The 55,335-nt window shown below is 71.3% G+C and carries 54 protein-coding genes (2 of these 54 running past the window's edge); 25 read left to right on the forward strand and 29 right to left on the reverse strand.

Features of this window, described 5'->3' with window-relative positions; translation table 11 throughout:
- On the reverse strand, window positions 1–2,168 hold the 5' portion of the coding sequence (locus tag ACIPJ2_RS05360) for a phosphoketolase (RefSeq protein WP_402727891.1). Its footprint begins 232 nt before the window's first position; only the first 2,168 of its 2,400 coding nucleotides appear in the window; its start codon is at window positions 2,166–2,168; its stop codon lies off the left edge, out of view.
- 200 nt (window positions 2,169–2,368) lie between these two features.
- Here ACIPJ2_RS05360 and ACIPJ2_RS05365 point away from each other — a divergent pair, with 200 nt between their 5' ends.
- A complete protein-coding gene (locus ACIPJ2_RS05365; RefSeq protein WP_402727892.1) occupies window positions 2,369–3,049 on the forward strand; it encodes a hypothetical protein in 681 nt (226 codons plus the stop codon).
- A 112-nt stretch (window positions 3,050–3,161) separates the two neighbouring features.
- Here the strand turns inward: ACIPJ2_RS05365 and ACIPJ2_RS05370 are convergent, their stop codons facing one another.
- The 5 genes from ACIPJ2_RS05370 to ACIPJ2_RS05390 form a co-directional block, all read right to left on the reverse strand.
- The gene (locus ACIPJ2_RS05370; protein ID WP_402727893.1) at window positions 3,162–3,758 is read right to left on the reverse strand and encodes a DUF1992 domain-containing protein; all 597 of its coding nucleotides are present in this window, start codon (window positions 3,756–3,758) and stop codon (window positions 3,162–3,164) included.
- 10 nt (window positions 3,759–3,768) lie between these two features.
- A complete protein-coding gene (locus ACIPJ2_RS05375) occupies window positions 3,769–5,586 on the reverse strand; it encodes a glycoside hydrolase family 15 protein (RefSeq protein WP_402727894.1) in 1,818 nt (605 codons plus the stop codon).
- 142 nt (window positions 5,587–5,728) lie between these two features.
- Window positions 5,729–6,592 carry a hypothetical protein gene (locus ACIPJ2_RS05380; protein ID WP_402727895.1) on the reverse strand — a complete coding sequence of 288 codons (864 nt, stop codon included), beginning with the start codon at window positions 6,590–6,592 and terminating at the stop codon, window positions 5,729–5,731.
- An 88-nt stretch (window positions 6,593–6,680) separates the two neighbouring features.
- A complete protein-coding gene (locus ACIPJ2_RS05385) occupies window positions 6,681–7,355 on the reverse strand; it encodes a response regulator (protein ID WP_402727896.1) in 675 nt (224 codons plus the stop codon).
- Window positions 7,352–8,743: a sensor histidine kinase gene (locus ACIPJ2_RS05390; RefSeq protein WP_402727897.1), complete on the reverse strand. Its 1,392-nt coding sequence runs from the start codon at window positions 8,741–8,743 to the stop codon at window positions 7,352–7,354. Before ACIPJ2_RS05390 ends, ACIPJ2_RS05385 begins: the two co-directional genes overlap by 4 nt.
- Before the next feature lie 102 nt (window positions 8,744–8,845).
- On the opposite strand from ACIPJ2_RS05390, the gene ACIPJ2_RS05395 reads away from it, so the two are divergent.
- Complete coding sequence (locus tag ACIPJ2_RS05395; protein WP_402727898.1) at window positions 8,846–9,703, forward strand: DUF1206 domain-containing protein; 858 nt, start codon at window positions 8,846–8,848, stop codon at window positions 9,701–9,703.
- A 3-nt stretch (window positions 9,704–9,706) separates the two neighbouring features.
- Here ACIPJ2_RS05395 and ACIPJ2_RS05400 read toward each other — a convergent pair whose 3' ends face one another.
- Complete coding sequence (locus ACIPJ2_RS05400) at window positions 9,707–11,419, reverse strand: alkaline phosphatase family protein (protein WP_402727899.1); 1,713 nt, start codon at window positions 11,417–11,419, stop codon at window positions 9,707–9,709.
- 119 nt (window positions 11,420–11,538) lie between these two features.
- Between ACIPJ2_RS05400 and ACIPJ2_RS05405 the strand changes: the two genes are divergently transcribed.
- Entirely contained in the window at window positions 11,539–12,621 is a 1,083-nt protein-coding gene (locus tag ACIPJ2_RS05405; RefSeq protein WP_402727900.1) for an alpha/beta fold hydrolase, read from the forward strand.
- Window positions 12,622–12,757: 136 nt separating this feature from the next.
- On the opposite strand, the gene ACIPJ2_RS05410 is transcribed toward ACIPJ2_RS05405, so the two are convergent.
- From ACIPJ2_RS05410 to ACIPJ2_RS05430, 5 genes are all read right to left on the reverse strand, one after another.
- Window positions 12,758–13,951, reverse strand: coding sequence for an NAD(P)/FAD-dependent oxidoreductase (locus ACIPJ2_RS05410; protein ID WP_402727901.1), 1,194 nt, complete (start codon window positions 13,949–13,951; stop codon window positions 12,758–12,760).
- A gap of 12 nt (window positions 13,952–13,963) precedes the next feature.
- Window positions 13,964–14,764 carry an SDR family NAD(P)-dependent oxidoreductase gene (locus ACIPJ2_RS05415; RefSeq protein ID WP_402727902.1) on the reverse strand — a complete coding sequence of 267 codons (801 nt, stop codon included), beginning with the start codon at window positions 14,762–14,764 and terminating at the stop codon, window positions 13,964–13,966.
- A gap of 13 nt (window positions 14,765–14,777) precedes the next feature.
- Window positions 14,778–15,284 (reverse strand): Dps family protein, encoded by a 507-nt coding sequence (locus ACIPJ2_RS05420; RefSeq protein ID WP_281266669.1) that lies wholly within the window; start codon window positions 15,282–15,284, stop codon window positions 14,778–14,780.
- A gap of 130 nt (window positions 15,285–15,414) precedes the next feature.
- Complete coding sequence (locus ACIPJ2_RS05425) at window positions 15,415–15,936, reverse strand: MarR family winged helix-turn-helix transcriptional regulator (RefSeq protein WP_281266670.1); 522 nt, start codon at window positions 15,934–15,936, stop codon at window positions 15,415–15,417.
- 119 nt (window positions 15,937–16,055) lie between these two features.
- Complete coding sequence (locus ACIPJ2_RS05430; protein ID WP_402727903.1) at window positions 16,056–16,613, reverse strand: NADPH-dependent FMN reductase; 558 nt, start codon at window positions 16,611–16,613, stop codon at window positions 16,056–16,058.
- Window positions 16,614–16,721: 108 nt separating this feature from the next.
- Between ACIPJ2_RS05430 and ACIPJ2_RS05435 the strand changes: the two genes are divergently transcribed.
- The 5 genes from ACIPJ2_RS05435 to ACIPJ2_RS05455 all read left to right on the forward strand — a co-directional run bounded on the left by ACIPJ2_RS05435 (window position 16,722) and on the right by ACIPJ2_RS05455 (window position 22,820).
- On the forward strand, window positions 16,722–18,359 hold the full coding sequence (locus ACIPJ2_RS05435; protein ID WP_402727904.1) for a glycoside hydrolase family 13 protein: 1,638 nt from the start codon (window positions 16,722–16,724) through the stop codon (window positions 18,357–18,359).
- A 96-nt stretch (window positions 18,360–18,455) separates the two neighbouring features.
- Window positions 18,456–20,342: a hypothetical protein gene (locus ACIPJ2_RS05440; protein WP_402727905.1), complete on the forward strand. Its 1,887-nt coding sequence runs from the start codon at window positions 18,456–18,458 to the stop codon at window positions 20,340–20,342.
- Window positions 20,343–20,456: 114 nt separating this feature from the next.
- Window positions 20,457–21,116 (forward strand): DUF308 domain-containing protein, encoded by a 660-nt coding sequence (locus ACIPJ2_RS05445; RefSeq protein ID WP_402727906.1) that lies wholly within the window; start codon window positions 20,457–20,459, stop codon window positions 21,114–21,116.
- Complete coding sequence (locus tag ACIPJ2_RS05450) at window positions 21,113–21,376, forward strand: hypothetical protein (protein ID WP_281266675.1); 264 nt, start codon at window positions 21,113–21,115, stop codon at window positions 21,374–21,376. The genes ACIPJ2_RS05445 and ACIPJ2_RS05450 overlap by 4 nt, the downstream gene beginning before the upstream one ends.
- 61 nt (window positions 21,377–21,437) lie before the next feature.
- Complete coding sequence (locus tag ACIPJ2_RS05455; RefSeq protein ID WP_402728316.1) at window positions 21,438–22,820, forward strand: MFS transporter; 1,383 nt, start codon at window positions 21,438–21,440, stop codon at window positions 22,818–22,820.
- Between the two features lie 6 nt (window positions 22,821–22,826).
- Here the strand turns inward: ACIPJ2_RS05455 and ACIPJ2_RS05460 are convergent, their stop codons facing one another.
- Window positions 22,827–23,708: a LysR family transcriptional regulator gene (locus tag ACIPJ2_RS05460; protein ID WP_402727907.1), complete on the reverse strand. Its 882-nt coding sequence runs from the start codon at window positions 23,706–23,708 to the stop codon at window positions 22,827–22,829.
- An 82-nt stretch (window positions 23,709–23,790) separates the two neighbouring features.
- On the opposite strand from ACIPJ2_RS05460, the gene ACIPJ2_RS05465 reads away from it, so the two are divergent.
- A complete protein-coding gene (locus tag ACIPJ2_RS05465; protein ID WP_402727908.1) occupies window positions 23,791–25,050 on the forward strand; it encodes an MFS transporter in 1,260 nt (419 codons plus the stop codon).
- A gap of 80 nt (window positions 25,051–25,130) precedes the next feature.
- Window positions 25,131–25,724, forward strand: a complete 594-nt coding sequence (locus ACIPJ2_RS05470) for a hypothetical protein (RefSeq protein WP_402727909.1) — start codon at window positions 25,131–25,133, stop codon at window positions 25,722–25,724.
- A 237-nt stretch (window positions 25,725–25,961) separates the two neighbouring features.
- On the opposite strand, the gene ACIPJ2_RS05475 is transcribed toward ACIPJ2_RS05470, so the two are convergent.
- Window positions 25,962–26,876, reverse strand: coding sequence for a cation diffusion facilitator family transporter (locus ACIPJ2_RS05475; RefSeq protein WP_402727910.1), 915 nt, complete (start codon window positions 26,874–26,876; stop codon window positions 25,962–25,964).
- A 47-nt stretch (window positions 26,877–26,923) separates the two neighbouring features.
- On the opposite strand from ACIPJ2_RS05475, the gene ACIPJ2_RS05480 reads away from it, so the two are divergent.
- Both ACIPJ2_RS05480 and ACIPJ2_RS05485 read left to right on the forward strand, forming a co-directional pair.
- Entirely contained in the window at window positions 26,924–27,592 is a 669-nt protein-coding gene (locus tag ACIPJ2_RS05480; protein WP_402727911.1) for a DUF4166 domain-containing protein, read from the forward strand.
- Window positions 27,589–28,581, forward strand: coding sequence for an epimerase (locus ACIPJ2_RS05485; protein ID WP_402727912.1), 993 nt, complete (start codon window positions 27,589–27,591; stop codon window positions 28,579–28,581). The genes ACIPJ2_RS05480 and ACIPJ2_RS05485 overlap by 4 nt, the downstream gene beginning before the upstream one ends.
- On the opposite strand, the gene ACIPJ2_RS05490 is transcribed toward ACIPJ2_RS05485, so the two are convergent.
- Window positions 28,550–29,473: an EamA family transporter gene (locus tag ACIPJ2_RS05490; RefSeq protein WP_402727913.1), complete on the reverse strand. Its 924-nt coding sequence runs from the start codon at window positions 29,471–29,473 to the stop codon at window positions 28,550–28,552. The two genes, ACIPJ2_RS05485 and ACIPJ2_RS05490, sit on opposite strands and share 32 nt — an antisense overlap.
- Window positions 29,474–29,544: 71 nt before the next feature.
- On the opposite strand from ACIPJ2_RS05490, the gene ACIPJ2_RS05495 reads away from it, so the two are divergent.
- Complete coding sequence (locus ACIPJ2_RS05495) at window positions 29,545–30,453, forward strand: LysR family transcriptional regulator (protein ID WP_402727914.1); 909 nt, start codon at window positions 29,545–29,547, stop codon at window positions 30,451–30,453.
- Window positions 30,454–30,636: 183 nt separating this feature from the next.
- Here ACIPJ2_RS05495 and ACIPJ2_RS05500 read toward each other — a convergent pair whose 3' ends face one another.
- The 5 genes from ACIPJ2_RS05500 to ACIPJ2_RS05520 form a co-directional block, all read right to left on the reverse strand.
- Entirely contained in the window at window positions 30,637–31,461 is an 825-nt protein-coding gene (locus tag ACIPJ2_RS05500; protein ID WP_402727915.1) for a L,D-transpeptidase family protein, read from the reverse strand.
- A gap of 97 nt (window positions 31,462–31,558) precedes the next feature.
- The gene (locus ACIPJ2_RS05505; RefSeq protein WP_402727916.1) at window positions 31,559–32,659 is read right to left on the reverse strand and encodes a hypothetical protein; all 1,101 of its coding nucleotides are present in this window, start codon (window positions 32,657–32,659) and stop codon (window positions 31,559–31,561) included.
- Between the two features lie 182 nt (window positions 32,660–32,841).
- Window positions 32,842–34,227, reverse strand: a complete 1,386-nt coding sequence (purB, locus tag ACIPJ2_RS05510; RefSeq protein WP_402727917.1) for an adenylosuccinate lyase — start codon at window positions 34,225–34,227, stop codon at window positions 32,842–32,844.
- On the reverse strand, window positions 34,224–34,667 hold the full coding sequence (locus ACIPJ2_RS05515; RefSeq protein WP_402728317.1) for a low molecular weight protein-tyrosine-phosphatase: 444 nt from the start codon (window positions 34,665–34,667) through the stop codon (window positions 34,224–34,226). Before ACIPJ2_RS05515 ends, purB begins: the two co-directional genes overlap by 4 nt.
- Before the next feature lie 56 nt (window positions 34,668–34,723).
- Window positions 34,724–35,122, reverse strand: coding sequence for a phage holin family protein (locus tag ACIPJ2_RS05520; RefSeq protein WP_281266689.1), 399 nt, complete (start codon window positions 35,120–35,122; stop codon window positions 34,724–34,726).
- Window positions 35,123–35,168: 46 nt separating this feature from the next.
- Between ACIPJ2_RS05520 and ACIPJ2_RS05525 the strand changes: the two genes are divergently transcribed.
- From ACIPJ2_RS05525 to ACIPJ2_RS05540, 4 genes are all read left to right on the forward strand, one after another.
- Window positions 35,169–36,251, forward strand: a complete 1,083-nt coding sequence (locus tag ACIPJ2_RS05525; RefSeq protein WP_402728318.1) for a histidinol-phosphate transaminase — start codon at window positions 35,169–35,171, stop codon at window positions 36,249–36,251.
- Window positions 36,252–36,256: 5 nt separating this feature from the next.
- Window positions 36,257–37,393 (forward strand): thiamine pyrophosphate-dependent enzyme, encoded by a 1,137-nt coding sequence (locus ACIPJ2_RS05530; protein WP_402727918.1) that lies wholly within the window; start codon window positions 36,257–36,259, stop codon window positions 37,391–37,393.
- Window positions 37,394–37,479: 86 nt separating this feature from the next.
- Complete coding sequence (locus tag ACIPJ2_RS05535) at window positions 37,480–38,439, forward strand: alpha-ketoacid dehydrogenase subunit beta (protein WP_281267659.1); 960 nt, start codon at window positions 37,480–37,482, stop codon at window positions 38,437–38,439.
- A gap of 41 nt (window positions 38,440–38,480) precedes the next feature.
- Window positions 38,481–40,058: a dihydrolipoamide acetyltransferase family protein gene (locus ACIPJ2_RS05540; protein ID WP_402727919.1), complete on the forward strand. Its 1,578-nt coding sequence runs from the start codon at window positions 38,481–38,483 to the stop codon at window positions 40,056–40,058.
- Here ACIPJ2_RS05540 and ACIPJ2_RS05545 read toward each other — a convergent pair.
- Both ACIPJ2_RS05545 and ACIPJ2_RS05550 read right to left on the reverse strand, forming a co-directional pair.
- A complete protein-coding gene (locus ACIPJ2_RS05545; RefSeq protein WP_402727920.1) occupies window positions 40,055–40,834 on the reverse strand; it encodes a hypothetical protein in 780 nt (259 codons plus the stop codon). The two genes, ACIPJ2_RS05540 and ACIPJ2_RS05545, sit on opposite strands and share 4 nt — an antisense overlap.
- A 62-nt stretch (window positions 40,835–40,896) precedes the next feature.
- Window positions 40,897–41,940 carry a hypothetical protein gene (locus ACIPJ2_RS05550; protein ID WP_402727921.1) on the reverse strand — a complete coding sequence of 348 codons (1,044 nt, stop codon included), beginning with the start codon at window positions 41,938–41,940 and terminating at the stop codon, window positions 40,897–40,899.
- 122 nt (window positions 41,941–42,062) lie between these two features.
- Here ACIPJ2_RS05550 and ACIPJ2_RS05555 point away from each other — a divergent pair, with 122 nt between their 5' ends.
- Window positions 42,063–42,632, forward strand: a complete 570-nt coding sequence (locus ACIPJ2_RS05555; protein ID WP_402727922.1) for a GNAT family N-acetyltransferase — start codon at window positions 42,063–42,065, stop codon at window positions 42,630–42,632.
- A 144-nt stretch (window positions 42,633–42,776) separates the two neighbouring features.
- On the opposite strand, the gene ACIPJ2_RS05560 is transcribed toward ACIPJ2_RS05555, so the two are convergent.
- The 5 genes from ACIPJ2_RS05560 to ACIPJ2_RS05580 all read right to left on the reverse strand — a co-directional run bounded on the left by ACIPJ2_RS05560 (window position 42,777) and on the right by ACIPJ2_RS05580 (window position 48,287).
- Window positions 42,777–42,953 (reverse strand): hypothetical protein, encoded by a 177-nt coding sequence (locus ACIPJ2_RS05560; protein ID WP_402727923.1) that lies wholly within the window; start codon window positions 42,951–42,953, stop codon window positions 42,777–42,779.
- On the reverse strand, window positions 42,950–44,389 hold the full coding sequence (locus tag ACIPJ2_RS05565) for an alpha/beta hydrolase (RefSeq protein ID WP_402727924.1): 1,440 nt from the start codon (window positions 44,387–44,389) through the stop codon (window positions 42,950–42,952). The genes ACIPJ2_RS05560 and ACIPJ2_RS05565 overlap by 4 nt, the downstream gene beginning before the upstream one ends.
- Window positions 44,386–46,386, reverse strand: coding sequence for a bifunctional lysylphosphatidylglycerol flippase/synthetase MprF (locus ACIPJ2_RS05570; protein ID WP_402727925.1), 2,001 nt, complete (start codon window positions 46,384–46,386; stop codon window positions 44,386–44,388). Before ACIPJ2_RS05570 ends, ACIPJ2_RS05565 begins: the two co-directional genes overlap by 4 nt.
- Before the next feature lie 90 nt (window positions 46,387–46,476).
- Window positions 46,477–47,667 carry a sensor histidine kinase gene (locus ACIPJ2_RS05575; protein WP_402727926.1) on the reverse strand — a complete coding sequence of 397 codons (1,191 nt, stop codon included), beginning with the start codon at window positions 47,665–47,667 and terminating at the stop codon, window positions 46,477–46,479.
- Window positions 47,664–48,287 (reverse strand): response regulator, encoded by a 624-nt coding sequence (locus ACIPJ2_RS05580; RefSeq protein ID WP_402727927.1) that lies wholly within the window; start codon window positions 48,285–48,287, stop codon window positions 47,664–47,666. The genes ACIPJ2_RS05575 and ACIPJ2_RS05580 overlap by 4 nt, the downstream gene beginning before the upstream one ends.
- A gap of 146 nt (window positions 48,288–48,433) precedes the next feature.
- Between ACIPJ2_RS05580 and ACIPJ2_RS05585 the strand changes: the two genes are divergently transcribed.
- Window positions 48,434–49,210 (forward strand): GntR family transcriptional regulator, encoded by a 777-nt coding sequence (locus tag ACIPJ2_RS05585; protein WP_281266698.1) that lies wholly within the window; start codon window positions 48,434–48,436, stop codon window positions 49,208–49,210.
- 207 nt (window positions 49,211–49,417) lie between these two features.
- Here the strand turns inward: ACIPJ2_RS05585 and ACIPJ2_RS05590 are convergent, their stop codons facing one another.
- Window positions 49,418–49,870 carry a PTS glucose transporter subunit IIA gene (locus tag ACIPJ2_RS05590; protein WP_402727928.1) on the reverse strand — a complete coding sequence of 151 codons (453 nt, stop codon included), beginning with the start codon at window positions 49,868–49,870 and terminating at the stop codon, window positions 49,418–49,420.
- Complete coding sequence (locus ACIPJ2_RS05595) at window positions 49,867–50,103, reverse strand: PTS transporter subunit EIIB (RefSeq protein WP_144761695.1); 237 nt, start codon at window positions 50,101–50,103, stop codon at window positions 49,867–49,869. Before ACIPJ2_RS05595 ends, ACIPJ2_RS05590 begins: the two co-directional genes overlap by 4 nt.
- Before the next feature lie 178 nt (window positions 50,104–50,281).
- Here ACIPJ2_RS05595 and ACIPJ2_RS05600 point away from each other — a divergent pair, with 178 nt between their 5' ends.
- The 6 genes from ACIPJ2_RS05600 to ACIPJ2_RS05625 form a co-directional block, all read left to right on the forward strand.
- Complete coding sequence (locus tag ACIPJ2_RS05600) at window positions 50,282–51,547, forward strand: PTS transporter subunit EIIC (protein ID WP_402727929.1); 1,266 nt, start codon at window positions 50,282–50,284, stop codon at window positions 51,545–51,547.
- A 247-nt stretch (window positions 51,548–51,794) separates the two neighbouring features.
- Window positions 51,795–52,706 (forward strand): metal ABC transporter solute-binding protein, Zn/Mn family, encoded by a 912-nt coding sequence (locus ACIPJ2_RS05605; RefSeq protein ID WP_402727930.1) that lies wholly within the window; start codon window positions 51,795–51,797, stop codon window positions 52,704–52,706.
- Between the two features lie 83 nt (window positions 52,707–52,789).
- The gene (locus tag ACIPJ2_RS05610; protein ID WP_281266703.1) at window positions 52,790–53,605 is read left to right on the forward strand and encodes a metal ABC transporter ATP-binding protein; all 816 of its coding nucleotides are present in this window, start codon (window positions 52,790–52,792) and stop codon (window positions 53,603–53,605) included.
- Window positions 53,605–54,519, forward strand: a complete 915-nt coding sequence (locus ACIPJ2_RS05615; protein WP_402727931.1) for a metal ABC transporter permease — start codon at window positions 53,605–53,607, stop codon at window positions 54,517–54,519. Before ACIPJ2_RS05610 ends, ACIPJ2_RS05615 begins: the two co-directional genes overlap by 1 nt.
- Complete coding sequence (locus ACIPJ2_RS05620; protein ID WP_402727932.1) at window positions 54,516–54,935, forward strand: Fur family transcriptional regulator; 420 nt, start codon at window positions 54,516–54,518, stop codon at window positions 54,933–54,935. Before ACIPJ2_RS05615 ends, ACIPJ2_RS05620 begins: the two co-directional genes overlap by 4 nt.
- Window positions 54,936–54,945: 10 nt before the next feature.
- Window positions 54,946–55,335, forward strand: partial view of an alpha/beta fold hydrolase gene (locus ACIPJ2_RS05625; protein ID WP_402727933.1) — the 5' portion only. It continues 306 nt past the right edge of the window; 390 of the gene's 696 nt are visible here — the first part of the coding sequence; the start codon lies at window positions 54,946–54,948; its stop codon lies off the right edge, out of view.

The following is a 55,335-nucleotide window of genomic DNA, read 5'->3' on the forward strand; positions in this document are numbered from 1 at the left end:
TGCTCCAGGAAGCCGTGCACGTGCAGGTCGTCGTGCCCGTGTCGGCGGTAGGTGAGCTGGTGCACGAGCGCCGGGTACCCGTGGAACGCGAACACCGCCGGTGTGCCGGGCAGGAAGAGCTCGTCGTACCGTTCGTCCGACAGGGCGTGCGTGTGCTTCCGCGGATCGCCGAGCGACAGCAGGTCGACGACGTTCACGACCCGCACCCCGACGTCTGGAGCGTGCTGGCGGATGAGGTCGGCTGCGGCGACGGTCTCCACGGTCGGGACGTCACCGGCCGAGACGAGCACGACGTCCGCGTGCCCGATCGCCTCCTCGGTCCCGGCCCAGTCCCAGACGCCCGACCCGGCGGCGGCGTGCGCGACGGCGTCGTCGATCGCCAGGAACACCGGCTCCTGGTGCTTCCCCGCGACGATGACCTCGATGCGGTCGGTCGTCTCCATCGCGTGCGAGGCGACGGCGAGCAGGGTGTTGGCGTCGGCGGGGAGCTTGATCCGGACCAGGTCCTGCTGCTTCGACGCGACGACGTCGAGGAACCCGGGGTCCTGGTGCGAGAACCCGTTGTGGTCCTGGCGCCAGACGTGCGACGACAGCAGGATCGTGAGGTTCGACACCGGCGCGCGCCAGTCGATCTCCGCAGAGGACTCCAGCCACTTCGTGTACTGCCCGGCCATCGAGTCGATGATGTGCGCGAACGCCTCGTACGTGTTCAGGATGCCGTGCCGCCCGGACAGGACGTAGCCCTCGAGCATCCCCTCGAGCAGGTGCTCGGACAGGATCTCGATCACTCGGCCGGTCGGCGCGAGGTGTTCGTCGTCCGGACCGTTGCCGGCACGCCAGACGCGGTTCGTCACGTCGAAGACCGCGTCGAGCTTGTTCGAGATCGTCTCGTCCGGCCCGAACAGGCGGAACGACGACGGGTTCCGTGCCGTCAGGTCCGCGACCCACGGGCCGAGGGTGCTGGTGGAGGACGCCGGGGACCCGGCCGGCACCCCGAAGTCGGTCACGGACGGCCGGTCGAGTGCGGTCCGGATGCGTCCGCCGTTGGCGTGCGGGGTCGCGCTCATCCGCAGGTCGCCGGACGGACGGATCGCCTCGAGCAGTCCGATGCCCTCCCCGTCCGCGGAGAGCAGCTCGTCGGGACGGTAGGACTCCATCCACTCCTGGAGCTGCGCCCGGTGCCCGTCGTCGGTGCGGACGGCTGACAGCGGGACCTGGTGCGCGCGGAACGTGCCCTCGACCTTCTGTCCGTCGACCTCCTTCGGCCCGGTCCACCCCTTCGGCGTCCGGAGGATGATCATCGGCCAGCGCGGTCGGAGGTCCGCTGCACCGGCCATCTCACCGGCCGCCGCGCGTGCCGCCTGTCCACGCGCAGCGGCCTGGATGTCGTCGATCGTCGCGAGTGCCCGGCGCAGTGCCCCGTCGAACAGGGCGTGCACCGCGAAGGGGTCGTCGTCGACGCGGGCGGAGTCCACGACGATCGGGTCGTACCCGAGCCCGCGGAAGTACGCCGTCAGGTCTTCGCCGGGGATGCGGGCGAGGACCGTCGGGTTCGCGATCTTCCACCCGTTGAGGTTGAGGATCGGCAGCACGGCACCGTCCGCGACCGGGTCGATGAACGTGTGCGCCTGCCAGGACCCGGCGAGCGGACCGGTCTCCGCCTCGCCGTCACCGACCACGCACGTGACGACGAGGTCCGGGTTGTCGAGGGCCGCTCCGTACGCGTGCGCCAGGGAGTAGCCGAGCTCGCCGCCCTCGTTGATCGACCCGGGGGTCTCCGGCGCGGCGTGCGACGGGATGCCGCCGGGGAACGAGAACTGCCGGAAGAACTGCTGCAGCGTCGTGCCCGGGTACAGCTCCTGCCAGGTGCCGTCGAGCCAGGCGTTCGCGTTCATCGCCGGCCCGCCGTGCCCAGGGCCGCACACGTAGAGCATCTGCCGGTCCGACGATGCGATGAGCGCGTTGCAGTGCGCGTAGACGAGGTTGAGCGCCGGCGAGGTTCCCCAGTGCCCGAGCAGGCGTGGCTTGACGTCCTCCGGCTCGATCGGACGGGACAGCAGCGGGTTGTCCATCAGGTAGATCTGCCCGACGGTCAGGTAGTTCGCGGCCCGCCACCACGCGTCGATCGCCCGGATGCGTTCGGTGCTCTGCAGCTGCTCTGTCGCCATTCCTCCACGGTACGGACCGCCCCACCGGAAGGGACCAAGAAACTCGTCCAATCCGATCCCGGAGGGGTGCCGAATCATCTGCACAGGGCAAATGCCCAGGGCGCTCTCCGGTCGAGTTCGGCCGGCGATCTGCAAACACACAGCCGGCGTACGCACAGGAGCGTGCCGGAGGAGCCCACCACAGCAAAGGATCAACCCTCATGCGCAAGTCCCTCAAGACCACCATCACCCTCGCCACCACGGGTGCCCTCGTCCTCGGCGGTGCCGCGTTCGGTGTCTCCGCCGCGAACGCGTCGACCCCCGCGATCCACACCGTCGCATCGTCCTCGTCGAAGATCCCCGCACCGGTCGCGTCGGTTCCCGAGGTCCTCGGTGGCGACACCTCCGTCGCGCTGGACTCCGGCTTCACCGACGCGTTGAGCTCGCTGGGGCTGACCCCGGGTGTGTCCGGCAACGCCAAGCTCGCCGACGGCGCCGTGTCGTTCCCGATCACCTCCGGCTCGGTCACCTACTGGTCCCCGGACGGGAACTACCGTCCGTACGTGCAGGGCCTGCTGAACCACGACGACTCGGGTCTGACCCTGAAGGCCGGCGACACGACGGTGACGCTGGAGAACTTCGTGGTGAACCCGGGCTCGTCCAAGCTCTACGGTGACGTCCTGGTCAACGGGCAGGTCGCCGCAGCGAACGCGTACCTGTTCAGCCTGCACGGTGGGACGCTGAAGCCGCTGCAGCTCGAGGGTGACAACGCGATCCTCACCGGCACCACCGTCCACGTCTCCGCGGACGCCGCGAAGCTGCTCAACAGCACCTTCAAGACCGACGCCGTCAAGAGCGGCCTCCTCGTCGGCACCGCCACGATCACGGCCAAGATCAAGTAAGCACGCCGCCCTACTCGAGACACCGTTCTCGACGCGAAACGCCTCCGGAAACGGAGGCGTTTCGTCGTCGAAGCGGTGTTTCGGCGTTCCGGCGGCGCCGGGCGGCGCCGGGTCAGCCGCGCCGGCGCCACCAGCGCCGTGGCCGGGACTCGAGCCGCAGCTGTTCCGCAGCCTGCGCTGCGGACGCGAGACGGGCCTCCCGTCGCTCCGCCCACCGCTGGATCTCGGCGTCCACGTCCCGGAGCGGCGTCACGACCGGTGGCCCGCCGAGGAGCTGTCGACGGGCCTCCTTCACGCGGGCGTTGAAGTCCACGAGGACATCGCGCACGTCGGACTCCACCGAGAGCGCGTCGAGGGCGTCGTCGAGCTCGGCGTCCTCGGTGCGGAGCGCGAGGGCGGGCGGGGCGATCCCACGGATGTCCTCGCGTTCGATCTTCGACTTGATCCACCAGTCCGGATCGTGCTGCCCGTCGTTCCCCGGCAGGGGCTTGCCGTGGTACGGGTTGCCCTCGAACACCCCGCGGCGTTCGGCCTCCTCGATCTGGGCTCTCGCGTGCGCGGCGACGTCGGCCGCCTTGAGCAGCCGCCGTTCCTCACGCACCTCGTCCGGATCGAGGGAACCCCGCTCGATCTCGCTCTGCACGAGCTGCTGGTACCGGTAGCGAGCGGCCCTCCTGAGCCGGTCCATCCGTGCGTCGACGTCGTTCATCGTCAGACCATCATGCGCCTGACAACTCCTCGATCGTCAAGGCCGCCTGGATGAGCGCGAGGTGGGACAGGCCCTGCGGCAGGTTGCCCATGAAGTCGCCGTCCACCGCGCTGAGCATCTCGCTGAACAGTCCGACGTCGTTCGCCTGGTCGACCATCTCGTCCATGAGCGCGGTCGCGTCGTCGACCCGGCCGGTGCACGCGAGCGCCGCGGCGAGCCAGAACGAGCACGCGACGAACGGGGACTCCTCGTCCTCCAGCCCGGAGTACCGGTACACGAGCGGTCCGTGCTGCAGCTGCGCCTGGATCGCGTCGATCGTCGCGGCCATCCGGGGACCGCGGTCGAACCCCGACATCGCATGGATGAGGATCGAGGCGTCGAGGGCGTCGGTGTCCGGGTGCATCACGTAGTGGCCCAGTTCCTCGTTCCACCCGTGCTCGGCGACCCAGTCCGCGATCAGCGCCCGGTTCTTCTCCCACATGTCGCGAGACCCGTCGATCTGCCCCTTCCCGTGCAGTTCGATGGCCGCATCGAGCGCCTGCCAGCACCCGATCTTGCTCGTCGTGTAGTGCTGGGTGTCCTCGAGCTCCCACATGCCCGCGTCCGGCTTCTCCCACTGCTTGCACGCGTCGTCGGCGAGGCCCTCGAGCACCGCAGCGGTCTTGCGGTCGAGGACGTTGCCCTGCCGGACGTACTGCCGCATGATCTCGAAGACGTCGCCCCAGACGCCGAGCTGCATCTGGCCAGATGCCCGGTTGCCCTCGGTCACCGGTCCGATGCCGTTCCACCCCGGGACGTCGCGCTCTTCGACCTCGTCGCTGACCTCGCCCTCGAGCGTGTAGAAGATCGGCATGCCGTCGTCGTGCTTCGCGATCGTGCGCATCACCCACGACACCGCGGCGTGCGTCTCCTCCCGCAGCCCGAAGCGGTCCAGCGCGTGCACGGTGTACGACAGGTCGCGGACCCAGGCGAACCGGTAGTCCCAGTTCTTCCCGCCGGTCCGGTCCTCGGGGAGGCTCGTCGTCGGCGCAGCGGCGATCGCTCCGGTCGGGGAGAAGATCAGGAGCTTCAACGCCAGGGCGCTCCGCTGCACGGCGTCCGCCCACGGGCCGTCGTAGTTGAACTCCCTCGACCAGGTCGCCCAGTTCTCGATGGTCCGGTCGATGCCCTGCATGGTCAGCTCGGGTTCCGGCAGGAAGATCGGTTCGTCGAGGGTCCCGACGATCGTCAGGATGTGCTTCGAGCCCTCGGCGGTGCTGAACCGACCGGAGAAGCGCGGGCCGTCCTCGTGCACCGGGTCGAACCCCTTCTCGACGATCGCGATCGTCACGCCGTCGACGCCGATCACCGAGCCGTTGACGGTGTCCAGGCGCTTCGGTTCCGCGGTGTTCAGCAGCGTGCCGGGGACCACGGCCCACTCGAGCTCCACCGTCCCCTCGACGCCCTGCACGCAGCGCCCGATCTCGGCCCACGGCAGGCGGCCAGCGACACCGGTGACCATCGCGTCGGTCACGGTGCAGCGACCGGTGTCGGTCGTCCACGTCGTGACCAGCACGTTCGTCCCGGGGATGTACTCGCGGTCGACCCGTGCTTCGTGGTCCACCGGCCGGAGCGCCACGTGGCCGCCGTCCTCGGCGTCGAGGATGCTCGCGAACACGGGCGGCGAGTCCATCGACGGGATCGGCAGCCAGTCGATCCGGCCGTCCCGGGCGATGAGCGCCACGGTGCGGCCGTCCCCGATCGCCGCGTAGGACCGGAGCGGGGCGTACCCGTCGGTCCGCTCCGCGGTCTGGTCGACGTCGGGGGTGTCTCGGGTGCGTTGCGACATGCACCCATGCTGCCCGCGGTGCCTGAGGCGAGCCGCTCCGGCCGTACCCCGGCTGCGCGCAGCGGCCAGGACGACGGGAGGCTCGGTGCCAGCTGGCACCGAGCCTCCCGTCCGTCGCCGGGTCGAGACCGGACGTGTCCGCTCAGCCGAGCGGGGTCGGGTCCACCGGGTCCGGCGGGACCGGCAGCGATCCGCGGATCTGGTTCTGTGCCTGGCACTGGCTGGTGCAGTTCGTCGCACCGGCGCTCAGTTCGACCGCGTCCTCGCCCAGGACGCCACCGAGGCGACCACCGGGCTGGACCGTCCACGTGGTCGTCGTCGCGGTCTGCGAGGTCTTCGTCGCGACCTGCGGCGAGTCCTTGCCCAGGAGCATCTGGTGCGTGCCCGAGCCCGAGGTGACGGCCGGGGTGCCGTCACCGAAGTTGACCTTGCCGGTGTACGGGTTCGTGAAGTAGAACAGGCCGGCGCCGAGCGTGTGCGTGAAGGTGACGGGGCCGGCGAACTCGGTCTCCATCTGGAAGATGCCGCCCTGTGCGCCGTCCTTCGCCTGGATCTTGAACTTCCCGGCACCCGTGGCGAAGATCGCGGTGAGGGTGTCGTCGCGCACCTCGAGCTGGGACAGCTTCGTGCCGGACAGCTGGGCTGCGGTCAGCGAGGGGATCTTCGAGGCGAACACCACGGTCGGCTTCGTCACCATGCGCTGCGTGTCCGGGGCGCCGGTGAGCGTGTAGTCGTACACGCCGAGGTCGGCGACGCGGATGTCGAACCCGTTGTGGATCCCGCGGACCTTGATCGTGCCGGAGACCGCGAGGTCCTTCGCCTTGAAGTCCTTGCCGCTCGCCGGGTTCGTGGTGGTGCCGTTGATCGTGACGGCGTAGTCGCCGCCGGTCGACGTCTTGCCGGACGCGCTGGCGGGCGCGACGCCCACCAGGGCGACGGCCGCGATCGTGACCGCTGCGACGGCGGCGGCGATGCCGGCGACACGACGGGTGGGTGCGGTGGACATGGGGACCTCCAGGGGGCCGTGCGGGCGACCGTCGCCCGCGCTGTCGATCCTCCGGTGCGCCTCTCCGCGGCGCCATCGGACCTTCGGGCTAGTACCCGTGGTCGCGGGCCCAGAGCGCGGCGCTCGTCCGGTCGGTGACGCCGATCCGTCGGAACACGTTGCCGAGGTGGGCCTTGACGGTGCGTTCCGCGATGCCGAGGGCCGTCCCGATCTGCTTGTTCGACATGCCACGGGCGACGAGGACGAGGACGTCGCGTTCCCGTGGCGGGATGTCGGGGCCCGACGCGCTCCTGCGCGGGTCGCTCGTGCTGGTGTTCCCGTCGCTGCGGCCGACGTCGCTCGTGTCGGCGTCGCGCATGCGCGGGAGGAGCGAGCGGGCCACCCGCGGATCGATCGGCACCTCGTCGCGCCCTGCCGCACGGACCGCTCGCACGACGTCGTCGGGGGTCGCGTCCTTCAGCAGGTACCCCGTCGCACCCGCCGACAGCGCAGCGCGGACGCGATCGTCGTCGGCGAAGGTCGTCAGCACGAGCACCCGGAGCCCCGGGAACCGCGCGCGGAGTTCCGCGGTCGCGGCGACCCCGCCGATGCCCGGCATCGACAGGTCCATCACGACGACGTCCGGCGCGACCTCGGCGGCGACGTCGAGCGCCTCCTCGCCCGTTCCGGCCTCGCCGACGACCGTGCAGTCGTCCGTCGTGCCGAGCACTGCGCGGAGACCACTGCGGACGAGCGCGTGGTCGTCGACGACCATGACCCTCATGCGATCGCCTCGGTGTCCGTCGGCACGCGGAGCTCCCATGTCGTGCCCGCACCCGGGGCGGTCCGGAGGGTCAGCGATCCGCCGACGTCGATCGCGTGCTGCCGCAGGATCGTCGTGCCGAGGTGGCCGTCCCGCTGCTGCGCGAGGATGCCGTCCGCCTCGAACCCGACGCCGTCGTCCGAGACCGCGACGACCAACTCGACGGGGGTCGTCGTGATCGTCACCCTGACCGTCGTCGCCCGGGCGTGCACGACCGTGTTCGCGACGGCTTCGCGCACGAACCGCACGACCGTGTGCAGCGCGGCCGGGCTCGCCGTGACCGGGTCCGGAACCCGGAGGACGGTCTCGAGCCCGGCGCTCCTGGCTCGGGCGCAGGCATCGTCGAGCGCCCTGCCGAGGCCGTCCTGCTCCGGCGCTGCCGGTCGGATCGCGGAGAGCGACGAGCGCAGCGAGGAGACGGCCCCTCGCAGGGTGCCGGCGGCCTCGCGGAGAGCTGGGTCCCCGGCCGCTCCGAGGGACATGGCCAGACCGGCGACGTCCTGCACGGCGCCGTCGTGCAGTTCCGCGGCGATCCGCCGGCGTTCCTCGGCCTGGGCGTCGAGGGCACGGACGAGCAACCGCTCCCGTTCGCGCTGGCCGTCCCGGATCCGGACGAGCAGCCAGAGCAGCACCGGCACGAGCAGCACCAGGACGACTCCGACCGTCCCGAACGCCAGCCCCGCGAAGGCGGAGCGCAGACGAGTGGCGCTGGCCAGGACGTCGTCGTAGCGGTAGTAGACCTCGAACAGCAGCGGACGGCCCGACGGGGTGTGCACCGCCTGGTAGGCCTCCAGCAACGGTCCATCGCCGCGTTCGTACCGGTTCTCGGGCTCGTCGAGGTCGGACACCTCGGCGTCCGACTCGTCGGTGAGCAGCGCGTCGAGGTCGTCGCCCGACAGCGTGAAGCGCTCGCCGACCAAGCGCGGCTCGTCCGACCAGAGGATCGTGCCGTCCCGGTCCCAGACCTTCACCCGCACCGCCGTGTCACCGGGGAGCGCGTGGTCCACCGCGTTGGCCATCCGGTCCCGCGCGGCCGTCCGTTCGGCGGCATCCGCCGTCTCGTCGGCGATCGCGTCGTCCAGTGCCGGTTCGATGACCGCGCGAGCGAGCGTCGCGGTGTCCGTGGTCGCGTTCCGCACCGCGAGCCACTCGGCGATCCGCTGCGAGACCAGGGTCCCGGCCGTCGCGACGAGCAGCCCGCCGACCACCGCGGCGACGACGACGCCGGTCAGGACACGTCGCCACGGGACATCAGCGCGACGCGGCCGGCGGCGTGGATCGGCGCGGACGACCACGACCGTGCCGTCGGCGGTCGACGCCGCGTTGCTCGACACCCGTCGTCTCTGCACGCCCGCCACGCTAGTCGTCGCATGTCGTCCGCCGACGACGACGCGGCGACGTGCCCGCTCGTCTGCCGGACACGTCCAGCGCCGACGGGCAGTGTCGTTGGCATGAGCGACACCGCCGAGCACGCTGCCCGTGAGACCGGACGACAGGCGAGACGCGCCGCCGACAGCCGCTGGTTCGAGCTGCTGGCGCGCGGCGGGTTCGTCGGGAGCGGTGTCGTGCACCTGCTCATCGGGTACCTGGCGATCCTGCTCGGGATCGGCGACGCCGCGGCGGGGAGCGGCTCGCAGGGATCGCAGTCCGGCGAGACCGACCAGTCGGGAGCACTGGCGCAGCTCGCCGCGGTCCCCGGGGGCGTCGTGCTGCTCTGGATCGTCGCGGTCGGCACCGCGGCCCTGTGTCTGCGCCTCGTGCTCGAAGCGGTCATCGGCGGCCGCACGGACAGCACCCGGGCCTGGCTGAACCGGGCGAAGAACATCGGCAAGGCCGTCGTCTACGGCGTCATCGGGTACTCGGCCGGGTCGTACGCGCTCGGTGCCGGCAAGAGCTCGTCCGGGTCGACGAAGAGCGCCGCCGCGCAGGCGTTGGCGACACCCGGCGGGGTGTTCCTGCTGCTGCTCGTCGCCGCGATCGCCATCGCGATCGGGATCGGCCTCGTCGTCATCGGCATCCGCCGCTCGTACCGGAAGCAGCTCGTCACCCCGCCGAAGTCCGTCGAGCGGCCACTGACCGTCGTCGCCGTGGTCGGTTACGTCGCGAAGGGCGTCGCGGTCGTCATCGTCGGCGTGCTCGTCGCCGTCGCCGCCTTCCGGAGCGACCCCGACCAGGCAACAGGGCTCGACGGGGCCTTCGACGCCCTGCACCGGATGCCCGGCGGGGTGTTCGTCCTGATCGCGATCGGGATCGGGTTCCTGGCGTTCGGCGTCTACAGCTTCTTCCGCGCGAAGTACGCGAAGCTCTGATCGTCAGTCGCGGTCGCCGAACAAGCCCATGCCGTGCTTCGTCAGCACGTCGTAGGCGTCGCCGAACGTCTGCGGCTCCGGCGCGTCCGGCTCGTACTTCGCCAGCAGCAGCCCGAGCAACCCCTTGCCCGGCGCCGTCAACGGCCGTCGGCGCTCCCGGTCGCCCGGCCCCGTCCGCGAACCCTCCGGGTTCCGCGGGACGTACGGCTTCGCGACGTCCGGCCAGAGCTGCGGCTGCCGGGGGACCTTCCGGTTCAGGACGTTCTGGATGCCGCGGGCACCGGCGTCCCGGTGCGTGACCGGCTCGAGCCCGTGCTGCTGCGTCAGTGTGTGCACGATCGCGGCGTGGTGCATCGGGTCGTTCACGATCGTGCCGGGCTCCGTGTACGCGGACACGACGAACGTCGGCACGCGGCCACCGAGCCGGTCGAAGGTGAACCCCATCTCACCGGGGTCCGGCTTCCCCGACGGCGGGACGGCCCCGGGCGGCGGGACGTGGTCGTAGATGCCGCCGTGCTCGTCGAACGTCACGACGAGTGCGGTGTTGACCGCGTTCGAGCCCCGCGTCGAACGGCCGCCGCGAACCGCACCGTAGACCTCGGCGAGCAGGGCCTCCGCCGCACGGACGTCGGACATCGCGCTGTCGAACGGCTCCTCGCCCGGGACCTCGACGACCTTCGGCCGGTTCTGCGGCGGGTGCATGTCGTTGTGGTCGAACACCATCCGAGGCTCGACGAACGCGTAGTCGGGCAGGTCGCCGTTCGCCGCGTCCGCGTGGAACTGATCCATGCTGCGGAAGTTCGTCTTCCAGTACCGCTCGATCGACGGGGCGTGCAGGAACCCGGTCAGGGAGACGACCTGCTCGGCGTCGAAGTACACGCGCCAGCTCTTGCCCGCGTCCTCGAGCCGGTTGAAGATCGTCGGCACGTCCGGGGCGTCGAGCCACTTCTGCGGGCCGCCGTCCCGGGTGTTCGTGACGAAGCCGTGCGACGTGCTGGCGTGGAAGAACGACCGGTTGCAGAACGTCTGGGAGGGGACTGCGCAGTGCCAGTGGTCGTACACCGCGAACGACTTCGCGAGCGTCGAGAACACCGGCAGCATCTCGGGGGAGAAGCCGCCCATCACGCGCGAGTACTCGGCGACGGTGGGCTCCCGTCCCCGTTCGATGCGGTAGTTGACGACGTAGTCCTGGACGAAGCCCGACATCGGCGGCGCACTCGTGTCCGACGGCGCGTTGTACGGCGCCACGTACCCGTGCTGCTCGGGTCGCTCGTTGGACGCCGGGTCGACCACACCGAACCACTGCGTGTTGACGTGCGGGTAGAACTCGCCGGGGTCGGGGTCCGGCTGCGACATGACGTCGTCGGTCGACCCCTCGTAGACGTGTGCGGGGACGACGGTGCCGTCCGGGGCGGTGTTCGCGTACGTCCCGGACTGCAGCCCCTCGAACGACTGCCCGTCGCCGAGCTCGTCGTCGGTGTACAGCCGGCCGAGCACGTGGTCGAAGCTGCGGTTCTCGAACATCAGGACGACGACGTGGTCGAAGCCGGGTTCACGACGTTCCGGCAGTGGGGTGAACCCGTAGCGTTCGTCCTGGACGTGTCGGTCGTACGCCGCCGCCGCGCCGACCGCGCCCGCGCCGACGGCGGCACCGGCGGCGCCGATCCCGGCGCGGCGGAGGAACGCCCGGCGTGAGTGCTGCTCGTCTGGCGACATGACGGCAGTGTGCCGCACCGCGCCCACGGGAGCAACGAGGATCCTCAGACACCGATGTCCCGCGAACGGGGATCTGCCGGGGTAGCCTGGGCGACTGCCCGACCCACGAGGAGAGACCAGTGAACGACGAGACCCCGCGCCACGCCGACCAGCTGGAGCACGCGGAGAACGCCGACGTCGTGGTCAAGGTCGACCGGATCGAGGTCGACGGCACGAACGTCCGCGTCAGCTCCATCGGCGACACCGGGGTCCGTCCCTTCGTGCTCGTCGCCGGCCTCGGCATCGCGTCGACCTACTACGAACGGCTCGCCCCGAACCTCAACGAGTTCGGACCCGTGCACGCCCTCGACCTGCCCGGGTTCGCCGGCGTCCCGAAGTTCCGCGGCGCGGTGTCGATCGAGCGGTACGCCGACGCCGTCGAGCGCGTCCTCGACGAACTCGGGCTCGAGGACCCGGTCCTCGTCGGCCACTCGATGGGCACGCAGATCGTCACCGAGGTCGCCGCGCGCCGCCCGCAGATCAGCGACCTGGTCCTCATCAGCCCGGTGATGGACTCGAACGCCAGGACCATCAGCGAATCGGCGGTCCGCTTCGTGCGGTCCGCCGTGCACGAGCCGGCGGCGGTCCGCTGGCACGCCGTCACCGCGTACGCGCTCTGCGGCTGGCACTGGTTCCGGAAGGTGCTGCCGAAGATGGTCGCGTTCCGGATCGAGGACCGCGCCCCGCAGGTGCGGGCGCGCACGCTCATCGTCCGCGGCGAGCACGACGCCCTCGTGCCCCGCGACTGGATCCGCCGGCTGGCCAGGGTGTTCCCGTACGCCGTCCTCCGCGAGGTCGTCGACGGCGCGCACTCGGTGATGCACGCGCAGGCCGACGCCGTCGCGGCGCTCGCAGTGGCGCACGTCCGCGGGGACCTGCCCGATCGCGGGGTGTCGTCGTTGCAGCGCGTGCGGGACGACTCGACCGCGTCGGACCTCGCTCGGCTCAGCCCTGGGGACGCCTGGCTCGTCCTGAAGGCGCGGTTCCTGGAGCTGTTCGGGATGGCGAAGGGCGACGACGAGGTCCTCGAGGCCGGCAAGTCGGCCCACGCCGTCGCGATGGCGGACGAGGGAGACGCCCCGGTGGCGCCGGAGGACCGCGCAGCGGTCGTCGACGCGGCTGCCCCGGAGCTGGACGAGCACAGCCACCGCAAGGCCGGCTAGCGACGCGACGCACTGGAGGCCCGGTGCCGGTCCGACGGACCGGCACCGGGCCTCTCCCCGCGAGCTCGGCCGTCACACCGCTCCGCAAGCTCCGCGGTGCGCCGGAACGGGCTCGCGTGGGCCCAACCGGCCGCGATCAGGGCGTGATGCGGCCCGGCAGCATGTCGGGCGTGAGCGCGTGCGCGTCGGCGAGGACCTTCCGGGCCTCGTCGGTCTTGTCCCACACGTTCCAGAGCAGGACGCCGCGGACGAGCTCGTCGTCGTCGAGGTAGTAGACGACGCCGGTGGTGTTCGGTTCCTGCCAGTCCTCGACGGTCCGGAGGGACGTCGTGACCTGACCGACGGCTTCGTACCCGACGTCGAAGACGTCGGAGTAGAACATCGGCGTGTGGTCGTAGGTCTCGTCCGCGTCGGCGAGGTTCCGCCCCGCCTGTCGTCCCTGCTGCTGCGCGTTGTCGACGTGCTCGACGCGGCGGGTGCCGAGGATCCGGTCCGGGTACTCGGCGACGTCACCGGCGGCGAACACCGCCGGGTCGTCCGTGACGAGCGTCGAGGACACCACGATGCCGTCGTTCACGGTGAGACCGGCTGCTGCGGCGAGTTCGGTCGCGGGCTCGATGCCGAGACCGGCGACGACCGCGTCCGCCTCGATGACCGAGCCGTCGTCGAGGGTGAGCGTCACGCCGTCGTCGTGTTCGGCGCCGGATGCGACACGTCGGCCGAGCCGGAGTTCCACGCCGTGGTCCACGAACCGCTGCTGGAACGCGGCGGCGAGCCCGTCGGGGAACATGTTCCCACCGACCACCTCGTCCGGGTCGACGAGCGTGACGCGGGCGCCGTTCTGCACGACGCCCGACGCGATCTCGGTGCCGATGTAGCCGCCGCCGACGACGACCACGTGGGCTCCCGCATCGGCGAACCCGCGGAGCTTCCGGTAGTCGGCGGCACTGCGGTAGTCGAGGACGCGGTCGGACGGCTCGAGTCCGGGGAGCCCGCGGGGGTGTCCACCGGTGGCGATGAGCAGCTGCTCGTAGCCGAACGTGCCGCCGTCGGCGGTCGTCACGGTCTTGCCGTCTCGGTCGATCGACGTCACCACGGTCCCGAGCACGAACTCCGCGCCCGTCTCCTCCGTGTGCAGGTCGACCTTGTCGTCCCAGCTGAAGTCCGGGTCGGTCCAGAGCTTCTTCGACAAGGCAGGCCGGGCGTACGGGCGGTCGACGTCCTCGCTGATGATGCCGATCGAGCCGTCGGCATCGATCTCCCGGATGCCCCGTGCCGCCGAGTCGGCGACCATCCCGCCGCCGACGATGAGGTAGCGGTAGTCGGTCATGTGTGCGTCCTCCTAGATGGTGGCGACCGAGCCGGAGTCGACCCGGTAGTTGGCGCCGTTGACGAAGCTCGCGAGGTCGGAGCACAGGAACGCGATCACGTTGGCGACCTCTTCCGGCTCCCCGCGGCGCTGCAGTTCCATGTACGGACGCTCCTCGTCGAGGAAGCTCGTGATCGCCTCGTCGAAGGTGGTTCCGAGCTGTTCGGCGCGCCGTTTCATCATCGCGTCGGTCATCGGCGTGTGGATGAAGGCCGGGGAGACGGTGTTCACGAGCAGGCCCTCTTTCGCGTAGCTGCGCGAGAGCCCCTTCGCGAACGAGAGCACCCCGGCCTTGGCGGCGCAGTACGGCAGTTCGTCGTCGTACGGCTGCGACGCGTCCTCGGACACGAGGTAGACGATGCGACCCCACCCGCCGTTCCGCAGGTCTCCGATGAACTCGCGGGTGATCCGCACCGGCCCCATCAGGTCGACGTCGAGCGTCGACGTCCAGCCGTCCTCGTCGATCTCGTGGAAGAGCCCCTGGGCGCCGGTGACGCCGGAGGACTGCACGAGGATGTCGATCTCGCCGACGGCCTCGCGGACCCTGGTGTGCAGGTCCGCGAGGCTCGACGCGCTGGTCACGTCGGCGGCGAACGCGTGGAGCTTGCCGTACGGCGCTTCGAGCTGGTCGGCCGAGTTGTCCAGCTGCGACTGGTCGAGGTCGCTGACGACCACCGTCGCACCCTCGGCGAGGAGGATGCGAGCGGTGTTCCAGCCGATGCCGGAGTCCGCGCCGAAGACGAGCGCGGTCTTGCCCTGGATCCCGAGGTCCACGTGGTGGTCCGCGCTACGCGTGGGCCGAGGCGTCGGCGACCGCGGGCGTGGTCGCGCTCGCGAGCGGGGTGCTCGGCGCGCGGTTCTCGGCGCTGACCATCCACGCGAGCTGCTCGAGGCGCTCGATGAAGCCGTGCAGCAGGTCCGCGGTCGTCGGGTCCTCGTCGTCGACCTCGTCGTGCACGTCGCGCATGGTCCCGGTGGCCTGGTAGAGGCGCAGCGTGACCTGGTCGATCGCGTCGTGCGTGGTGATCTCGCCCTCGGGGAACTGGTCGAGGTGGCTCGTCGCCGCGACGGTGCTCGAGCGGCCGTCCGGCACGGCGTAGAGCGCACGCATGCGCTCCGCGGTGTCGTCGGCGAACTCGCGTGCGGCGTCGACGATCTCGTCGAGCTGCAGGTGCAGGTCGCGGAAGTTCGTGCCGAGGATGTTCCAGTGGGCCTGCTTGCCCTGGACGTGCAGGTCGATGAGGTCGACGAGGACGGCCTGCAGGTTGGCGGCCATCTTTTCCGATGCGTGCATGATCGGCTCCTTCAGCAGTGTTCGCGGTTGGTGACCGTTCCGGTCTACGCGGTGCGTCGGAGTCGTTTCACAGTGCACGGGGAGGGTCGTGTCCCCCCGCCGCGCTCAGCGGACAGGCCGGACGCCCCGGTCAGTGTCCAGGAGTCGTCGCAGCGGGGTCGATCTGGTCGACGGCGTCGCGCATCTGCTCGAGGAACACCGCCACGACACGGGCGTCGGCTGGCGGCAGGCCCTCGGCGATGGACATCATCCGACGGTGCATCACGCCGAGCGTCGCGCGGACCTCGTCGTCGGTCTCGGTCGTGGGGGTGATCACGAGCGCGCGTCGATCGGTGGGGTGCGGCTCGCGCCGGACGTGGTTGCTCCGCACCAGGCGGTCGATGAGGATCGTCGTCGACGCCGAGGAGATCTTCAGGTAGGCGGCGAGGTCCTTCGGACTGACCTTGCGGCCGGACCGCTGCGCCTGCAGGAGGTAGCGGACGGCGAGCAGGTCCGTCTCGCCCATGCCCATCGAGTCGCGGGTGCGCCGTCGCATCGCGGTCTCGGCGGCCCGGTAGCGACGCAGGGCGTTGAGGACCGCGACGCCGCGTTGGGTCGCGTCGTCATCCGGGAACCAGTATCCGGATGCTTCCGTGATCTCCTGCGTGGACATGGGGTTCAGGGTAACCCGTCTCGTTGCTAGACGGTCTAGCGGCTTCCGTACCCCGGAACGGACGGGAGGCTCGTGGCGGATCCGCCACGAGCCTCCCGTCCGTCCTGGGGGTGCGGTCCCTACGCGGCGGCGGGCTCCGCGGTCGCCTCGGCGAGCGCGGTCAGCGCACCCTGGACGAGCTGGGTGACCTCGTCGTCCTCGCGCGGGTGGGTCTCCGCGAAGCGGACGACCGACTGCGGGATGGCGACCTTGACGTCCTCGAGGACCTTGGCACCGGCGATGCCGGCGGCCTTGCGGGCGTCGTCGTGCGCCCAGACGCCGCCGTACTGGCCGAAGGCGGAACCGATGACCGCCACGGGCTTGCCGGAGATGGGGGAGGCGCCGAACGGACGCGATGCCCAGTCGATCGCGTTCTTCAGCACCGCGGGCAGCGTGCCGTTGTACTCGGGCGTCACGAGCAGCACGCCGTCGGCGTCGGCGAGGGCCTTGCGGAAGGCGACGGCGGAAGCGGGCGGCGTGTCCCCGTCGATGTCCTCGTTGTAGAACGGCAGGTCGACGATGCCCTCGTAGACGGTGGGGGTGATGCCCTCCGGTGCGTGGTGGATCGCTGCTTCGGCGAGCTTGCGGTTGATGGAGTCGGCGCGGAGGCTGCCGACGAGGACGACGACGTTCGTCATGGTGATCCTTCTGTGCTCGTGGTTCTGGGACGGAAAGGTGTCAGAGACAACCAATACGTTCGCACGCAGCGCTATTCCCGAACTGTGCGTCGTCGGTACGGTGGCGGGGTGACCGACCTCAGGACGCCCGCCAGCACCCCTGCGACCCCCGACGCGGACTGGTGGCGCGACGCCGTCGTCTACCAGGTCTACCCACGGAGCTTCGCCGACTCGGACGCCGACGGCCTCGGGGACGTCGCCGGCATCACGAGCCGGGTGCCGTACCTGGCGGGACTCGGTGTCGACGCGATCTGGCTGTCGCCGTTCTTCCCGTCCCCGCTCGCCGACGGCGGGTACGACGTCGCCGACTACCGCGACGTCGATCCGCGGCTCGGCACGCTCGACGACTTCGACGCCCTGGTCCGTGCGGCACACGCGCACGACATCCGGGTGATCGTGGACGTGGTTCCGAACCACACGTCGTCCGGACACGAGTGGTTCGAGGCCGCGCTCGCCGCCGCACCGGGGTCACCGGAACGGGCGCGGTACGTGTTCCGGGACGGCACCGGTGACGCCGGGGAGCTCCCGCCGAGCGACTGGGTGTCGAACTTCGGCGGCAGTGCATGGACCCGTGTGCCCGACGGCCAGTGGTACCTGCACCTGTTCGCCCCGGAGCAGCCCGACCTCGACTGGTCGAATCCGGAGGTGCGTGCGGACTTCGAGGACACGCTCCGCTTCTGGTCCGACCGCGGGGTCGACGGGTTCCGCGTGGACGTCGCGCACGGGCTCGCGAAGGACCTGTCGACGCCGTACCGCCCCTCGAACGAGCACGACCTGCCGCTCGACGGGTCCGACCCGCTGTACGACCGCGACGAGGTGCACGAGATCTTCACCGCCTGGCGGCACGTCCTCGACGAGTACGACCCACCGCGCGCCGCCGTCGCCGAGGCCTGGGCCCCTGCACCTCGACGGGTCCTGTACGCCCGGCCGACGGAGCTCGGGCAAGCGTTCAACTTCGACCTGCTCGAGTCGCCGTTCGACGCGTCGGCGTTCCGGCAGGTCATCGAGCGGAACCTCGCCATGTCCGAGCAGTCGGGGGCGTCGAGCACGTGGGTGCTGTCGAACCACGACGTGGTGCGGCATGCGACGCGGTACGCACTCCCTGCCGGCACCGACACGGACGCCTGGCTGATGACCGACGGGGTCTCGCCGGCTCCTGACCGTGACCGGGGGCTCCGACGTGCCCGGGCGGCGTCGTTGCTGCAGTTCGCGCTCCCGGGATCGTCGTACGTCTACCAGGGCGAGGAGCTCGGGCTGCACGAGGCCGCGGCGATCCCCCGCGACCTGCTGCAGGACCCGAAGTGGGTCCGGTCTGGGCACACCGTCAAGGGCCGGGACGGCTGCCGCGTGCCGATCCCGTGGACCGAGTCGGGGCCGTCGTTCGGGTTCGGCGACGTGGCACCCTTCCTGCCCCAGCCGGCGGACTTCGGCGCGTGCTCGGTCTCGGCGGAGGACGGCGACCCGACCTCGACGCTGTCGCTCTACCGGGCGGCGCTCGTTGCCCGGCGCCGACTGCAGTCGGGTGAGTCGCTCACGTGGCTGGACGCGCCAGCCGCGGTCGTCGCGTTCGCGCGGCACGACGGGTGGCGCTCGGTGACGAACTTCGGCACCGACCCGGTGCCGCTCCCGGCCGGGCACGTGGAGGTGGCGTCGGGATCGCTGGGTGACGGCGTGCTGCCGGGCGAGACGACGGTCTGGCTCTCGTAGGCAGCGGCTCCTCCACACCCGGGAGGCTCGTGGCTGCGATCCACGGATCGTCGCACCACCGCCGCTCGGTCGCGCCCCGATCGCGACGATCGGGGCATGACAGAACGCATCCACACACCGCCGCGAGCAGCCCGCCGGGTGCTCGCCGTCGCCGTGTCGCTGGCCGCCCTCGCGGTCCTGGCGATCCCCGCGCTGCAGACCCCGTCCGCATCCGCCGATGACCTCTCGTTCCCCTACGACAACGCGTTCGACACCGGCCAGGGCGGTGTCCTGAGCGGCGATGCGCGGATCGTCGACGGGCGACTCCGCCTGACGGACGACTCCCGCGGACAGGCCGGCTCGTGGTCGACCACCGACACGTTCCCCTCGACGCTCGGGCTCGACATCGAGTTCGAGTACGCGATGTACTCGGATGACCCGCGCGCCGGTGCGGACGGCCTGCTCCTGTACCTCGCCGACGGTGCGGCCGAGCCGGGCATCGGCGGGACCGGGGCAGCGCTCGGGTACGCCTGCCGTCCCGAGAGCACGCAGGGCCAGGGGCCGTGCGACACCGCGGGCATCCCGGGTGGGTTCGCGGCGATCGCGCTCGACCGGTACGGCAACTTCTCGCTGCCGATCAACGACAGTGGTCCGGGGGTCACACCGGACGCCGTCGTGGTCCGCGGCTCCGGTGACGGGACGGACGGCTACCGGTTCGTCGCCAACGCCGTCGCGCCCGGCCGGGTCGAGACCGACGGTCCGACGACGCGCACCGTCCGGGTGCTGCTGCTGCCGGGCGACGACGGCGAGCTCGCCGTCAGCGTGCAGCTCGAAGCCGGCGGGGGCATGCGGACGGTCCTCGACGGCGTCCCGCTGCACGGCGCAGGCCAGGCGGCGCTCCCGCCCACGCTGCGGCTGGGCTTCGCGGGGGCGACCGGTGCCCACGTCAACGTGCACGAGATCGACTCGCTCAGCGTCCGGCAGCCGGCGGACCTCCGCGTCGAGCACGACCTCCCGCCCGTGGCCGCCGGGGAACACGTCCGGTACTCGGTCACCGCGTCGAACGTCGGCCGGAACGCATCGGACCCGAGTCCGTTCACGGTGGACGTCCCGGACGCACTGCACGACGTGACGTGGGCGTGTGCGGCCTCGGACGGTGGCGCGTGCTCCGCGGCCGACGGGACCGGCGACGTCGGCGTGGACCTCGCGCTCGACCGCGGAGCATCGGCGACGGTGACAATCGAGGGCGCCCTCGATCCCGGTGCCACGGGTGAGCTGGTGAGCGTCGCGACGATCGCGCCGGCGCCGCACCTGGCGGACGCGGACGAGACCGACAACACCTCGCGAGCGACCGCGGTCGTGACCGCGTCGGCGCAGCTCGAGACGGACAAGTCCGTCGAACCCGCGACCGGGGTCCGTCCTGGTGACCACGTCGAGTACCAGGTCGTCGCACGGAACCGGGGGCCGGCGACCGCCAGGGACGTCTCCGTCATCGACGACCTGCCGGCGGCGCTCGTGTTCGTCGATTCCGGGGACGCCTGCGCCGCGGCCGGGCATCGGGTGACCTGTGGCGACGGGACGGACCTCGCGCCGGGCGAGGAACGGGCCTTCCGGTTCCGGGCGTTGCTCGGCGAGGACTACCGCGGTGACGGCTCGGACGTCGTGAACGTGGCGACCGCCGCCTCGCCGACCGACCCCGACGGCGGAGATCCCTCGCCCGGTGTCGCGATCGAGGTGGTGGATCCCGACGCTCCGGGCGACGCCACGGTGCCGCCGGGGCCGAGCGCTCCCGCCGCGAGCGTGCCGGAGCGCTCGACCGCTCCCGCCGCCGACCGGGGTGGGACCTCGAACCCACGCGGCGGTGCGCTGGCCTACACCGGCACCGACGACCTCGGGATCGTCGCGGCGATCGGGGGCGTGCTGGTGGCGGCAGGAGCGGGCTGCTGGTGGGTGGCACGACGTCGCCTCCGTGCCGACCGCCACGAGGACTTCGCCGGCGACTGATCGAGCAACCGAGGGTGCTCCGACCCGTCGCAGGTCGGAGCATCCTCAGCTCGGGTGCGGCCCACACGGACGGGGCACATCCCGGTCGGCGGTAGGATCGTTCGAACGATCCACATGCCCGAAAGAGGTCTCGTGTCCGACTCCGTCGCCGACGCACACCAGCGCGCGCGGTACTGGCCGATCCCCATCCTCCGGGCCGTCCCCGCTGCGATCGTCGCCATCGTCATCACCTTCTCGTCCAACCACGCGGCCGGGTACGGCCTGCTGCTGTTCGGCGCGTTCGCGGTCGTCGAGGGCGTCGTCCTCGGCGTCGGCAGCCTCACGCGACTCCGCGATGACGACCGGTCGCGGCGCACCGCCGTCGCCCAAGCCGTCGTCACGGTCCTCGCGGGCGTCGCCGGGATCGCGTGCAACGGCCTCGGGCTGCCGGCCTTCATCACGATCGTCGTGGCGTTCGCCGTCCTGACCGGCGCACTCGAGCTCACCCAGGGCATCCGCGCTCGCCGCACCTCGCCGTTCGCCAGGGACTGGATGACGATCGGCGGGCTGACCCTGCTGCTGGCGATCGGATTCCTCGTGACCCCGCCGGACTACTCGCAGCAGCTCGGCGGCATCGAGCAGGTCAGCGGCGTCCTCGACGCGTCGATCGTCCTCGTCGGCCTGCTCGGCGCGTACCTCGCCATCACGGCGGTCTTCCACGTGATCGCCGGCCTCTCGCACAAGTGGGGGACGACTGCACCAGCGGCGTCCCCGAACGGAGCTCCACACGCATGACCACCCCCAGCCGTCGTGACCGCCTGCGCCCGGTCGAGCTCCTCGGGATCTCCGCGATCATCGCGGTGTTCACCGGGCTCGTCGTGCTCATCTCGACGAGGGAGGTCACGCTCGCGCTGATCTTCCTCGGTATCGCGTTCATCGTGGTCGTGGTGGTCCTCGCGATGCTCCAGCTCGCGTCGACGAGCGACCAGGACGACAACGACATGCTCGGCGGGCACAAGACCCCGGGCGAAGGAGACGGCGACGGCTTCCACTGAGGTCCGACGACCCGAGCAGGGTGCTCCTGACCTGCCCGGCCGGTACCGCCACCGGTACCTGATCCTCGCGGTCTGCTGCATGAGCCTGTTCATCGTCTCGATGGACGCCACCGTGGTGAACGTCGCGCTGCCGTCGATCGGCCGCGAGCTCCACAGCACGATCTCCGGACTGCAGTGGACGATCGACGCCTACACACTCGTGCTCGCGAGCCTGCTCATGCTGTCCGGCTCGACCGCCGACCGGATCGGGCGGCGCCGGACCTTCCAGATCGGGCTCGCTCTCTTCAGCGTCGGGTCGCTGCTCTGCTCGCTCGCCCCCACGGTCGGGTGGCTCGTGGTGTTCCGCATGGTCCAGGCGGTCGGCGGATCGATGATGAACCCGGTGGCGATGTCGATCATCACGGCCACGTTCGACGACGCCAAGGAACGTGCGCGGGCGGTCGGTGTGTGGGGCGCCGTCGTCGGGGTCTCGATGGGCGTCGGGCCGCTCGTCGGCGGAGCACTGACGGACACGGTCGGGTGGCGGGCGATCTTCTGGATCAACGTGCCGATCGGCATCGCCGCGATCGTCCTGACGTTCCTGTTCGTCCCGGAGTCCCGCGCCCCGCGTCCGCGTCGACTCGACCCGCTCGGGCAGGGGCTCGTCATCGTGCTCCTGGCGACGCTGGTGGGCGGACTCATCGAGGGCCCGCGGCTGGGGTGGACGTCGCCGGCGACCCTCGGGCTCTTCGTCGTCGCGGCTGCAGCCCTGGTCGCACTCGTCGGGGTCGAACGGCGCACCGCCGAACCCCTCATCGACGTCCGGTTCTTCCGGAGCATCCCGTTCTCGTCCGCGGTGCTGACCGCGATCGCCGCGTTCGGCGCGAACGGCGCGTTCCTCTTCCTGAATGCGCTCTACCTGCAGGAGGTCAGGGGCATGTCCCCGTTCGAGGCCGGACTGTGGACGCTGCCGGCGGCGGTCGCGACGATGCTCGCCTCGCCCCTGTCCGGCCGACTCGTGGGATCGGTGGGCACCCGTGTCCCGCTCGTGCTCGCCGGGATCGGCATCGGTGGCGCCGGTGTGGTGCTCACGACGATCGACGCACACACTCCGATGTGGGTGCTCGTCTCCGCGTTCGTGCTCTTCGGACTCGGGTTCGGCATGGTGAACGCCCCGATCACGAACACCGCGGTCTCGGGCATGCCACGGGCGCAGTCGGGCTCCGCGGCCGCCGTCGCCTCGACGAGCCGCCAGACCGGGGTGTCGCTCGGTGTCGCCCTCGCGGGGACCGTCACCGGCGCGAGTGCGGTCGCCAGCGTCGGTGCAGGGTTCGCGGTCGCCACGCACGCGATGTGGTGGATCGTCGTCGGCATCGGTGCGGGCATCGTCGTCGTCGGGTTCGTGTCGTCATCGGCTGCGGCGCGACGGTCGGTGTCGGGCATCGCCCACCTGCTCGAGGGCTGAACTGCATCACCGCCGCGCGGCGACGATGTCCTGCGCGAGCGCCCGCACCGCTCGGTTCGGTTCTGGTGCCGTCCGCATCGCCAGACCCACCCGGAGCGGCTCGACCGGGTCCTCGAGCTCGAGGACCACGCCGTCGTGCGGGACCCCGGAGTCCGGCACCACGCCGACCCCGAGTCCAGCGGCCGCGAACCGGATCACCGCGGGCATGTCGTTCATCTCCGCGACGATGCGCCGCCGGATGCCGAGTCGCTCGAGCGCCTGGTCGAGGATGATCCGGTTGCCGAACCCGTGCGCCGTGTCGATGAACGACTCGTCGGCGAGTTCCGTCAGTGACACCGAGGTGCGTCCGCTCCGTGCGATCGGGTGGTCCGCGGCGACGAACACCCGGAACCGCATCTCGCGGAGGGGCTCGACGACGATGCCGGCGGGCACGGACGGCAGCCCGCAGTACGCCAGGTCGAGCCGTCCAGCTGCCAGGTCCTGCACGAGTCCGGTGGTCCCGGACGGCGACGTCATGAGCTCCACGGCGACGAACGGGTGGCGCTGCCGGAACGTGCTGAGCACCCCGGTCAGGTCGACGATGTCCATGCTCGTGAAGATCCCGAGCCGCACCCGCCCGCGGAGTTCGGCGTCCGACGCGGTGGCGAGGTCGTGCATCCGGACGAGCGAGTCGAGCACGGCCCTGGCGTGCGGGAGGAGGTCCTCGCCGGCCGTGGTGAGGACGAGCTGCCGGCCGGTGCGCTCGAACAACCGGACACCGAACGAGCGCTCGAGGCTCGCGATCCCCGCCGAGACGGTCGACTGCGCTGCCCACAACCGTTCCGCAGCGCGGGTGACGCTGCCCTCGGCGGCGACGGTGACGAACTGTTCGAGCAGTCGGGTCTCCATGCACCCCATCATCGACCAGATCGATGGAAACCATCAAGATGATCCGTTTGACCCGATGACTCGGTGGCGGGAGCATCAGAGCATGGCAACCGTCCTCGAAGAGCCCTCCACCGGATCCGTCACCGCCCCTCCGGTGCCGCGCGGTCGGCGCGCGCACAGTCGTCGCCGTCACGGTGCGGGGTTCTGGGCCGTGGCGTTCGCGTTCCTCGCGGTCATGGCGTTCGCGACGGTCCCAGCGCCGCTGTACGTGATCTACCAGGCGCGCGACGGCTTCCCCACGTTCACCACGACGATCATCTTCGCCGCGTACGGCCTCGGCGTCGTCGGGTCGCTGTACTTCGCCGGGCACCTGAGCGACGTCCTCGGGCGGAAGCCGCTCATCCTCGTGTCGATCGCCCTCGAGCTCGTCGCGGCGGTGCTGTTCCTCGTCTGGAACGACGTCAGCGGACTGATCGTCGCGCGGCTCGTCACGGGCTTCGGCGTCGGGACGTTGACGGCAACGGCGACGGCGCACCTCGGGGAACTCCGGGTCCGCGCCACCGGCAGCGAGGCGTCCGCGAAGGGTGCCAGCGTCGCGGCCGGCGTCGTGAACCTCGGCGGTCTCTCCCTCGGCGCCCTCGTCGGCGGAGCGCTGGCGGAGTTCGTCGGACAGCCGCTGATGACGCCGTACGTCGTGTTCGTCGTCGCGCTCGTGGTCGCCTTCGTGGCGGTCCTCGCCGCCCCGGAGACCGTCGGCCGTCCCGAGGAGCGTGTGCCCTACCGACCGCAGCGCGTGCAGGCCCCTGCGGGCAAGGGCGGCGCGTTCTGGACCGCGGGCATCGCGGCGTTCGCGGCCTTCGGGGTGCAGGGGCTCTTCACGTCGGTCGCGCCGTCGTTCCTCGGTTCGACGTTCCACGTGACCGACCGTCTGGCCGCAGGAGCCACGACCTTCGGGGTGTTCGCCGCGAGTTCCGTCTCCCAGCTCGTGTTCGCCCGGCTCTCGCAGCGCGCCCAGATCCGGCTCGGTGTCGTCCTGCTCGTCGGCGGGCTCGTCGTGCTCGGTGCCGCGGCGGTCCTGCTGCAGGTCGCCGGGTTCATCGGCGGGGGCGTCGTCGCCGGCGCGGGCGTGGGGCTGCTCTTCCGGGCGGCGATCGCGAGCGCGGGTGCCCTGGTCGGCCCCGAGCAACGCGGCGGGGTGCTCGCGGCGACGTTCCTCGTCGCGTACGCCGGGCTGACGGTGCCCGTCGTGGCGGTCGGCGCGGCGCTCCTCGTGCTCCCGACGCTCCCCGTGCTCCTCGGGTACGTGGTGCTCGTCGCCGCGCTCGCCGCCGTCGCCGGGACGCGACTGGCCGCGCGCGCCTGACGCACCCCGAGCCTCCCGTCCGGAACCCTGGTCGGCTCCACCGGACGGGAGGCTCGCCCCACCTCCGGCATACTGGCCGCATGCCGTCGAGACGCAACCGTTCCGTCGTCACCGGTGTCGCCGCGGTCGTGGCCGCCGGTCTCGTGGCCGGTGGGCTCTTCCTCACCGCGCAGCAGGGCGCGGACGACCCGGTGCTCTCCGGGCCGACGACCGCGCCGACCGCCGTCGCGACGAGTGACGGAACCGTCGTCATCGACCGGACCGGTCCGGACCTGCCGGGTGGCTCCGTGCTCGCGTCCTGCGACCGGGACTCCCGCGCGACCGTCGCTCGCTACGACACGGCCGCGCTCGGCGACGTCGTACTGCAGTGCGGGAACTCGAGTCAGGGGTACGAGCACATCCGCGTGCGGCACACCGCTGACTGGGAGGACGTCCTCGCGGGCCACGGCGACCGGGACTGGGACGACGCGATGCTCACCGCGGTGCAGACGGCGCTCACCAGCCCGCGGGACGAGTTCCCGGTCGACGCCGGCGACGGCAAGGTCTGCTACGCCGCTGCCGTCCGGTTCGACGACGGGACCGCGCCGAGTCCCGACGGTTTCGTGAAGGTCATCGTCTCCGCGACGACCGATCGCGTGATCACCGCGTACCCCACGAACGACGACGACTGCTGACGGGTCGCGCCGCTCGATCCGTGCGCCTTGTTCCCGTGCGCCCGCGCCTGCCTGGTCCCGACTCAGAACGACAGCGTCGTTGTCGTACGACAGCGGCTGTGTCGTCCGTTGCGGGCGCGGGCAATTGCACGCGCGTGGGTGCGACAGCGTCGTTGTCGTACGACAGCGACGTTGTCGTTCCGAGTCGGCAACGGCGTCACGACCCAGCCAGACGACCCAGCCGCGCCCGTGCCCGCCCTACGCGTGCACGTCGTGCTCGTGCCGACGGTGCGACGCGGGCTCGAGCTGGAACGTGGAGTGCTCGACCGGCACGTCGAAGTGCTCCGCCACGCACTGCTGCAACTCGTCGAGGATCGCCGGGGCGTGCGCCGTCGTGAAGCAGTGGTCGTCCACCACCACGTGCGCAGTCAGGTTCGGCACCCCGGTCGCGACGAGTGTCGCGTGCAGGTCGTGCACCGCGATCACGTGGTCGAGCTCCAGGATGTGGCCGCGCACGTCCTCCAGGTCGAGCCCCGGCGGCGTGGCCTCGAGCAGCACGTTCGCGGTCTCCCGCAGCAACCGGATCGCCCGCGGCAGGATCAGCCCACCGATGACGAGCGCAGCGACCGAGTCCGCTCGCTCCCACCCCGTCAGCGCCAACACGACGGCCGCGGCGATGACCGCGACGGAGCCGAGCGTGTCGTTGAGGACCTCGAGCCGCGCAGCCCGCGACGTGAAGTTCTCGCCGGAGGCCCGCAGCAGCACGGCGTAGGCGACCAGGTTCCCGACGAGCCCGATCGCCCCGAACACGAGCAACGGCCCGGAGTGGATCTCGGCGGGGACGAACAGTCGCTGGATCGCCGAGATGATCACGTACACGCCGACCGCGAGCAGGATCGCCGCCTGCGCGGTGGCACCGAGCACCTCGGCCCGCTGGAACCCCCAGGTGCGCTGCGAGGTCGGGGAGCGTCGGGCCAGCCGCGTCGCGACGAGTCCGATCCCGATGCCGCCGGTGTCGACGACCATGTGTCCGGCGTCGACGAGGAGCGCGAGGGACCCGGTCACGACGGCGCCGACGACCTCGGCCAGCAGGATCGTCGCGGAGATGCAGAAGGCCACCCACAGGGCGCGTTCGTTCGCACCCCCGTGCGCGTGTCCGTGGTCGTGTCCCATGCACACGATCGTACGGATCCGCACCGCCGACATGCCAGGATCGAGGCGTGACCCGGTCGCCCTACGAGCTGAGCACCACGCCCGACGTCGTCGAACGGCTGCACCCCCGTCTCCGGACGTACTTCGGGGCGATCCCACCGGGGCACGTCGGCCGCGGCGACGGCGTCTTCGATGTCGTCGGGACACCGCGCCGGTGGCTCTGGCCGGTCCTCGCGCTGTTCGCGCGCGACGCGGTGATGTTCCCGGTCTGGGAACGGCAGGTCCCCTTCACCGTCGAGAACCGCGCGGCGCGCGTCGGTCGGGGCAGCAGCCTGGAGGCTCGTGTCGCGGTTCGCGCGCACCGCACCTTCCACCTCCGCTCCGGAGACCGCACGATGGTGGACGCCATCGCCGCTGAACCGGACGGCCTGGTCGACCACCTCGGTCGCCACGGGCGCGTCAGCGCCCGTCTGCGCGTGGAGGTCGACGCCGACGGGCCGGACGCGGGTGCCCTGCGCCTGGTCTCCACTCGTGTGGCGTTCCGTGCGCTCGGACGCGGGTGGAGCCTCCCGGCCCTGATCGCACCGCGTGTGACGCTCACGGAACGATTCGATGACGAAGCCGACCTGCAGTGCGTGTCCCTGGTGCTGACGGCGCCGATCGTCGGCACGCTGTACCGGTACGAGGGGGCGTTCCGGTACGTGATCGCGCCGGACGAGGAGACGGGGACGAGATGAACGACGACAGCGCCGACGCGCGCAGGGGCCGCGCGGTGATCGCGGGGGCGAGCGGCTTCGTGGGCAGGTACCTGCAGGACGCCTTCCGCGAGGAGGGCTACGACGTCGTCACGATCGGCCGGACGGGCGATGCCGTGTGGGGCAACACCCTTCGCATCCGCGAGCTCGTGGACGGTGCCGCGATCGTCGTGAACATGGCCGGCAAGAGCGTCAACTGCCGCTACGGACGCCGGAACCGCGCCGAGATCATCCGTTCCCGGGTGGACACCACGCTCGAACTCGCCGAGGCGATCCGCACGTCGGAGCACCCGCCGCCGCTGTGGGTGAACGCCTCGACCGCGACGATCTACCGGCACGCCGACGACCGGCCGCAGGACGAGGCGACGGGGGAGCTCGGCGAGGGCTTCTCGGTCGGGGTCGCCCGCGCGTGGGAGGACGCCTTCTTCGGGACGGACCTGCCCGGTACCCGCCGTGTGGCGCTCCGGATGGCGATCGTCCTCGGTGACGGCAGCGCCCTGGTCCCGCTGATCCGGCTCGCGCAGGCCGGGCTCGGCGGCCCGCAGTACGACGGCGCCTGGTTCCCGACGCCGGCGCGCCTGGCCGCGGGCACCTACCACCACGACCGGCACACCCGGGGCCGGCAGCGGTTCAGCTGGGTGCACATCGCGGACGTCCTCGGTTCGATCCGGTTCATCCGCGACCACGACGCGATCGACGGCGTCGTGAACGTCACGAGCCCGAACCCGTCGGACAACCGCACGGTGATGGCGACGATCCGGGACGCCGTCGGGCGACGGTTCGGCCTGCCCACGTCGCGGTGGATGCTCGAGATCGGGTCGTTCGCGATCCGGACCGAGACCGAGCTCGTGCTGAAGAGCCGGTGGGTCGTCCCGACACGTCTGGTCGAGGCGGGCTACGAGTTCCGGTACCCACTGCTGCGCGGCGCCCTCGCGAACATCATCGCCGAGCGTCGACAGCACCGGGGCTGAGCACCGGCAACGCCACCGGAACCGCGGCCCGCGGCGGCCTGGACGCCCACAGCACCCCGCCGACGACGACCGCGCCCGCCAGCACCTCGACCAGGTCGGGCACCTCGCCGAAGGCCGCCCACGATGCGAGCACCCCGACGACGGGGACGAGCATCGAGAACGGTGCGACGGTACTCGACGGGTACGTCGCCAACAGCCGCGACCAGATGCCGTACCCGACAAGCGTCGCCACGAGCACGATGTAGAGCAGTCCGAGGTCTGCGGGCAGTGCTGTCGGCGTGAAGGCCGTGCCGAGCGCGTGACCGATGCGCGCCGGCCCCTCGACCGTCAGCGACAGCACGGCCATCGGGATCGGCGGCACGACCGACCACCAGAGCGTCAGGTGCAGCGGGTTCGCGGCCCCCGCACGACGGGTCGCGACGTTGCCGATCGCCCACCCCATCGCACCGCACAGCGCGAGGACTACGGGCAGCAGCGCCGCCGTCTGCGACCGGTGCACGGCGATGGCGGCGAGCGCGCACACGGCGATCGTCACGCCGGCGACCTGCCGACCGGTGAGTCGCTCGCGGAGGAACACCCCGGCGAGCACGACCGTGAACGGCGCAGAGGCCTGCAGCACGAGCGACGCGAGCCCCGACGGCATGCCCGACGCCATGCTGAGGTACAGGAAGGCGAACTGCAGGACCCCGAGCCCGAACCCGACCAGCAGCAGCCGCCCGAACGGGATCTTCGGGCGCGGGACGAACAGCAGTGTCGGGATCGCGAGCAGCGTGAACCGCAGGGCGGCGAGCAGGAACGGCGGGAAGTGCTCCAGGGCGAGCGCCGTCGCGGGGAAGTTCAGTCCCCAGACGACGGCGACGACGAGGGCGAGGAGACGGTCACGAACGAGCACACCACGATGGTGGCGCGGAGAACGTGGTAGCACCAGCGAACGTTTCTGCACTGACGTTGTAGGGTCACTACATGTTCGACGTCACGCTGTTGCCGGTGCTCCGCGAACTCGGCGAGCGCGGCTCGGTGACGGCGGTCGCCGCGGCCACCCACCGGACGCCGAGCGCGGTCTCGCAGCAGCTCCAGACGCTGCAGCGCCAGGTCGGCGTTCCGCTCGTCGAACGTATCGGCCGCGGCGTCCGGCTCACCGAGCACGGCCGGGTGCTCGCCGGCCTCGCGAACGGCGTCGCCACCGCGATCGCGACCGTCGACGCGGCCTGGCAGGAACACCTCGGCGGCGGATCGGGGACCGTCGACCTGGCGATCTTCCCGTCAGCGGCCGAGCTGTTGCTGCCGGGGCTCCTGACCCGGATGCGCGCCCACCCCGGCATCCGGCTGACCCTGTCGGACGTGGACGTCAGCGAGGGGGAGTTCGCCCCGCTCACCGCCGACCACGACGTCGTCGTCGGGCACCGGCCCGACGGTGCCGCTCCCGCCGGCCGGGCGGCGCTCGAGACCGTGCCGCTGCTCCGGGAACCGCTCGACGTCGCGTTGCCGCCCGGACACCGGCTGGCGGGCCACGATCGCGTACACATCGACGAGGTCGTCGACGAGACCTGGATCGGCGTGCCGGAGGACTACCCGATCGACCGGGTGCTCACCGCGATGGCGGCGGCCACGGACACCCCGCCGGAGGTCGCGTTCCGCACGATCCACCTGCCCGTGATCGAGAACCTGGTGGCAGCGGGACACGGCGTGGCACTCGTCCCGCGCTACACCTCCGGTACGCGAGCGCCGGGGCGCTTCCACCTGGCGGAGCTGGCAGACGTCCGCGCCGGCCGCCGGATCGAGGCGCTGGTCCGGCAGGACCGTGCGGTCCGTCCCGTGGTCCGTACCGTCCTGGAGGCACTGGTCGCCACCGCCCTGGACGTCACCGCCTGAGACGGTGCGGTTCCCACCGGACCCGCCCGAGCCTCCCGTCAGCCAGATCGCACCACGAGGCGGACTCGCGCGTCGGGGGGGGGCGAATCGCCCGTAGGGGGTCGAATCGCGCGTAGGCGGTCGGTTCTTTCGACCACCCACGCGCGATCCGACATCCCATCGCGGCCGTTGTGGGACGGACCGTCAGCGGACCTGGAAGGGCGTGCCGAGCGGCAGGAGCTTCGCCAGCGCGGTGATGTCGGCGTTGTGCATGCGGACGCACCCGTGCGAGGCGCCCGACCCGATGCTCGACGAGTCGTTGGTGCCGTGCAGCCCGATCTGACCGGGGCCGCCACCGAACGAGTTGAGGACGTCCGAGAACGCGGTCGTGCCGTAGGCGTACGGGCCGTAGCCCTCGTTCGTCGGCGCGAGCAGCTCGGTGAGCGCGTACCGGCCGGTCGGGGTCGGGGTGCCTCCCGTCCCCGTCGCCACCGGGTAGCTGTGCAGGACCTTGCCGCCCTGGTACAGGTCGAGCGTGTTGTCGGCCACCGAGACCACGATCGCGTACGGATCCGAGGTGAGCGTCACGGCGCTCGTCGGGACCCAACCCGTGCTGCCGTTCGGCCGCTTGGCGAGCTGCACCCGGACCCACCCGGACTGCTGCTCCACGACCCGGAAGACGAGCGGCGCACCCGATGCCTGCGGGTTCGCGAGCGTCGACGTCACGGCGCCGCCGGCCGTCGCGCTCACGGGGACGTCGGCGCCGGTCGCCGCGGCCACGGTCGTGCTGGCCGGGGCGTCGATCGCGTCGACCGGACCCGTCGGTGTCGGGGTCGGGGTGGGCGTGTCGGTCGCCGTCGGGGTGGGTGTGACGCGCGGGGTGCTCGTCGCGGACCGGGTCGCTTCCGGGACGGTCGCGTGGTCCGTCGTCAGCGAGACGACGACGACCACGAGCGCGACGACGACGGCGACCGCGACGGCGGCGAGGGTGGCTCGCCACTTCGGGTCCTCGGGGATGATCCGCTTCACCAGGGGGTCCGTTCGGTGCTGCACGCCACGGGCCACGGCGGCGACGACCTCGGGTCGTGCCGACGTGGCCCGTCGACGTGCTTCAGATGGGTGGTGCTCAGCCGGTGAAGGTGGCGCGGCCGCTGATCGGGGTGGCGACCGGAGCCGGGTCTGCGGTGATCACGAGCGGCGTGAACAGGCTCTGGCCGGAGGAGTTGCCGACCACGGCGAGCGAGTAGGTGCCCGGTCCGGGGACGAACGACGCCGGGAGGACGATGGTGCCGGAGACGTTGCCGTCGGCGTCCGCGACGAGCGTGAGTCCCTCGAGTTCGCCGCCGTTGCCGTCGAGCGAGAGCCCGAAGCTGATGACCTCGTTCGGGGCGAAGCCGGAACCGGTGACCTGGACACCCGCGGTCGTCGCCTGCGTCACGGTGTAGGACGCCGCGCCCACCGTCGCCGCCGCGGTGGGCTGCGGGGTGAAGTACGTCGTGGTGTCGCCGAACGCGAAGCTCGCGATGCCGGAGTCCGTCGGGGTCACGACTGCCGCGAGGGCCACGGAACCGGTCGAGGTCGCGGCGGACGGGGCGATCTCCGGAGCGACCTCCTGGAGGCGCTGCTGCTGCCGCGCCGCGGCCTGCTGGCCGATGATGGCGGTGTAGCCCACGACGACCTCGTCGTTCGCGGTGAGTTCGGCGGCGAACGCCGCGGTGTCCTCGTCGCCGCTCGCGGAGGCCCAGGTGGTGTCCGCGCCGGCGAAGCCGCTCGTGGAGTAGACCGAGCCGTCGATCGTGTCGGGGCTGTCGGCCTTCGCGGTCAGCACGCCGACGCGCCCGGCACCGCCGATGTTCGCGTCGGCTGCGGCGACCACGGCGGGCAGGTCGGTCGGCGTCACGGCGGTCGGGAGGCCGCGCGCGAGCAGCAGGAGGCTGTCCTGCTTGAGCTCGATGCCGTTCGCACCGAACGTGGCGACGTCGTCGATCGAGGTGCCCTTGACGCCGGAGGTCTCGGAGATCGCGATGTACGACCAGCCGGCCGAGCTCACGGTGTCGGCGTCCTCGGACAGCTGGGTGAAGTCGGCAGCGCTGTCGGCCCACTGCACGACGGGCGTGGCGGTGGCGACGGCGGGGTCTGCGGCGTTCGAGACGGTCGGGACGAGTGCGGCGGTGATGCCGAGCACGGTGGCGCCGACGGCGGCCGCGGCGATGCGGGAACGAAGCACGGAGGCTGGTCCATTCGGGTCGAGAGCGCGGAGGCCCTGCGCCCCCGAGTGCTGAGCGGTACTCAGCGGAACGAACCTAGCAGTTGGCTGAGTCGTTGCACACACATTCTTCCGAAAAGGCAACACACCCGGCAGGTGACCCTGCCGGGTGTGTTGGGACGGGCGTGCGGGTGTGCGGGTGCTCAGACCTCGAGGTGGTCGACGAGCTCGTCCGCGAGACCCGTGTAGGTCGCCGGAGTGAGGTTCGTCAGCCGGGCCTTCGCGCCGTCCGAGATGTCGAGTCCGTTCACGAACGCGATCAGGTCCTGCTGGCCGATGCGCTTGCCGCGGGTCAGCTCCTTGAGCATCGCGTAGGGGTCCTCGATGTCGGACTGCCCGGCGGTGACCTCGGCGCGGATGACCGTCTGGATGGCCTCGCCGAGCACCTCCCAGTTGCCGTCGAGGTCCTCGGCCAGGCGCTGCTCGTTCACGGCGATCTCGCCGAGCCCGCGACGGAGGTTGTCGAGCGCGAGCAGCGAGTGCCCGACCGCGACACCGACGTTGCGCTGCGTGGTGGAGTCCGTCAAGTCGCGCTGCAGGCGGCTCGTGACGAGGGTCTCCGACAGGGTCGAGAAGAGCGCCGACGAGATCTCGAGGTTCGCCTCCGCGTTCTCGAAGCGGATCGGGTTGATCTTGTGCGGCATCGTCGACGAGCCCGTGGCACCGGCGACGGGGATCTGCGTGAAGTACCCCATCGAGATGTAGGTCCACACGTCGGTCGCCAGGTTGTGCAGGATCCGGTTCGCGTGGCGGATCCGGTCGTAGAGCTCCGCCTGCCAGTCGTGCGACTCGATCTGCGTGGTCAGCGGGTTCCACGTCAGGCCGAGGCCCTCGACGAACTCGCGGCTGAGCGCGGGCCAGTCGGCCTCGGGATCCGCGGCGACGTGGGCCGAGAACGTGCCGGTGGCGCCGGAGAACTTGCCGAGGTACTCGCCGCCCTCGATCTGGGCGAGGACACGCTCCAGGCGGTACACGACCACCGCGAGCTCCTTGCCGAGCGTCGTCGGGGTCGCGGGCTGCCCGTGCGTGTGGGACAGCATCGGGACGGCGCGGAGCTCCGTGGCGATCTCGGTCAGTCGGGCGACGACGGCCTTGAACGCGGGCAGCCAGACCTGTTCGACGGCGTCCTTGATCGTCAGCGCGTAGGAGAGGTTGTTGATGTCCTCGCTCGTGCAGGCGAAGTGCGTCAGCTCGGCGATGGCGTCGAGGCCGAGGTCGGAGAGCCGACGGCGCACGAAGTACTCGACCGCCTTGACGTCGTGCCGGGTCGTCGCCTCGATCTCCGCGAGCTCGGCGATCTGCGCCTGGCCGAAGTCGGTGACGACGGCGCGGAGGGCGGCCTTGTCGTCGACGGACAGCGGCGACGTGGTGAACATCGCGTGATCGGTGAGGAACACGAGCCACTCCACCTCGACGGTGATGCGGGCACGGTTCAGGCCGGCCTCGGAGAGGTGCTCGCCCACCGTGTGCACGACCGGGTAGTACCGCCCGTCGAGGGGGCTGATCGGCTGCGGGGGAAGGGGGGTCATGGTGCTCCCTGGCGGACGGCCGGTTCGATCTGGTGGAAGAGTGCTCGGCAGGCCCGTTCGACCGTGCTGAGGACCCGGTCGAACTCGTGCCGGTCCGCGTAGTACGGATCCGGAACGTCGGCCTGCTCGGGCCAGGCGTCGTCGTACCGCAGCAACAGCGTCACCTTCGCGGCGTCGTCCATCGTGGGTGCCCACGAGCGCAGGATGCGTTCGTGGGAGCGGTCGAGTGCGACCACCAGGTCGAGTTCCGGGAACCGGTCCGGGTCGAACTGACGGGCGCGATGCCTGCTGCCATCGTATCCGCGCGCCGCGAGTGCTGCGATCGTGCGCTCGTCGGCGGGTTCACCCACGTGCCAGTCACCCGTGCCGGCCGACTCGACCTGGAACTGCTCGGTCAGACCAGCGTCCTCGACGATCTTCGCGAAGACGATCTCGGCCATCGGCGACCGGCAGATGTTCCCGCTGCAGACGAACGAGACGCGGAACGACGGTCCGGTCACGCGCGCTGACGGTTGAGGACCGGGCGGACGAAGAGCCCGATGAGCCACGCGAAGACGGCGAGCACGAGGGCGCCGACGACACCCCAGCCGAACGAGTCGACCTGCAGGCCGAAGCCGATCGCGGACGAGATCCCGGCGACGATGAGCAGCAGGATGGCGTTCACGACGAGGGAGATGAGACCGAGGGTCAGGATGTAGATCGGGAACGCCACGATCCGGATGAGCGTGCCGATCACCGCGTTGACGAGTCCGAAGACGAACGCGACGAGCAGGTAGGTGAGGACGGTCGCGATCGCGCCGCCGTCCCCGAAGGCGATGACGGAGACACCGCTGACGATGAGCGTGGTGAGCCACAGCGCGACGGCGTTGATGACGAGGCGGACGAGGAATCGCATGCACCCATGATGCCCGGGACCGGCCGGTTACGCTTGCAAGGTGACTGTGCACATCCGCCCCGAGATCGCATCGCTGCCCGCGTACAAGCAGGGCCGACAGGCCGCGGCGGACGCCTTCAAGCTCTCCAGCAACGAGAACCCGTTCCCGCCGCTGCCCGGCGTGATCGAGGCCGTGCAGGCGCAGACGGCGTACAACCGCTACCCGGACGCCTCGGCGCTCGCGCTGCGGGCCGAGCTCGCGAACCGTTTCGGGACCACCGTCGACGAGGTCCACATCGCCCCTGGGAGCGTCGCGATCCTGCACGAGCTCGCCAAGGCCACGTCCGGCCCCGGTGACGAGATCGTCTACGCCTGGCGCTCCTTCGAGGCGTACCCGGGCGTCGTCACGGTCGCCGGTGCCACGAGCGTGCAGGTCCCGAACCGCGCAGACGGCGGGCACGACCTCGACGCCATGGCTGCCGCGGTGACCGATCGCACCCGCATGGTGATCGTCTGCACGCCCAACAACCCGACCGGGCCGATCGTGACCGCGGCCGAGTTCCAGGCGTTCATGGGCGCAGTTCCGGAGTCCGTGCTGGTCGTCCTGGACGAGGCCTACGCGGAGTTCGTCACCGACCCCGACGCCGTGCACGGTGTCCCGCTGCTGGAGCGCCACCCGAACCTCGTCGTGCTCCGCACCTTCTCGAAGGCGTACGGCCTGGCCGGCCTCCGCGTCGGGTACGCGCTCGGACCGGCATACGTCCTCGACGCCGTCCGCGCGTGTGCCATCCCGCTCAGCGTGACGGCGCAGGGCCAGGCGGCCGCGCTCGCCAGCCTGGAGCGCGAGGACGAGCTCCTGGCGCGCGTCGCCGAGCTGGCCGAGCGCCGGGACACCATCGTTACGGAGCTGCGTGCCCAGGGCTGGGACGTCCCGGACGCCCAGGGCAACTTCGTGTGGCTCGCGACGGGGGAGCACACGGGGGTCGCCGCCGAGCGGTTCGAGCAGGCCGGGATCATCGTCCGGGCGTTCGCCGACGAAGGCGTCCGCATCTCGATCGGCGAGCACGAGGCTGTCGGGAAGCTCCTCGAAACGGCCCGTTCGCTTGTCGGGGGACTCACAAGGGTGGCCGAAGCCCGGCCGCTACGCTGACCCGCATGTCCTTCCACGCCGCGGCTCCCGCGACGACCACCATCCGGCTCCTCGACTCAGAGGGCCGGTTCGTGGAGACCGACGAGAACGCCGAGTTCGCCGCCGCCGCGCGGGCGATCCCGGACGAGACCCTGCTGGCGATGCACCGTCGCATGGTCATCACCCGTCGGTTCGACCACGCCGCCCACAACCTCCAGCGCACGGGCCAGCTCGGCCTCTGGGTGCCGAGCCACGGACAGGAAGCGGCGCAGGTCGGCTCGGTGTTCGCGCTCCGCCCGCAGGACCACGTGTTCCCGTCGTACCGCGAGCACGCCGTCACGATGACCCGTGGTGTCGAGCCGATGGAGATCATCAGTCTGTACCGCGGGCTGACCCACGGCGGCTGGGACCCGGACGAGCGCGGCAACACCCACATCTCGACGCTCGTGATCGGCTCGCAGACCCTGCACGCGACCGGCTACGCGATGGGCATGCGGCTCGACGGCGACGTCGGCACGGGCGACCCGGACCGCGACGCCTGCTCGATCGTGTACTTCGGCGACGGCGCCACCAGCCAGGGCGACGTGAACGAGGCGTACGTCTTCGCCGCGTCCTACAAGGCACCGGTCGTCTTCTTCCTGCAGAACAACCACTGGGCGATCTCGGTCCCGGTGTCGGTGCAGTCGCCGACACCGCTGGTCGACCGGCCCCGCGGCTTCGGCATCCCCGCGATCAAGGTCGACGGCAACGACATCCTGGCGTCCTACACGGCGAGCGTCGTCGCGACCGACCACGCCCGCAGCGGACAGGGCCCGGCGTTCGTCGAGGCCGAGACGTACCGCATCGGTGCGCACACCAGCTCCGACGACCCGACGCGCTACCGCGGCGACGACGAGCTCGCGAGCTGGGTCGAGCGGGACCCGATCGCTCGTTCAGAGGGCTACCTCCGCAGCCGTGGCGTCACCGACGCGCAGCTCGCCGAGTTCGACGCAGAGGGCGAAGCCGTCGCGGCCGACATCCGCACGCGCACGCCGCAGCTCGTCGCGCCGCCGATGCAGGTGATGTTCGACCACGTCTACCGCGAGCCCCACCCCAGGATCGACGAGCAGCGCGGGTGGCTCGAAGCGTACGAAGCCGACCAGGACGGAGCATCGCACGCATGAGCACCACCGAGCAGCTCTTCGACTACACGCTGCGCTCGCACCCGGGCGCCGGCGAGGTCCCGACCGACCCGACCCCGACGCTCCCGATGGCCAAGGCGCTCAACGCCGGACTGGCCGCCGCGATGCAGGCGGACGACAAGGTCCTGCTGATGGGCGAGGACATCGGCCGCCTCGGCGGTGTCTTCCGCATCACCGAGGGCCTGCAGGAACGCTTCGGCGACACCCGCGTGATGGACACCCCGCTCGCGGAGTCCGGCATCATCGGCACCGCGATCGGCCTGGCGCTCCGCGGCTACCGACCCGTCATCGAGATCCAGTTCGACGGGTTCGTCTGGCCCGGCTTCGACCAGATCACGTCGCAGCTCGCGAAGATGGCGAACCGTCTCCCCGAGCACATGTCGCTGCCGATCGTCATCCGCATCCCCTACGGCGGGCACATCGGCGCGGTGGAGCACCACCAGGAGTCCCCGGAGACGTACTTCGCGCACACCCCCGGCCTGCGCGTGGTGAGCCCGAGCACCCCGAACGACGCCTACTGGATGATCCAGGAGGCGATCGCGTCGAAGGACCCCGTGATCTTCATGGAGCCCAAGTCGCGGTACTGGCCGAAGGGGCAGGTCGACCTGGTCGACGGGCACGTGCCCATGCACACCACCCGCGTCGCCCGCACCGGCACCGAGGTCACGCTCGTGGGCCACGGCGCAATGGTCGCGACGCTCATGCAGGCCGCGGACATCGCCGAGGGCGAAGGGACGAGCTGCGAGGTCGTCGACCTCCGCTCGATCTCGCCGATCGACTGGGAGCCGCTGCTGGCATCGGTCCGCAAGACGGGCCGGCTCGTCATCGCGCAGGAAGCCTCGGGCTTCGTGAGCGTGGGCAGCGAGATCGCCGCGACGGTCGCCGAGCGGACCTTCTACACCCTGCAGGCCCCGCCGCTCCGGGTGTCCGGGTTCGACATCCCGTTCCCGGTCTCGAAGCTCGAACACCTGCACCTGCCGGACGCCGACCGCGTCCTCGAGGCCGTCGACCGCGCCCTCGCCTACTGACCCGGACCATCCCCGCACGACCGACCGACGAAGGAGCCGACGTGGCCGTCGCCGAATTCCCCCTCCCCGACGTGGGTGAAGGCCTGACCGAGGCCGAGATCGTGCAGTGGCGCGTGGCGATCGGCGACGACATCGCGGTGGACCAGGTCCTCGTCGAGATCGAGACCGCCAAGTCCCTCGTCGAGCTGCCGTCGCCCTTCGCCGGCAAGGTCACCGGGCTGCTGGTCAGCGAGGGCGACACGGTCGAGGTCGGCAAGCCGATCATCCGGGTCGAGTCCGACGCGCACGTCCCGTCGGCGTCCGGCCCGTCGGCACAGCCGGGAGGCTCGGTTCCGGTCGCCGACGCTGCTCCGGTCTCACCCGATGTCACGCCCGCCATCCCGACGCCTCCGGCGCCGCCTGCGGCCTCGACGCCCGCAGCACCGGCTCCGGCACCCGCCGCGCCCGCTCCCGCCCCGGCACCCGCCGCTGCAGCCCCCGCCTCCCCGATCCAGGCCGCCGACGGCGCCTCGGTCATCGGCACCGACGAGTCCTCCGGCGCCGTCCTCGTCGGCTACGGCTCCGCGACCAGCGCACCGTCCCGCCGGAAGCCGGGCGCCCGCCGGGCCGCAGCCGTCGCCGCAGAGGCGAGCCGTGCCTCCAGTCGGGAAGCCGACCTCGACCTGGTCACCGACGACGGCGAGGCGAGCACCGCCGATGCCGTCGCCGAGCAGGGCAAGCGTCCAGCGCGCCCGTCGTCCGTGCCCGCTTCCCACGCGCTGCCGGTCATCGCGAAGCCGCCGATCCGGAAGCTCGCGAAGGACCTCGGGGTCGACCTGACCACGGTCGTCGCGACCGGGCTCGCCGGCGAGGTGACCCGTGACGACGTCATCCGCCACGCGACGCAGGCCACCGTCTTCCGCAACATCGAGACGCCCGAGTGGGGCGACGTCCGCCAGGAGACCATCCCGGTCAAGGGCGTCCGCAAGGCGATCGCGACCGCGATGACCACGTCGGCCTTCACGGCGCCGCACGTCTCCCTGTTCGTCGACGTCGACGCGACCCGCGCCATGGAGTTCGTGAAGCGGCTGAAGTCCTCGCCGACGTTCGCCGGGGTCAAGGTGTCGCCGCTGCTCATCATGGCGAAGGCCGTGATCTGGGCCGTGCGCCGCAACCGCTCGGTCAACTCGTCGTGGACCGACCGCGAGATCATCGTGCACCACTTCGTGAACCTCGGCATCGCGGCGGCGACCCCCCGCGGGCTCATCGTGCCGAACATCAAGGACGCGCAGGACATGTCGCTCCTCGAGCTCGCGAAGGCGCTCGAGCAGATGACGCTCACCGCGCGTGACGGCAAGACCAGCCCTGCCGAGATGGCCGACGGGACGATCACCGTGACGAACATCGGGGTGTTCGGCATGGACACCGGCACGCCGATCCTCAACCCGGGGCAGGTCGCCATCGTCGCGATGGGCACGATCAAGCCGAAGCCGTGGGTCGTCGACGGCGAGGTCCGCTCGCGCATGGTGACCACGATCGGTGCCTCGTTCGACCACCGCGTGGTGGACGGCGACGTCGCGTCGCGGTTCGTGCACGACGTGGCCTCGGTGCTCGAGGAGCCGGCGCTCCTGCTCGACTAGGGCTGCGCGAGCGCGACGTCTCCCGGGGCATGCCCCCGGAGCCCCGCGCGGAAGAGGCGTACCGCGAGGACGGCGTCGAGGGCCAATGAGTTCGCGTCCTGTTCGCTCCCCGCTGCGAGCGCAGTCGACACGAAGACCTCCGTTCCCTCGCTGGTGACCGCTTCGAAGAGCGCGCACACGCCGAGGACGGCACCCCACCGGTCTCGGTCGACGCCCGGGTCGAGGACCGCGGAGACGGCGATCGCGGCGCGGGTCGCATCGGCGCGCGATGCGTTGACGAGCACCCAGGCGAAGTCGTAGAGGTCCTTGTCCGCCCGTCGCCAGTACGCGGCCGCCCCCTTCGCTGCGAGGTATCCGCCGAGATCGGTCATCCGGACCTGCTCGCCGAGGACGCTCGCGACGGAGGCGTCACGGAGTGCCGGGCCGGGACCGCGGAGGTTCTTCACGCTGAGCGTCGCGACCCCCGGCAGTGCGATCTCCTGGTCGAGGTTGTCGGCGACGTCGGTGAGGAACTCGACCACCACCGGGAAACCGTCGACGTCGACCATCCAGCGCCAGCCCACGTTCGGGGAGACCGGCACGAACCCGGCCCGCGCGAGGGCCCGTTCGAGCCACGCGTAGTCGTCGTCTTCGCGGTCGTACTGGAGGCCGATGTCGAGGAGGAGATCGACGTCGTTGGTGCCCTGGTGCGGCTCGTCGGCTTCGACGAGGTACTCGGGGACGAGCCCGCCGATGAGCACGAGCTCGGTCGAGCGGTCTCCGGCTGCGTGGAGCAAGGCTGCGAGCGCGGACTCCGCGAGCCGCCGTGCCCCGCTGTCACGTGCACGCTCCGGGCCGCTCACCCGAACACCGCCAGTTCCGTCGATCGGTACACCTCCGCGGCCTCTCGTTCGCGCTCCGAACCAGCGAGCAGATCAGCGTAGACACGGACCGCCGACGCCGTCCGACGGCCATCGACGAATCGGCTCGTCCGGGCGACCTGGTACGGAGCGGGGCTGAGACGGATCCGGCCACCGTCGGCCGGGAGCATCTGGGCTCCGGCGGCCGCGGCGCCGAGTGTCTCCTGGTCCGTCTCGACGTACGCGGTCACGGGCCTCGCGCCCGTCAGCATCGGACGGACGAGCTCTGAGGCCGTGCTGCCGGTGAGGATCAAGCCGGTGCCGAAGGCCGACGCGAGTCGCTGTTCGATGCGCGACGGGTCACGGTCGAGGGTGTGGAACGACACCCACGTCGCGGCACGTGTGCTCTCCCATCGGCTCCACGAGTCCAGCAGTCCGGCCGCATCGGCGACCGCGCGGCTCCGCGGTTCCGGCCCGGGCTCCGTCCACGCCGACGAGTCGAGCCCGGCGAGGGTCCCCGCCACCGACCCGAGTGATCGGCCCGAGAGGCTCGACAACGTCTCGACGTCGGCGACCCGCGGCCGCCCGTCCTCCCACGCGGCACCGTTCGCGACGATGTCGAGCAGGACCTCCGTGATCTCCGCACGTGCGTTGGACCATCGGAACTCCCGGATGCGTGGCGAGGTATCTGCTCGCGCGCTCCGTTCGACCCAGATCGTGCCGATGTGCATGGAGGCCGCACCGTCGAGCGTGAACCAGGAGACGCCCAGTTCGGCGAGCAGTCGCCGCGAGCCGTCGGACATCGCCTGTGCGCACACGATCAGCACCGTGTCACCGCCCTGGTCAGCTGCAGGGCCCCGACCGAGAGCGGCGGCGACGTCGCGCGGGTACCCGAGCCCTGCCCATCTGAGGTCCAGCCGCACGCGCGAGCCGTCCGGGAGCAGCGCCGACGGCTGCCCGTCCTGCGTTGCGGTGATGTCGAGAGCGCCGGGCGGCAGCGTGCGCCGGAACTCGCGCAGCAGCATCTCTTCAGTGATCGGCACGTTTTCACTGTACAGTGAAAAAGCATCCCCGAATGAAAAACCCCTCGGTCGACTTCGGCCGGTCCGACGGATCGTCGCGTGGTGTTCACGCGGATGTCGGTGGTCGGAGAGATGATCATCACATGGTCCACCAGCTCCTGAGCGCCCCGCAGGAGATCCGAACGGATCGCCTCGTCCTGACCCCCGTGACACCGGCCGACATCGACGCCGTGCACGCGATCTACGCCGATGCCCGGACCTGGACCCACCTGCCCTCCGGTCGACACGTGTCGCGTGAGCAGACGCAGGACCTCGTCCAGCGGAAGATCGGCGGGCGGGTCCGGCACGGGCTCGGGTCGTGGACGATCCGGCACGACGGCGTCGTGATCGGGGTGGGCGGCGTGGACATGACCGCGGGTGGGGTGTGGAACCTCGGGTACCGCCTCGCACCGAGCGCGTGGGGCCACGGCTACGCGACCGAGATCGCTCGGGCGGCCGTCAGTGCTGCGCTCGAGACCGCCCCGGGAACGCCGATCACCGGACGGGTGCTGACGAACAACCCCGCCTCCGCGACGGTGCTCGCCCGCGCCGGGTTGTCCCTCGTGTGGCAGGGCTCCACCGCCGCGCCGACGCCGAGCGGTGTCGAACGGCAGGTCTGGGCCGATCGTGCGCTGACCGACGCCCAGTACGACTGGCTCGTCGCGAACGCCTGACGGCCCGCGTCAGCGTCGCCCGGCGGAATCGTTCGTCGGTCCAGTGATCGAGTGCGCGGAAGTGGGCCGATGCCGGGCGGACTGGACCCGTTGTCTGCGCACTCGATCGTTGCGGCGCCGGCCCCGGCCCCGGCCCCGGCGCCGTCAGTGCCGGCCGGCGCCGAGCGTGACGACGAACGCGCCGGCGACGGTGGCGAGCACGAGCAGCACGCTGCCGAGGGCCCACTCCGCCGAACAGCACGTCAGCACGACGACCGCGACGAACACCGCGATCCCCAACACGGCCACGCGCATCGCCGTGATCGCCGAGCGGTCGTTCATCCGTGCACCACGCCGGGAGCGGTGAGCAGGACGTCCGCCTCGTGCGGGAGCTCGTTCGACACGGACCACTGCACGGTGTTCCAGTCGTGGCCGCTGCCCGGTGCCGATGCCACCGTCGTGCGGATCCCGGCCGCCCGCGCCGCCGACCCGAGGTGCTGGGCGGACCGGACGAACTCGCCGTCCGTGGACCCTGCGGTCAGCCACACCGACGTGTCCCGGTACGGCCGGTTCGCAGCCATCAGCGCACCCGGTGCGGCGGCTCGCCAGCGGCTCAGGGAACCGCCGAACGCCTCGTCCGCGCTGTTCTGCGGTGACCGGTCGATCGGCTGCGGTTCGCTGGAGATCGCGAGCGCCGCGCTGAACCGGTCGGGGTGCCCGGCGAGGAACTGCATGGCACAGGTCGCCCCCTGCGAGAACCCGACGAGCCCCCACCCGCGGCGGTCGGTCGTGACGCGGAGGTGCGACGTGATCCAGTCGGGGACGTCCCGCGTGATGTAGGTCGCGGCGTTCCCGATGGTCGAGTCCACGCACATCGTGTTGTGCCCGGGAACGGCGAGCTGGTCGGCCGACACGACGATCGGCGCGATCCCGTGGTGAGCGGCGGCGTAGGCGTCCAGTGTGGTCGCGAGGCCGCCGACGGTGAACATGTCGCTCGGTGAGCCCGGCTGGCCGGACAGGGACACGATGACGGGCAGTGGCGGCGGGTCGGCCGAGCGGGCCGCCGGCGGCAGGTACACGACTGCGGGGCGGGCGGGGAAGCCGGACTCCCGGCCGGGGATCCGCACGGTACCGACCAGGCCGGTGGCGGGCATCGTCGCGGGCGGAGCCCACGCACCGGTCGCACCGGCCGCGCCGCCGGACCCGGACGTGCCGGAGCCGGCGGCCGCGCCGGACCCGGACGTGCTGGCGCCGGCCGCCGCCCCGACAGCGCCGGTCTCGGCACCCAGGTCGAGCGCCGGGAACGGATCGGTCTGGACGAGCGCGTTCAGCGTCGGGTACGCGGCGTAGTCGACGTTCACGCCGAGCGCGGGCACGAGGAGTGCGAGGGGGACGAGCACCACCGCGAGGACGCGTCGGACCCGTCCGCCCTGCACGAGACCGACGGCGGCCAGCCCGAGCCCGGCGAACGCGAACGCCACCCACATCCGCGTCACGTCGGTCAACAGCACGTCGAAGGCGTTGAGCAGGTCGCCGACCACCCAGCAGGCGAGGAGCCCGACGAGCCCACCGCCGACGGCGCCGAGCGCACGGATCCCGGTCCGGCGCCATGCAGCGCGGTCCGGCCACCGGCTCCGGGAACCTCCGTCGCGTCCGGTCGACCGGAACGCCGGCAGCGTCACGAGCAGGACGAGCACGACGAACACGACGTCGGCCGGCACGAGCTTCGTCGGTACCTGCAGCCGCGTGCCCATCACCCAGTGGAACGGGTCCGTCACGAGCGTGCTCCGGCCGCCGCGCGGTGTGCCCTGCCGAGTTCGAGCAGGTGCCGCGGGCGGAACCCGGGGACGTACGCACTCGCGAGCGCCCGTGCCACCCGCGGGACGTGCAGGGGCGTGGGGACGACCAGCCACAGGGGCTCGTGCGCTGCGCCGAACTTCTCCTTGAAGCGCTGGAGCGAGCGGAACCCGTACACCGGCTCGAGGACCCGCGAGACGAGCAGCGAACCCCGGTCGAGCACCCCGCGCGCCGTCGGGTCGTGCGCGGCGAGCGGCGTACCGGAGAGGCTCAGCATGGTCAGCCCGGCCTCACGGGAGCGCAGGGCGGTCCTGGCGATCAGGAACTCGATCACGCCGGGCATCCCGGACTCCCCGCGACGCATCACGTCGAGCGTGTAGCCGATGAGCGTCCCGTGCGCGTACACCGGCAGCCAGCTCGTCACCGCGACGACCCGCTCCTCGGCGTCGACGGCGAGCGCGAGACGGACGTCCGGGTCGTCGAGCTCCCGGAACCCGCCGAGCGTGAACCCCATCTCCGGCAGACGACGATCGGCAGCCCAACGGGTGCAGATCGCCTCGACCTGTGCGCGCTGCTCGGCGTCGAGCGCCCCGAGGCGCGTCCACTCGTCACGCACACCCTCACGATCGGCGCGGTTCGACGCGGTGCGCAGGTCCTGGCGGCGCTTCCCGCGCAGGTCGAACGTGGTGACGTCGAGCACGGCCTCGACCCCGACGGGCAGCGCGGTCCAACCCTCGGCGGCCAGGACCTCCCGCACCGGTGCGTGCACGCTCGTGAACGCCGGTGTCCAGCCGTTCTGGTCGCAGTGCACGACGAACCCCGAGATCACCGCGGCACGGTCGTCGGCACAGCACACCGGGTCGGAGACGGTGAGGGCGACGTCCCCGCGGACCCGGTAGGCCACGGCGCCGAGCCCCTCGGGGTGCGACCAGACGGCGTTGCCCCGCCAGGTCCCCATGTGCCCGAGGGTCCCGGCGTCGCCGTCGCGGAGCATCGCCACGAGGTCGGTCGTGCTCGTCGCCGCACGGAACCGCCCCCGGACCAGGCGGTCGCGGAGCAGCAGGACGGCGAGGAGCACCCCGGCCGGGACGACCCACGCACCGATGAGGGTGACCTGCCACTCGACCTCGTCGAGCCCGAGGCCCTGCCACTGCAGCGCGTCGGCGGTCATCGGTTCGATGACGAACGCGTCCGCCAGCACCGCGGTGACGATCACGAGCACGGTCACCGCCACGACGACGCCAGCCCGCCGACCGTGCGACACGAGCCAGGCCGCGAGCAGCAGGAGCGCACCGACCAGCACGACGGCCCGGTCGGTCATCGCGTCGGCGAACGGGGAGAGGACGCCATCGGGATCCGGGACGACGAGCGTCACGAGCGATCCGGAGCCGAGGGCCGCGAGCGCGGCCGTGACGACGGTGCGGACCGACAGCGGGTCACGACGGGCCGGACGGGAGGCTCGGCCCAGCACGAGCGCGCCGCTCGCCACCCCGAGCAGCGCGGCCAGGGCACGGGCCACGTCCGACCCGTGACCGGCGAAGAGCAGCAGGGTGACGGTCACCGTCCAGAGGACGGTGCGGACACGCCAGCGGCGCTGCGTGGGCAGCGCAGCGGAGGACGCGGCGAAGAGCGCCACCGCGACGATGCTCGGCGCCATGAGCTGCTGCCCGTGGGCGACCTCGGCGTGGGCTTCACCGAGGGCGGCGCCGACCGTGACCGCGACACGGGTGAGGAGGATCGCGACGGTCGGGACCACAAGTCCCACGACGATCGTCCGGACCGATCCGATCGCGCGCTCGGACACCGCCGTCGCGACGAGCAGGGCGAGCAACGCGACGCACACGACGGGCGGGTGGTGCGGGAAGTCCGGCTCGGACCCGTTCAGCCGTGCGGCGGCGACGAGCGCGACGGTCACGGCCGTGACGACGACGGTCACCGGGTACCGACGGAGCCGAGCGACGAAGGGAGTGATGCGCACCCTTGCATCACAGCGGATCGGCGCGCAGGGGACATCGACCCGCGGGCTGAACCGCGCTGGCCGGTCGGCCATCCCGGGCTGGCCGTCGGATCAGGCGGCTGGGGCGGGGGGCAGGTGCTCGACGGGCAGCCGGAGGTGCAGTGCGAACCCGCCGTCGTCGGTCGGACCGCTCTCGAGCGAGCCCCCGAGCAACGACGCACGCTCGCCGAGCCCGATCAGTCCGAGGCCGGATCCGGGGAGTTCGAGCCGTGCGCCCCGTGCCGGCCCGTTGGACACGCGGACGTCGACGTCACCGTCCTCGACGAGCCCGATGACGTGGACGACGGCGTCGGGGGCGTGCTTCCGGACGTTGGTCAGGGCCTCCTGCACGAAGCGGTACACGGCGCGCTGGACCGGCTGCCCGAGGGTCTCCGGCAGGACGACGTCCGTGCGGGTGTCCAGTCCGGAGTCGTCGATGAGCCGCTGCAGGTCGGCGAGCACCGGCTGCGGAGCGATCTCGCGGTCCGTGCCACCCGATGCGCGCAGGACCTGGACCATCTCGCGCAGCTCCTGCAGGGTCACGACGCACAGCTGCCGGATCGTCCGTGCGAACCCGCGTTCGGCCTCGTCCCTGCCCGCCATCTGCATCCCACCCGCCTGGACCGCGATGAGCGTGACCTGGTGCGAGACGACGTCGTGCATCTCGCGCGCGAGCAGGGCCCGCTCCCGTGAGAGCGCCACGGCTGCCGCCTGTCGGCGTTCGTCCGCCCGGGCGGCGTCGCGTTCCACCAGGCGCTCGGTGAGGCTGGCGCGGGTCTGCACCAGGAGCCCGATCGAGATCGGGCCGAGCGCGAAGATGAGCGCGTAGATGATGGACACGACGATGTCGTCCAGCGTCTGCGGCGGGCCGACGAACCCGCTGAAGCCGACGAACTCGACGACCGCGGCGAGGAGCATCACCCACCGCCGCTGGGTGCGCGCGCCGATCGTGAAGAGCGCCACCGCTGAGGCGACCACCGCCGAGCCGATGAAGAGCCCGGGAAGGGTCAGCGCGAACGCGGTGACGGGGAGCCGGCGCCGGAGGAGCAGCGCGGCCGCGGCCACCAGGGACATCGCGGTCTCGAACTGCGTCGCCCCCGAGATGTCGAGGACGGCGTCCGCGACGGCGGCGGCGACGAAGAACGCGTCGACCAGCCACCACGGTGCCCGGTGCGCGCGCACCCAGCGCAGGCCGGCGTCGACCGCCGTGTCGAGCCTCCCGTCGGTCGCCCTGACGAGCCGCCGGATTCCTCGTGCGCTCACGTGAGCAGGCCAGCGGCTGCGGCGCGGAGCGCGAGCTGGACACGGCTCGTGACGCCGAAGGCGGCGAGGAGGCCGCGGACGTCCTCCTTGACGGTGCCGGTGCTCACGCCCAGGTGGGCGGCGATCTCCGGGTTGCTCGCGCCGTCGGCGAGGAGCCGGAGCACCTCGCGCCCACGATCGGAGAGCGGCGGCGAGGCGACCGGTTCGGACGTCTGCGCGAAGAGCCGGGTTCGGTCGAGCCCCGGGGCGAGCACCACGCCACCGGCGGCGAGCACGCGGACGTACTGCGCGAGGTGCTCGGGGTCGGTGTCCTTGAGCAGGAAGCCCGCTGCGCCGAGCTCCATCGCGCGGCCCAGGTGCTCCGCGGCGTCGAAGGTCGTGAGCATCGCGACCGCAGGGGGGTCCGGCATCGCCGTGATCCCGGCGAGCAGGTCGAGGCCGCTGATCCGGGGCATCCGGACGTCGAGCAGGACGACGTCGGGGTGGTGCTCGGCGACGATCGACAAGGCGTCGGTGTCGTTGCCGCTCGCCACGACCTCGATGTCGTCGGCGGCCCCGAGGATGAGCCCGAAGCCGTAGCGGACGAGCCCCTCGTCGTCGATGATCACCACGGATGTCACGGCGACATCCTGGCAGCTTCCGATGGAGCGTCCCAGAGGGCCCACTCGGGGATCGGTGAGAATCCGTCCACATGTCGCGTTCTGTCATGCACATCGACTGGGCGGTCGCGACTCGCTAGTGTGATGGCAACTGGTCATGTCCGCCCATGACCAGCTGCCGAACCACCGCGATGGAGCACGAGGAGCCGATGACGACCCGCATCACCGAGGGAGCCGAGCCCAAGCACCAGCAGCTCCGGCGTATCCTCCTCGAACTCGCGACGGTGCGACTCGCTCCTGGTGCGGCGATCCCGTCCGAACGCCAGCTCATCGCGGAGTACGGCGTCTCCCGGATCACCGTGCGCGAGGCCCTCGGGCAGCTCGTCAACGAGGGCTACCTGGAACGGGTCCGCGGCAAGGGCACCTTCGTGGCACACCGGCCCGTGCAGTCGACGCTGCACCTGGCGTCGTTCACCGAGGAGATGCGGGCGATGGGGCACGTACCGACGACGGTCGTGCTGGTCCGCGAAGAACGCGTGCCGCCGGCCGACACCGCCGCTGCGCTCCGTCTCGGTGAGACCGACACGGCGTACCACGTGAAGCGCCTGCGCATGGCGGACGGGGCGCCGGTGTCCATCGACGACGCCTGGCTCTCCGCCGGGGCGTTCCCCGGGCTGCTCGAGCACGACCTGTCCGGGTCGGTGTACTCGATCGTCGCGAACGAGTACGGCCTGCCGATCGACCGCGCGCAGCAGACGGTCGCGGCGAAGCCGGCAGCCGACGACGTCGCCACGCTGCTCGGCACGAAGACCGGCGCACCCGTCCTCGAGTTCGACCGGGTGTCGTACTCGCGGGACCGTCCGGTCGAGCACGCGATGAGCTGGTACCGGTCGGACCGCTACCGCGTGCAGATGGAGGTCACCGCGACGCAGTCCGTCGTGTAGCGCGGGGCTGCCCGCTGCCCGCTGCCCGCTGCCCGCTGCCCGCTGCCCGCTGCGCGCGCTCGCTGCCCGCGCTAGCTGCCCGCGTTCGCCCGGACCGCGAAAGCGACAGGCTGCCGCGGAACATCGGCTGCAGACTGTCGCTTTCGCGAAGGGGTCGTGCGGGCTCGGCGGCGAACTGTCGCTTTGGCGAAGGGGTCCCGGCGGGGGTCAGGCCTCGAAGAGGGTGTCGCCCGCGGTGACCGTGGTGCCGACGGCGCCCTGTGCGATCGAGTCCGGCGCGGAGCCGAGCACGACGACGGGGCACACGGGGGAGTAGCCGGCCGCGGTGATCGTCGCCGGAGTGAAGCGGACGACGGGGTCCCCGGCGGCGACGGTGTCACCCTCGGCCGCGAGGAGCTCGAAGCCCTCGCCCGACATCTTCACGGTGTCGATCCCGACGTGCACGAGCACGTCCGTCCCCGCAGTGCCCTGCAGCGCGAAGGCGTGCGGGTGCAGCTTCACGATGGTGCCGTCGACGGGTGCGACCGCGGTGACCGTGCCCTCGACACCGGTCGGGTCCACCGCGACACCGGCACCGACGAGCTGCCCGGCGAACACCGGGTCCGGCACGTCGGCGAGTGCGACGACCGGCCCGGCGAACGGCGTCAGGACTGCGGTCACAGCTCGTCCTGGATGTCCTGCGCGAGGTTGTCGGCGATCGGACCGACGATGACCTGCCATCCGGTGCCACCACCGACGACGGCCTGGGCGCCGGCGGCCTGGAGCGCGCCCTTGTCGACGAGGTCACCGTCCTCGACCTCGACGCGGAGGCGCGTGATGCAGCCCTCGACCTCTTCGATGTTGTCGGCACCGCCGAGCGCGGCGATGATGTCGGCAGCCTTGATGTCGGCCATCTGTTTCCTCCTCGTTAAGGGTGCGCGTCCAGGTTGACATGCCGTGCGCGGTCATCGACACTACGTACTGGTCATGACCGGACAGGACCGGACCTGGCGATACCGCCGAGGTTACCTGCGCCGGCTGCGCGACTCAACTCACCCCGACCAGCTCCACCCAATGACGAGAGGAACTCCGATGAGCACGACTGCTGCCACGGATGTGCCGGAGAAGAAGACGCCGAAGAAGCAGAGCAAGCTCTTCGCCAACGCCCAGCGGCTCGGCCGGAGTCTGCTGCTCCCCATCGCGGTCATGCCCGCGGCGGGCATCCTGCTCCGACTCGGCCAGTCCGACATGCTCGGCGCCATCCCCGGCTTCGAGAAGGGCGCCACGATCATCGCGGCCGCCGGCAACGGCGTGTTCACCTGGCTGCCGCTGCTCTTCGCGGTCGGCATCGCGATCGGCTGGGCGAAGAAGTCCGACGGCACCACGGCGCTCGCCGCGGTCGTCGGCTACATGGTCATGTACCAGGTCTTCGCGGCGATGTCGCCGATCGTGCTCGCCGGGGTGAAGGACGCCAACGGCGCCCAGGCGACGATCAACTTCGGCGTCCTCGGCGGCATCGTGATGGGTCTCGTCTCCGCGTGGCTCTGGCAGAAGTTCCACCGCACGAAGATGCCCGACTTCCTCGGGTTCTTCTCCGGTCGCCGCCTCGTGCCGATCCTGACCGCGGTCGCCGGTCTGATCATCGCCGTGCTCATGTCCTTCGTGTACCGCTACTTCGACATCGCGCTGACCGCAGCCGGCCAGGCCGTCGCGGACAACGCCGTCATCGGTGGTGGCATCTTCGGGTTCGTCAACCGCATGCTCATCCCGATCGGCCTGCACCAGCTGCTCAACTTCTTCCCGTGGTTCCAGCTCGGCAGCTTCACGACCGGTGGCGTGACCTACCACGGTGACATCGCGCGCTTCCTCGCGGGCGACCCGACCGCCGGCATCTTCCAGACCGGCTTCTTCCCGATCATGATGTTCGCGCTGCCGGCCGGTGCGCTCGCGATCTGGCGCAACGCCAAGCCGCAGAACCGCAAGCTCGTCGGCGGCATCATGCTCTCCGCCGCGCTGACCTCGTTCGTGACGGGCATCACCGAGCCGCTCGAGTACTCGTTCATGTTCGTGGCGTTCCCGCTGTACATCATCCACGCGGTGCTCACGGGGACGTCCCTGGCGCTCGTGAACGCGCTGGGCATCCACGACGGCTTCTCGTTCTCGGCTGGGGCGATCGACTTCGTGCTGAACTTCGGCAAGGCGGACGGGGCGATCTGGCTGATCCCGATCGGCCTCGGCTACGCGGTGATCTACTACTTCCTCTTCGGCTGGGTGATCAGGAAGTGGAACCTCCGGACGCCGGGCCGCGAGGACGACACGATCGCCGAGAACACGATCGAGGCGGCCACCAAGGCGTAGGACGCGACCACTGGTCGGACAGGAGGCACGGTGCCAGCTGGCACCGTGCCTCCCGTCCGTCTCAGCGCGCGTTCCTGCCCATCGCGGCCGGAGTAGAAAGCCGAATCGCGCGTAGGTGGCCAGAAATTCGGGCCTCCTACGCGCGAAAGAGCTTCCTACGCGCGAAACGACCTCCTACGCGCGGAACGGCAGCCGCCGCTGATACCGGTTTTGACAATCGTTATCATCAACGGCTAGCGTTGACGACATGCACAACCGCCTCCTCGCCCTGCCGCTCGTCGCCGGCGCCGCCGCGCTCGCCCTGACCGGCTGCGCGACCTCCTCCGCGTCCACGAACGACAGCGGTGACGACACGATCAAGGTCGTCGCCTCCACGAACGTCTACGGCTCCCTCGTCGAGACCATCGGCGGCGACCACGTCGACGTCACGAGCATCCTGAACGACCCCTCGCAGGACCCGCACTCGTTCGAGTCCAGTGCCAAGACGCAGCTCGCGGTGTCGAAGGCCGACCTCCTCATCGAGAACGGCGGCGGGTACGACGACTTCATGACGACGCTGTCGGACTCCTCGAAGACCAAGGCCGACACGATCAACGTCGTGAAGCTCTCCGGCCTCGACAAGGGCGGCGACGCGGAGTTCAACGAGCACGTGTTCTACAGCTACCCGACGATGGTCAAGCTCGTCGCCGACGTGTCGAAGCGGCTCGGCACGCTCGACAGCGCGGACAAGGCGACCTTCGAGAAGAACGCCGAGGCGCTCACCTCGAAGCTCGAGGACCTCGAGTCGCAGACCGCCGACCTCAAGAAGCAGTACGACGGCGAGAAGGTGACGTACACCGAGCCGGTCCCCGGGTACCTGTTCGACGCGATCGGCCTCGACAACGTCACGCCGGACGACTTCTCCGAGGCGATCGAGGAGGGCGACGACGTCCCGCCCGCAGCACTCAACGACACGCTGAAGCTCTACTCGAGCCACACCGCGAAGCTGCTCGCGTACAACGAGCAGACCTCGAGCCCGGAGACCGAACAGGTCAAGAAGGCCGCAGAGGACAACGGTGTGCCCGTGGTCGGTGTCACGGAGACGCTCCCGAAGGGGAAGAATTACGTCTCGTGGCAGCAGGCGAACATCGACGCGGTGCAGGCGGCGCTGGCGAAGTGACAGCAGTCCAGCCCCGACAGGACCGGTCCCAGCCCCGGCAGGACCCGCGAACCGCCACTGCCGAGCGCAGTGGCGGTTCCGCCGTGCTCGCGCTCCGTGACGCCGGCCTGTCCTACGGCACTCGCAAGCTCTGGGACGGCCTCGACCTCGACGTCGCGCCGGGGGAGTTCCTCGCGGTCCTCGGCCCGAACGGTGCCGGCAAGACGAGCCTGCTGAAGACCGTGCTCGGGCAGCAGCGGCTGACCAGTGGCACGATGTCGTTCCTCGGCCAGCCCGTCCGCCGCGGGCACCGGAAGATCGGCTACATCCCGCAGCAGCGGCTGATGGATTCCGGTACACCGCTCCGCGCCCGGGACATGATCGCGCAGGGCGTCACCGGGTCCCGCTGGGGCATCCGGCCGGAGCGGAAGGCCGAGCGGGAACGGATCGACCGCATCATCGACGAGGTCGGCGCCACCGCGTTCGCGGACGCACCCGTCGCCGAACTGTCCGGCGGCGAGCAGCAGCGCACCCGGGTGGGGCAGGCCATCGCCGCCGACCCCGCACTGCTCCTCTGCGACGAACCCCTCATCTCCCTCGACCTGCGCCACCAGCGCGGTGTCACCGAACTCATCGACCGGCAGCGCCGCCAGCGGGGCGCCGCGGTGCTGTTCGTCACGCACGACGTGAACCCGATCCTCGACGTGGTCGACCGGGTGCTCTACATCGCCGGCGGTCGGTTCCGCATCGGATCGCCGGACGAGGTGCTCCGCGCCGACGTGCTGAGCGACCTGTACGGCACCCCCGTCGACGTCGTCCGGACGATGGGGCGCATCGTGATCGTCGGCGCGAACGACGCCCACGACCACCACTGCGACCCGGACCCGCACGCTGCGGCGCCGGACGAAGGGCGGATCTGATGGACGTCTGGTCGACGATCTTCTCGTTCCAGGACTACGGCGAGCTCCTCGCGCTCGTGCAGAACTCGATCATCGCGGGTGCGGTGCTCGGCGTCGTCGGCGGACTCATCGGCCCGTTCGTGGTCGCGCGGAACATGCCGTTCGCGGTGCACGGCATCAGCGAGCTCTCGTTCGCCGGCGCCAGTGCGTCCCTGCTGCTCGGGGTGAACGTCGTGACGGGCTCGCTCGTCGGGTCGGTCATCGCGGCGCTCCTCATCGGGCTGCTCGGCTCCCGGGCGCGCGACCGCAACTCGATCATCGCCGTGCTGATGCCGTTCGGGCTCGGCCTCGGGATCCTCTGCCTGGCGCTCTACAAGGGCCGCGCCGCGAACAAGTTCGGGCTGCTCACCGGGCAGATCGTCTCGGTGGACCAGCCCCAGCTGCAGTCGCTCGTCGTGATCAGCGCGATCGTCGTCATCGCCCTGCTGGTCATCTGGCGCCCGCTGATGTTCTCGTCCGTCGACCCGGACGTCGCAGCGGCCGCCGGTGTGCCCGTCCGCACCCTGGCGCTCGTCTTCATGCTGCTGCTCGGGCTCGCGACCGCGGTCTCCGTGCAGATCGTCGGCGCGTTGCTCGTGCTCTCGTTGCTCGTCACACCGGCTGCCGCGGCACTCCGGCTGACGGTGCACCCCGTCCTGGTCCCCGTGCTGAGCATGGTGTTCGCGGTCGTGTCGGTCGTCGGTGGCATCCTGCTGGCACTCGGCGGCGGTCTGCCGATCAGCCCGTACGTGACGTCGATCTCGTTCGCCATCTGGGTGGTGTGCCGGATCCTCGGTTCCCGGAAGGAACGACGTGGTCGCGACCGGGTCGCGGTCCGCGACGACCACGACACGACCGCGGCGCCGTCGCGTCGCACGGAAGGAGTGAACGCGTGAACGCCGTCCAGAAGCCCAAGCGCAACACCTGGCAGCGCGAAGCCGTCCGCGGCGCGCTCGACTCCACCGAGGGGTTCGTCAGCGCACAGGCGCTGCACGCGCACCTCCGCGAAGGCGGCTCGACGATCGGCCTGGCCACGGTCTACCGGGCCCTCGCGGACCTCGCGACCGAGGGGGACGCCGACTCGCTCCAGCAGGACGGCGAGTCGCTGTACCGGGCGTGCACGACGGACAAGCACCACCACCACCTGATCTGCCGGAACTGCGGTCGGACGGTCGAGATCCAGGCCGACCCGGTCGAGCAGTGGGCGCAGCAGGTCGCCGCTGAGCACGGCTTCACGAACGCCAGTCACGTGGTCGACATCTTCGGCGAATGCGCAGCGTGCACGGCAGCACGCGGCAGCGCGTCCGCGTAGCGTCCACGCCATGCACGTGATCCTGGTGCCGGGCTTCTGGCTCGAAGCGGACGCGTGGGACGAGGTGCTGCCCGTCCTCCGCGAGGCCGGTCACTCCGTCGAGGCCCTCACCCGCGACGGGGACACGCTCGACGAGCAGGTGGCGGCGATCGTCGAGCGGCTCGACGACGTCGCGACCGCGGACGAACCGGTCGCGCTCGCCGGGCACTCCGGCGCCGGGCCGATCGCGTACATGGCCGCAGACCAGCGTCCGTCGCTCGTCGGGCACCTGCTCTACGTCGACACCTTCCCCGGCCCGTCCGGCGGCTGCGTCAACGACGAACTGCCGGTCGTGGACGGCGTCGTGCCGCTGCCACCGTGGGACTTCTGGGAGCCGGCGACCCTGCGGGGGATGACGCCG

It is taken from the genome of Curtobacterium sp. NPDC090217 (assembly GCF_044746705.1).
GTDB lineage: Bacteria > Actinomycetota > Actinomycetes > Actinomycetales > Microbacteriaceae > Curtobacterium.

Coding starts and splice junctions, on each gene's coding strand:
- ACIPJ2_RS05450 (WP_281266675.1), top strand. CDS start 21,113: ATGACCACCCCCAGCCGTCGTGACCGCCTGCGCCCGGTCGAGCTCCTC.
- ACIPJ2_RS05560 (WP_402727923.1), bottom strand. CDS start 42,953: ATGAACGACCGCTCGGCGATCACGGCGATGCGCGTGGCCGTGTTGGGG.
- ACIPJ2_RS05380 (WP_402727895.1), bottom strand. CDS start 6,592: ATGTCCACCGCACCCACCCGTCGTGTCGCCGGCATCGCCGCCGCCGTC.
- ACIPJ2_RS05420 (WP_281266669.1), bottom strand. CDS start 15,284: ATGCACGCATCGGAAAAGATGGCCGCCAACCTGCAGGCCGTCCTCGTC.
- ACIPJ2_RS05440 (WP_402727905.1), top strand. CDS start 18,456: ATGACAGAACGCATCCACACACCGCCGCGAGCAGCCCGCCGGGTGCTC.
- ACIPJ2_RS05470 (WP_402727909.1), top strand. CDS start 25,131: ATGCCGTCGAGACGCAACCGTTCCGTCGTCACCGGTGTCGCCGCGGTC.
- ACIPJ2_RS05460 (WP_402727907.1), bottom strand. CDS start 23,708: ATGGAGACCCGACTGCTCGAACAGTTCGTCACCGTCGCCGCCGAGGGC.
- ACIPJ2_RS05530 (WP_402727918.1), top strand. CDS start 36,257: ATGTCCTTCCACGCCGCGGCTCCCGCGACGACCACCATCCGGCTCCTC.
- ACIPJ2_RS05410 (WP_402727901.1), bottom strand. CDS start 13,951: ATGACCGACTACCGCTACCTCATCGTCGGCGGCGGGATGGTCGCCGAC.
- ACIPJ2_RS05400 (WP_402727899.1), bottom strand. CDS start 11,419: ATGTCGCCAGACGAGCAGCACTCACGCCGGGCGTTCCTCCGCCGCGCC.
- ACIPJ2_RS05425 (WP_281266670.1), bottom strand. CDS start 15,936: ATGTCCACGCAGGAGATCACGGAAGCATCCGGATACTGGTTCCCGGAT.
- ACIPJ2_RS05535 (WP_281267659.1), top strand. CDS start 37,480: ATGGCCAAGGCGCTCAACGCCGGACTGGCCGCCGCGATGCAGGCGGAC.
- ACIPJ2_RS05475 (WP_402727910.1), bottom strand. CDS start 26,876: ATGGGACACGACCACGGACACGCGCACGGGGGTGCGAACGAACGCGCC.
- ACIPJ2_RS05515 (WP_402728317.1), bottom strand. CDS start 34,667: ATGGCCGAGATCGTCTTCGCGAAGATCGTCGAGGACGCTGGTCTGACC.
- ACIPJ2_RS05365 (WP_402727892.1), top strand. CDS start 2,369: ATGCGCAAGTCCCTCAAGACCACCATCACCCTCGCCACCACGGGTGCC.
- ACIPJ2_RS05375 (WP_402727894.1), bottom strand. CDS start 5,586: ATGTCGCAACGCACCCGAGACACCCCCGACGTCGACCAGACCGCGGAG.
- ACIPJ2_RS05445 (WP_402727906.1), top strand. CDS start 20,457: ATGCCCGAAAGAGGTCTCGTGTCCGACTCCGTCGCCGACGCACACCAG.
- ACIPJ2_RS05430 (WP_402727903.1), bottom strand. CDS start 16,613: ATGACGAACGTCGTCGTCCTCGTCGGCAGCCTCCGCGCCGACTCCATC.
- purB (WP_402727917.1), bottom strand. CDS start 34,227: ATGACCCCCCTTCCCCCGCAGCCGATCAGCCCCCTCGACGGGCGGTAC.
- ACIPJ2_RS05395 (WP_402727898.1), top strand. CDS start 8,846: ATGAGCGACACCGCCGAGCACGCTGCCCGTGAGACCGGACGACAGGCG.
- ACIPJ2_RS05555 (WP_402727922.1), top strand. CDS start 42,063: ATGGTCCACCAGCTCCTGAGCGCCCCGCAGGAGATCCGAACGGATCGC.
- ACIPJ2_RS05495 (WP_402727914.1), top strand. CDS start 29,545: ATGTTCGACGTCACGCTGTTGCCGGTGCTCCGCGAACTCGGCGAGCGC.
- ACIPJ2_RS05600 (WP_402727929.1), top strand. CDS start 50,282: ATGAGCACGACTGCTGCCACGGATGTGCCGGAGAAGAAGACGCCGAAG.
- ACIPJ2_RS05385 (WP_402727896.1), bottom strand. CDS start 7,355: ATGAGGGTCATGGTCGTCGACGACCACGCGCTCGTCCGCAGTGGTCTC.
- ACIPJ2_RS05485 (WP_402727912.1), top strand. CDS start 27,589: ATGAACGACGACAGCGCCGACGCGCGCAGGGGCCGCGCGGTGATCGCG.
- ACIPJ2_RS05370 (WP_402727893.1), bottom strand. CDS start 3,758: ATGAACGACGTCGACGCACGGATGGACCGGCTCAGGAGGGCCGCTCGC.
- ACIPJ2_RS05585 (WP_281266698.1), top strand. CDS start 48,434: ATGACCAGCTGCCGAACCACCGCGATGGAGCACGAGGAGCCGATGACG.
- ACIPJ2_RS05615 (WP_402727931.1), top strand. CDS start 53,605: ATGGACGTCTGGTCGACGATCTTCTCGTTCCAGGACTACGGCGAGCTC.
- ACIPJ2_RS05520 (WP_281266689.1), bottom strand. CDS start 35,122: ATGCGATTCCTCGTCCGCCTCGTCATCAACGCCGTCGCGCTGTGGCTC.
- ACIPJ2_RS05465 (WP_402727908.1), top strand. CDS start 23,791: ATGGCAACCGTCCTCGAAGAGCCCTCCACCGGATCCGTCACCGCCCCT.
- ACIPJ2_RS05605 (WP_402727930.1), top strand. CDS start 51,795: ATGCACAACCGCCTCCTCGCCCTGCCGCTCGTCGCCGGCGCCGCCGCG.
- ACIPJ2_RS05595 (WP_144761695.1), bottom strand. CDS start 50,103: ATGGCCGACATCAAGGCTGCCGACATCATCGCCGCGCTCGGCGGTGCC.